Source organism: Pseudomonas sp. BNK-44-b (assembly GCF_047456245.1).
In the GTDB taxonomy this organism is placed as follows: domain Bacteria; phylum Pseudomonadota; class Gammaproteobacteria; order Pseudomonadales; family Pseudomonadaceae; genus Aquipseudomonas; species Aquipseudomonas machongensis.
This window is the reverse complement of sequence record NZ_CP179908.1, coordinates 5,288,499-5,342,887: the sequence shown is the minus strand read 5'-3', so window position 1 is coordinate 5,342,887 and position 54,389 is coordinate 5,288,499. Positions and strand designations below refer to the sequence as shown.

At 63.9% G+C, this 54,389-nt stretch carries 58 protein-coding genes (1 of these 58 only partly in view); 28 read left to right on the top strand and 30 right to left on the bottom strand.

What is annotated here, in order from left to right; genetic code table 11:
* Window positions 1-110 precede the first annotated feature (110 nt).
* Window positions 111-818 carry a PA5502 family lipoprotein gene (locus ACMGGG_RS24180; RefSeq protein ID WP_063541996.1) on the top strand — a complete coding sequence of 236 codons (708 nt, stop codon included), beginning with the start codon at window positions 111-113 and terminating at the stop codon, window positions 816-818.
* A gap of 92 nt (window positions 819-910) precedes the next feature.
* On the opposite strand, the gene katE is transcribed toward ACMGGG_RS24180, so the two are convergent.
* The gene (gene katE, locus ACMGGG_RS24175; protein ID WP_414154555.1) at window positions 911-3,055 is read right to left on the bottom strand and encodes a catalase HPII; all 2,145 of its coding nucleotides are present in this window, start codon (window positions 3,053-3,055) and stop codon (window positions 911-913) included.
* A 224-nt stretch (window positions 3,056-3,279) separates the two neighbouring features.
* On the opposite strand from katE, the gene ACMGGG_RS24170 reads away from it, so the two are divergent.
* From ACMGGG_RS24170 to ACMGGG_RS24160, 3 genes are all read left to right on the top strand, one after another.
* Window positions 3,280-4,287: a methionine ABC transporter ATP-binding protein gene (locus ACMGGG_RS24170; RefSeq protein ID WP_065864691.1), complete on the top strand. Its 1,008-nt coding sequence runs from the start codon at window positions 3,280-3,282 to the stop codon at window positions 4,285-4,287.
* Entirely contained in the window at window positions 4,287-4,958 is a 672-nt protein-coding gene (locus tag ACMGGG_RS24165; protein ID WP_054893364.1) for a methionine ABC transporter permease, read from the top strand. The genes ACMGGG_RS24170 and ACMGGG_RS24165 overlap by 1 nt, the downstream gene beginning before the upstream one ends.
* 64 nt (window positions 4,959-5,022) lie before the next feature.
* On the top strand, window positions 5,023-5,796 hold the full coding sequence (locus ACMGGG_RS24160) for a MetQ/NlpA family ABC transporter substrate-binding protein (RefSeq protein ID WP_063541992.1): 774 nt from the start codon (window positions 5,023-5,025) through the stop codon (window positions 5,794-5,796).
* 72 nt (window positions 5,797-5,868) lie between these two features.
* On the opposite strand, the gene ACMGGG_RS24155 is transcribed toward ACMGGG_RS24160, so the two are convergent.
* The 5 genes from ACMGGG_RS24155 to ACMGGG_RS24135 are packed head-to-tail and all read right to left on the bottom strand — an operon-like array spanning window position 5,869 to window position 9,758.
* Window positions 5,869-6,501: an SCO family protein gene (locus ACMGGG_RS24155; protein WP_054893366.1), complete on the bottom strand. Its 633-nt coding sequence runs from the start codon at window positions 6,499-6,501 to the stop codon at window positions 5,869-5,871.
* Window positions 6,498-7,397 carry a heme o synthase gene (gene cyoE, locus ACMGGG_RS24150; RefSeq protein ID WP_054893367.1) on the bottom strand — a complete coding sequence of 300 codons (900 nt, stop codon included), beginning with the start codon at window positions 7,395-7,397 and terminating at the stop codon, window positions 6,498-6,500. Before cyoE ends, ACMGGG_RS24155 begins: the two co-directional genes overlap by 4 nt.
* The gene (locus tag ACMGGG_RS24145; protein WP_414154554.1) at window positions 7,382-8,455 is read right to left on the bottom strand and encodes a COX15/CtaA family protein; all 1,074 of its coding nucleotides are present in this window, start codon (window positions 8,453-8,455) and stop codon (window positions 7,382-7,384) included. Before ACMGGG_RS24145 ends, cyoE begins: the two co-directional genes overlap by 16 nt.
* Before the next feature lie 9 nt (window positions 8,456-8,464).
* Complete coding sequence (locus ACMGGG_RS24140) at window positions 8,465-9,049, bottom strand: hypothetical protein (protein ID WP_112897051.1); 585 nt, start codon at window positions 9,047-9,049, stop codon at window positions 8,465-8,467.
* The gene (locus ACMGGG_RS24135) at window positions 9,015-9,758 is read right to left on the bottom strand and encodes an SURF1 family protein (protein WP_054893408.1); all 744 of its coding nucleotides are present in this window, start codon (window positions 9,756-9,758) and stop codon (window positions 9,015-9,017) included. Before ACMGGG_RS24135 ends, ACMGGG_RS24140 begins: the two co-directional genes overlap by 35 nt.
* A gap of 63 nt (window positions 9,759-9,821) precedes the next feature.
* Here ACMGGG_RS24135 and ACMGGG_RS24130 point away from each other — a divergent pair, with 63 nt between their 5' ends.
* Complete coding sequence (locus ACMGGG_RS24130) at window positions 9,822-10,025, top strand: twin transmembrane helix small protein (protein WP_065864688.1); 204 nt, start codon at window positions 9,822-9,824, stop codon at window positions 10,023-10,025.
* 30 nt (window positions 10,026-10,055) lie between these two features.
* On the opposite strand, the gene ACMGGG_RS24125 is transcribed toward ACMGGG_RS24130, so the two are convergent.
* Genes ACMGGG_RS24125 through coxB form a run of 4 tightly spaced genes read right to left on the bottom strand, consistent with a single transcriptional unit; the run spans window position 10,056 to window position 14,293 of the window.
* Window positions 10,056-10,943, bottom strand: a complete 888-nt coding sequence (locus ACMGGG_RS24125; protein ID WP_054893371.1) for a cytochrome c oxidase subunit 3 — start codon at window positions 10,941-10,943, stop codon at window positions 10,056-10,058.
* A gap of 16 nt (window positions 10,944-10,959) precedes the next feature.
* Window positions 10,960-11,526, bottom strand: a complete 567-nt coding sequence (locus ACMGGG_RS24120) for a cytochrome c oxidase assembly protein (protein WP_414154553.1) — start codon at window positions 11,524-11,526, stop codon at window positions 10,960-10,962.
* Window positions 11,527-11,538: 12 nt separating this feature from the next.
* On the bottom strand, window positions 11,539-13,122 hold the full coding sequence (ctaD, locus tag ACMGGG_RS24115; protein ID WP_112897050.1) for a cytochrome c oxidase subunit I: 1,584 nt from the start codon (window positions 13,120-13,122) through the stop codon (window positions 11,539-11,541).
* A gap of 43 nt (window positions 13,123-13,165) precedes the next feature.
* Complete coding sequence (gene coxB, locus ACMGGG_RS24110; protein ID WP_054893374.1) at window positions 13,166-14,293, bottom strand: cytochrome c oxidase subunit II; 1,128 nt, start codon at window positions 14,291-14,293, stop codon at window positions 13,166-13,168.
* A gap of 382 nt (window positions 14,294-14,675) precedes the next feature.
* Here coxB and ACMGGG_RS24105 point away from each other — a divergent pair, with 382 nt between their 5' ends.
* The 4 genes from ACMGGG_RS24105 (at window position 14,676) to ACMGGG_RS24090 (ending at window position 18,737) form a co-directional block, all read left to right on the top strand.
* Window positions 14,676-15,311, top strand: a complete 636-nt coding sequence (locus ACMGGG_RS24105) for a hypothetical protein (protein ID WP_054893375.1) — start codon at window positions 14,676-14,678, stop codon at window positions 15,309-15,311.
* A gap of 112 nt (window positions 15,312-15,423) precedes the next feature.
* Window positions 15,424-16,764 carry a CHASE2 domain-containing protein gene (locus tag ACMGGG_RS24100; RefSeq protein ID WP_414154552.1) on the top strand — a complete coding sequence of 447 codons (1,341 nt, stop codon included), beginning with the start codon at window positions 15,424-15,426 and terminating at the stop codon, window positions 16,762-16,764.
* 33 nt (window positions 16,765-16,797) lie between these two features.
* Complete coding sequence (locus ACMGGG_RS24095; protein ID WP_054893377.1) at window positions 16,798-17,163, top strand: hypothetical protein; 366 nt, start codon at window positions 16,798-16,800, stop codon at window positions 17,161-17,163.
* On the top strand, window positions 17,160-18,737 hold the full coding sequence (locus tag ACMGGG_RS24090; protein WP_063541974.1) for a M48 family metallopeptidase: 1,578 nt from the start codon (window positions 17,160-17,162) through the stop codon (window positions 18,735-18,737). Before ACMGGG_RS24095 ends, ACMGGG_RS24090 begins: the two co-directional genes overlap by 4 nt.
* Before the next feature lie 19 nt (window positions 18,738-18,756).
* Here ACMGGG_RS24090 and ACMGGG_RS24085 read toward each other — a convergent pair whose 3' ends face one another.
* From ACMGGG_RS24085 to prlC, 5 genes are all read right to left on the bottom strand, one after another.
* Window positions 18,757-20,286 carry a SulP family inorganic anion transporter gene (locus ACMGGG_RS24085; protein WP_162714335.1) on the bottom strand — a complete coding sequence of 510 codons (1,530 nt, stop codon included), beginning with the start codon at window positions 20,284-20,286 and terminating at the stop codon, window positions 18,757-18,759.
* Between the two features lie 187 nt (window positions 20,287-20,473).
* Window positions 20,474-21,193 carry a carbonic anhydrase gene (locus ACMGGG_RS24080; RefSeq protein WP_054893379.1) on the bottom strand — a complete coding sequence of 240 codons (720 nt, stop codon included), beginning with the start codon at window positions 21,191-21,193 and terminating at the stop codon, window positions 20,474-20,476.
* Between the two features lie 336 nt (window positions 21,194-21,529).
* Window positions 21,530-22,585, bottom strand: a complete 1,056-nt coding sequence (locus ACMGGG_RS24075; RefSeq protein ID WP_112897048.1) for a PA0069 family radical SAM protein — start codon at window positions 22,583-22,585, stop codon at window positions 21,530-21,532.
* 79 nt (window positions 22,586-22,664) lie between these two features.
* Window positions 22,665-22,943, bottom strand: a complete 279-nt coding sequence (locus tag ACMGGG_RS24070) for a YheV family putative zinc ribbon protein (RefSeq protein ID WP_112897047.1) — start codon at window positions 22,941-22,943, stop codon at window positions 22,665-22,667.
* Entirely contained in the window at window positions 22,940-25,027 is a 2,088-nt protein-coding gene (gene prlC / locus ACMGGG_RS24065) for an oligopeptidase A (protein WP_054893382.1), read from the bottom strand. Before prlC ends, ACMGGG_RS24070 begins: the two co-directional genes overlap by 4 nt.
* Window positions 25,028-25,093: 66 nt before the next feature.
* Here prlC and ACMGGG_RS24060 point away from each other — a divergent pair, with 66 nt between their 5' ends.
* Window positions 25,094-25,642, top strand: a complete 549-nt coding sequence (locus ACMGGG_RS24060; protein WP_054893383.1) for a gamma carbonic anhydrase family protein — start codon at window positions 25,094-25,096, stop codon at window positions 25,640-25,642.
* A 102-nt stretch (window positions 25,643-25,744) separates the two neighbouring features.
* The gene (locus ACMGGG_RS24055; RefSeq protein WP_054893384.1) at window positions 25,745-26,395 is read left to right on the top strand and encodes an HAD family hydrolase; all 651 of its coding nucleotides are present in this window, start codon (window positions 25,745-25,747) and stop codon (window positions 26,393-26,395) included.
* Between the two features lie 31 nt (window positions 26,396-26,426).
* Here the strand turns inward: ACMGGG_RS24055 and ACMGGG_RS24050 are convergent, their stop codons facing one another.
* Window positions 26,427-27,518 carry an aminopeptidase gene (locus ACMGGG_RS24050; RefSeq protein ID WP_197891790.1) on the bottom strand — a complete coding sequence of 364 codons (1,092 nt, stop codon included), beginning with the start codon at window positions 27,516-27,518 and terminating at the stop codon, window positions 26,427-26,429.
* A 66-nt stretch (window positions 27,519-27,584) separates the two neighbouring features.
* Between ACMGGG_RS24050 and ACMGGG_RS24045 the strand changes: the two genes are divergently transcribed.
* Both ACMGGG_RS24045 and ACMGGG_RS24040 read left to right on the top strand, forming a co-directional pair.
* A complete protein-coding gene (locus ACMGGG_RS24045; RefSeq protein WP_153774351.1) occupies window positions 27,585-27,998 on the top strand; it encodes a hypothetical protein in 414 nt (137 codons plus the stop codon).
* A gap of 45 nt (window positions 27,999-28,043) precedes the next feature.
* Window positions 28,044-28,457: a hypothetical protein gene (locus tag ACMGGG_RS24040; protein WP_054893387.1), complete on the top strand. Its 414-nt coding sequence runs from the start codon at window positions 28,044-28,046 to the stop codon at window positions 28,455-28,457.
* Between the two features lie 37 nt (window positions 28,458-28,494).
* On the opposite strand, the gene ACMGGG_RS24035 is transcribed toward ACMGGG_RS24040, so the two are convergent.
* Both ACMGGG_RS24035 and ACMGGG_RS24030 read right to left on the bottom strand, forming a co-directional pair.
* Entirely contained in the window at window positions 28,495-28,728 is a 234-nt protein-coding gene (locus tag ACMGGG_RS24035; protein ID WP_414154551.1) for a DUF1161 domain-containing protein, read from the bottom strand.
* A gap of 65 nt (window positions 28,729-28,793) precedes the next feature.
* The gene (locus ACMGGG_RS24030; protein ID WP_414154550.1) at window positions 28,794-29,219 is read right to left on the bottom strand and encodes an OsmC family protein; all 426 of its coding nucleotides are present in this window, start codon (window positions 29,217-29,219) and stop codon (window positions 28,794-28,796) included.
* Window positions 29,220-29,376: 157 nt separating this feature from the next.
* Between ACMGGG_RS24030 and ACMGGG_RS24025 the strand changes: the two genes are divergently transcribed.
* Entirely contained in the window at window positions 29,377-30,381 is a 1,005-nt protein-coding gene (locus ACMGGG_RS24025) for an LLM class flavin-dependent oxidoreductase (RefSeq protein ID WP_151925417.1), read from the top strand.
* A gap of 124 nt (window positions 30,382-30,505) precedes the next feature.
* On the opposite strand, the gene ACMGGG_RS24020 is transcribed toward ACMGGG_RS24025, so the two are convergent.
* Window positions 30,506-30,727, bottom strand: a complete 222-nt coding sequence (locus ACMGGG_RS24020; RefSeq protein ID WP_054893391.1) for a DUF1161 domain-containing protein — start codon at window positions 30,725-30,727, stop codon at window positions 30,506-30,508.
* A gap of 110 nt (window positions 30,728-30,837) precedes the next feature.
* Complete coding sequence (locus ACMGGG_RS24015) at window positions 30,838-31,053, bottom strand: dodecin (RefSeq protein WP_054893392.1); 216 nt, start codon at window positions 31,051-31,053, stop codon at window positions 30,838-30,840.
* 151 nt (window positions 31,054-31,204) lie between these two features.
* Here ACMGGG_RS24015 and ACMGGG_RS24010 point away from each other — a divergent pair, with 151 nt between their 5' ends.
* Complete coding sequence (locus tag ACMGGG_RS24010) at window positions 31,205-31,528, top strand: DUF883 family protein (protein ID WP_054893393.1); 324 nt, start codon at window positions 31,205-31,207, stop codon at window positions 31,526-31,528.
* On the opposite strand, the gene ACMGGG_RS24005 is transcribed toward ACMGGG_RS24010, so the two are convergent.
* The gene (locus tag ACMGGG_RS24005; RefSeq protein ID WP_414154549.1) at window positions 31,525-32,418 is read right to left on the bottom strand and encodes a LysR family transcriptional regulator; all 894 of its coding nucleotides are present in this window, start codon (window positions 32,416-32,418) and stop codon (window positions 31,525-31,527) included. The two genes, ACMGGG_RS24010 and ACMGGG_RS24005, sit on opposite strands and share 4 nt — an antisense overlap.
* A gap of 221 nt (window positions 32,419-32,639) precedes the next feature.
* Here ACMGGG_RS24005 and trpB point away from each other — a divergent pair, with 221 nt between their 5' ends.
* Together trpB and trpA are read left to right on the top strand one after the other, a co-directional pair.
* A complete protein-coding gene (gene trpB, locus ACMGGG_RS24000; RefSeq protein ID WP_414154548.1) occupies window positions 32,640-33,857 on the top strand; it encodes a tryptophan synthase subunit beta in 1,218 nt (405 codons plus the stop codon).
* Window positions 33,854-34,663 carry a tryptophan synthase subunit alpha gene (trpA, locus tag ACMGGG_RS23995; RefSeq protein WP_054893396.1) on the top strand — a complete coding sequence of 270 codons (810 nt, stop codon included), beginning with the start codon at window positions 33,854-33,856 and terminating at the stop codon, window positions 34,661-34,663. The genes trpB and trpA overlap by 4 nt, the downstream gene beginning before the upstream one ends.
* 90 nt (window positions 34,664-34,753) lie before the next feature.
* Here the strand turns inward: trpA and ACMGGG_RS23990 are convergent, their stop codons facing one another.
* Both ACMGGG_RS23990 and ACMGGG_RS23985 read right to left on the bottom strand, forming a co-directional pair.
* Window positions 34,754-35,086 carry a DOPA 4,5-dioxygenase family protein gene (locus tag ACMGGG_RS23990; protein WP_054893397.1) on the bottom strand — a complete coding sequence of 111 codons (333 nt, stop codon included), beginning with the start codon at window positions 35,084-35,086 and terminating at the stop codon, window positions 34,754-34,756.
* Window positions 35,087-35,165: 79 nt separating this feature from the next.
* The gene (locus tag ACMGGG_RS23985; RefSeq protein ID WP_112897043.1) at window positions 35,166-36,068 is read right to left on the bottom strand and encodes a choline sulfate utilization transcriptional regulator; all 903 of its coding nucleotides are present in this window, start codon (window positions 36,066-36,068) and stop codon (window positions 35,166-35,168) included.
* A gap of 111 nt (window positions 36,069-36,179) precedes the next feature.
* Between ACMGGG_RS23985 and betC the strand changes: the two genes are divergently transcribed.
* From betC to ACMGGG_RS23970, 3 genes are all read left to right on the top strand, one after another.
* On the top strand, window positions 36,180-37,697 hold the full coding sequence (gene betC, locus ACMGGG_RS23980; protein WP_414154547.1) for a choline-sulfatase: 1,518 nt from the start codon (window positions 36,180-36,182) through the stop codon (window positions 37,695-37,697).
* A gap of 14 nt (window positions 37,698-37,711) precedes the next feature.
* Window positions 37,712-38,641, top strand: a complete 930-nt coding sequence (gene choX / locus ACMGGG_RS23975; RefSeq protein ID WP_414154546.1) for a choline ABC transporter substrate-binding protein — start codon at window positions 37,712-37,714, stop codon at window positions 38,639-38,641.
* Between the two features lie 68 nt (window positions 38,642-38,709).
* Window positions 38,710-40,275, top strand: a complete 1,566-nt coding sequence (locus tag ACMGGG_RS23970; protein ID WP_414154545.1) for a SulP family inorganic anion transporter — start codon at window positions 38,710-38,712, stop codon at window positions 40,273-40,275.
* Window positions 40,276-40,278: 3 nt separating this feature from the next.
* Here ACMGGG_RS23970 and aroE read toward each other — a convergent pair whose 3' ends face one another.
* Window positions 40,279-41,103 carry a shikimate dehydrogenase gene (aroE, locus tag ACMGGG_RS23965; protein WP_065864669.1) on the bottom strand — a complete coding sequence of 275 codons (825 nt, stop codon included), beginning with the start codon at window positions 41,101-41,103 and terminating at the stop codon, window positions 40,279-40,281.
* Window positions 41,104-41,128: 25 nt separating this feature from the next.
* Window positions 41,129-42,040 carry an oxygen-dependent coproporphyrinogen oxidase gene (gene hemF, locus ACMGGG_RS23960; RefSeq protein ID WP_414154544.1) on the bottom strand — a complete coding sequence of 304 codons (912 nt, stop codon included), beginning with the start codon at window positions 42,038-42,040 and terminating at the stop codon, window positions 41,129-41,131.
* A 133-nt stretch (window positions 42,041-42,173) separates the two neighbouring features.
* On the opposite strand from hemF, the gene ACMGGG_RS23955 reads away from it, so the two are divergent.
* A complete protein-coding gene (locus ACMGGG_RS23955; RefSeq protein WP_063541948.1) occupies window positions 42,174-43,151 on the top strand; it encodes an NADPH:quinone reductase in 978 nt (325 codons plus the stop codon).
* Between the two features lie 151 nt (window positions 43,152-43,302).
* Here the strand turns inward: ACMGGG_RS23955 and ACMGGG_RS23950 are convergent, their stop codons facing one another.
* From ACMGGG_RS23950 to dprA, 3 genes are all read right to left on the bottom strand, one after another.
* The gene (locus ACMGGG_RS23950) at window positions 43,303-43,602 is read right to left on the bottom strand and encodes a DUF6124 family protein (protein ID WP_063541946.1); all 300 of its coding nucleotides are present in this window, start codon (window positions 43,600-43,602) and stop codon (window positions 43,303-43,305) included.
* 471 nt (window positions 43,603-44,073) lie between these two features.
* Window positions 44,074-44,631: an L-threonylcarbamoyladenylate synthase gene (locus ACMGGG_RS23945; protein ID WP_112897038.1), complete on the bottom strand. Its 558-nt coding sequence runs from the start codon at window positions 44,629-44,631 to the stop codon at window positions 44,074-44,076.
* A gap of 37 nt (window positions 44,632-44,668) precedes the next feature.
* Entirely contained in the window at window positions 44,669-45,766 is a 1,098-nt protein-coding gene (gene dprA, locus ACMGGG_RS23940; protein WP_414154543.1) for a DNA-processing protein DprA, read from the bottom strand.
* Window positions 45,767-45,974: 208 nt separating this feature from the next.
* On the opposite strand from dprA, the gene def reads away from it, so the two are divergent.
* From def to ACMGGG_RS23915, 5 genes are read left to right on the top strand one after another with little or no spacing between them, the layout of a single operon-like run.
* Complete coding sequence (def, locus tag ACMGGG_RS23935) at window positions 45,975-46,481, top strand: peptide deformylase (protein WP_054893037.1); 507 nt, start codon at window positions 45,975-45,977, stop codon at window positions 46,479-46,481.
* A 60-nt stretch (window positions 46,482-46,541) separates the two neighbouring features.
* Window positions 46,542-47,474 (top strand): methionyl-tRNA formyltransferase, encoded by a 933-nt coding sequence (fmt, locus tag ACMGGG_RS23930; RefSeq protein ID WP_414154542.1) that lies wholly within the window; start codon window positions 46,542-46,544, stop codon window positions 47,472-47,474.
* On the top strand, window positions 47,471-48,781 hold the full coding sequence (rsmB, locus tag ACMGGG_RS23925) for a 16S rRNA (cytosine(967)-C(5))-methyltransferase RsmB (RefSeq protein WP_414154541.1): 1,311 nt from the start codon (window positions 47,471-47,473) through the stop codon (window positions 48,779-48,781). The genes fmt and rsmB overlap by 4 nt, the downstream gene beginning before the upstream one ends.
* Before the next feature lie 23 nt (window positions 48,782-48,804).
* On the top strand, window positions 48,805-50,178 hold the full coding sequence (gene trkA, locus ACMGGG_RS23920) for a Trk system potassium transporter TrkA (RefSeq protein WP_054893034.1): 1,374 nt from the start codon (window positions 48,805-48,807) through the stop codon (window positions 50,176-50,178).
* 11 nt (window positions 50,179-50,189) lie between these two features.
* A complete protein-coding gene (locus ACMGGG_RS23915; RefSeq protein WP_414154540.1) occupies window positions 50,190-50,498 on the top strand; it encodes a tetratricopeptide repeat protein in 309 nt (102 codons plus the stop codon).
* A gap of 177 nt (window positions 50,499-50,675) precedes the next feature.
* On the opposite strand, the gene ACMGGG_RS23910 is transcribed toward ACMGGG_RS23915, so the two are convergent.
* Together ACMGGG_RS23910 and ACMGGG_RS23905 are read right to left on the bottom strand one after the other, a co-directional pair.
* Window positions 50,676-51,563 (bottom strand): lysophospholipid acyltransferase, encoded by an 888-nt coding sequence (locus tag ACMGGG_RS23910; protein ID WP_054893032.1) that lies wholly within the window; start codon window positions 51,561-51,563, stop codon window positions 50,676-50,678.
* A gap of 41 nt (window positions 51,564-51,604) precedes the next feature.
* Window positions 51,605-52,156 carry a DNA-3-methyladenine glycosylase I gene (locus tag ACMGGG_RS23905; RefSeq protein ID WP_054893031.1) on the bottom strand — a complete coding sequence of 184 codons (552 nt, stop codon included), beginning with the start codon at window positions 52,154-52,156 and terminating at the stop codon, window positions 51,605-51,607.
* 84 nt (window positions 52,157-52,240) lie between these two features.
* Between ACMGGG_RS23905 and glyQ the strand changes: the two genes are divergently transcribed.
* The gene (gene glyQ / locus ACMGGG_RS23900) at window positions 52,241-53,188 is read left to right on the top strand and encodes a glycine--tRNA ligase subunit alpha (protein WP_025337182.1); all 948 of its coding nucleotides are present in this window, start codon (window positions 52,241-52,243) and stop codon (window positions 53,186-53,188) included.
* Window positions 53,185-54,389 carry the 5' portion of a glycine--tRNA ligase subunit beta gene (gene glyS / locus ACMGGG_RS23895; protein ID WP_063541934.1) on the top strand. It continues 850 nt past the right edge of the window, so the window shows 1,205 of its 2,055 coding nt (coding positions 1-1,205); it begins with the start codon at window positions 53,185-53,187; its stop codon lies off the right edge, out of view. The genes glyQ and glyS overlap by 4 nt, the downstream gene beginning before the upstream one ends.

The window sequence follows — 54,389 nt, the reverse complement described above, 5'->3', positions numbered from 1 at the left end:
GACGCACCCTGCAACCTTTGCGCCCGTAAAGGGTCTGTAAGACTTGTTTTCGAGCGTGCGCACCTGGGTGTAGACTTGCTCGCTTTTTGCGCAAATAGAGAGTCGCAGGAATGAAGCCGTTCGCCTCCCGTTATCTGCTTGTTGCCGCGTTTTCCCTGTTACTGGCCGCCTGTTCCAGTGCCCCGGTCGAGCAGCCGGTCGCGCCTGCGCAGCCAGACGCCTGGCAGCAGTTGCAACAGAACATCGCCAGCAACGAGCTGGCCACTGCCGAAGACCAGCTCGCCAGCCTGCAGGCACAGTCGCCGAACGATGCGCGTATCGAGCAATACCAGCGCCAGATCGCCGAAGCCTACCTGCAACGCAGCCAGATCGTCCTGCAGAAAGGCGACGTCAATGCGGCCGCCACTGCGCTGGCCCGCGCCCGTGCACTGATGCCCCAGGCACCCGCGCTGACCGGCGGTGATGCCGTCGCCCATGCTCGCCAGGCCGAGCTGGACAAGGCTGAAGCCGCGCTGAAGGCTGCAGAATCCAAGCCACAGGCACGGGTCATCGACCCGGCGGCACCGAGCACGGTGATTGCACTGAAAACTACGGACATTGCAGCCATGCGCAAGCAACTGGATAACATCGCCGCCGATGTGGTGAGTTACCAGTGCGAAGTGGTGTTCCAGGTGCCACGTACACAGGATGCACCGTGGCTCAAGACGCTGCTGCAGAAGCGGGTGAAGCGGATCGATGCAGACTTTGTGCTGAAGCAGAAGCACGAGATCCAGCGGGCATTGCCAGCACAGGTGGTGCTGGTGCCGCATCAGCGCTGAGACAGCGTCGACATCTTCGCGGGTAAACCCGCCCCCACAGATGCGTACATAACCTGTGGGAGCGGGTTTACCCGCGAACAGATGCTACGGCATCAAGCCGGAATCGCTTCTGCAGCCGCCTCCCGTTCCCATACCCGGTGCCCTTCGACCGCCTTTACGAAGGCTTCCACGGTCTTCTGGTCATCCCCAAGCAGCAACCCCTTGTCCTCCTTGAGCCCCAGCGCCCCCAGGAGCGCCTTGCCATCATTGGCCAGAGCGATCGCCTTGAGGTGCTTGTAGCCCTCGAGCAGGAAGTGCTTGGCCACCCCGCTGGCCGCCAGTGCATCCAGCGAGGCCTTGCCAGCGGGCACCAGGATGCCGTCGAACATGACCGAAGGCATGCCTTCCATCGACGCATCCACCGCCAGCGCCTTGCCGCCAGAGGTCTTCACCGGCGCCGAGGTTGGCCCCAGCAGCATGGGACGTGCGCTGTGGGCCTCCAGCGCCTTGACCAGCCTGTCGACGCTTTCGTCATCCACGCCATTGGCCACCAGCAACGCGATCTTGCGCCCCTTGATGCCCACATCGCCCGGATGATTCATTTGGCTCAGGGCCGGCGACGCCTTGAGTTTCGACTCCTTACCCTTGACCGTCCCGCTCTTCGGCGCCGGCAAACCAAGATTCTGCGCGACCGCCGCCGCAAGCTTCAGGTCGATATTGGCCAGAATCTCATTAACCTCTCGCGCACGAATATGCTCGCGCTCGACCTTGCCCAGTTCGAAGCTGTAGGCCTTGATGATGTGCTGTTGTTCGGTGTCGCTCATGCTGTGGAAGAACAGCCGGGCTTGCGAGAAATGATCGCCGAACGACTCGCTGCGCTGGCGGATCTTGTGCGCGTCGACGCGCTCCTGGTAGCTCTCGAAGCCACCGTCCTGCGGCGCTGCTGGGGTTTCTTTCGGCCAGCCAGCATCGATCGAGTTGGGCTCGTAGGCGGCGCGGCCCTTGTGAATGGTGTGACGGTGCATGGCATCGCGCTGATTGTTGTCATTGCGCACCACCGGCCGGTTGATCGGGATCTCGTGGAAGTTCGGCCCACCCAGGCGGCTGATCTGCGTGTCGGTGTAAGAGAACAGCCGGCCTTGCAGCAGCGGGTCATTGGTGAAGTCGATGCCCGGCACGATATGCCCCGGGCAAAAGGCGATCTGTTCGATTTCGGCGAAGAAGTTGTCCGGATTGCGGTTGAGCACCATCTTGCCCAGCGGCGTCACCGGCACCAGTTCTTCGGGAATTATCTTGGTCGGGTCGAGCAGGTCGAAGTCGAACTTGTGCTCGTCTTCCTCCGGCACGATCTGCACGCCCAGTTCCCACTCGGGATAGTCACCGGTCTCGATGGCCTCCCACAGATCGCGGCGATGGTAGTCGGTGTCCTTGCCCGCCAGCTTCTGCGCTTCGTCCCACAATACCGAATGCACGCCCTGACGCGGCTTCCAGTGGAACTTGACGAAATTGGCTACGCCCTCGGCGTTGATCAGCCGGAAGGTATGCACACCGAAGCCTTCCATCATCCGCAGGCTACGCGGAATGGCGCGGTCGGACATGGCCCACATCACCATGTGCGCCGACTCGGGCACCAGCGAAACGAAGTCCCAGAACGTGTCGTGGGCCGAGCCGCCGGTAGGTATTTCGTTGTGCGGCTCAGGCTTCACCGCGTGGACGAAATCGGGAAACTTGATCGCATCCTGGATGAAAAACACCGGCATATTGTTGCCAACCAGGTCAAAGTTGCCTTCATCGGTATAGAACTTGACGGCAAATCCACGGACATCACGCACTGTATCACCTGAGCCACGCGGCCCCTGCACCGTGGAGAAACGCACGAACACCGGGGTGATCTTCTCGGCATCCTGCAGGAAGCCGGCTTTGGTCAGGGCGCTGTGATCGCCATAACTCTGGAAATAACCATGGGCACCGGTACCTCGGGCGTGCACGATGCGCTCCGGGATGCGCTCGTGGTCGAAGTGGGTGATCTTCTCGCGCATGATGAAGTCTTCGAGCAGCGAAGGCCCGCGCGCGCCCGCCTTGAGGGTGTTCTGATTGTCGGCGATACGTACGCCCTGGTTGGTACGCAGCGCCTGGCCAGTGGCGTCGTTACGGTCCTGTTCGAGGCTCTGCAGCTTGGCATTGGTGTTGGCGCGGTCGGGCGTCTGGGTACCGGCCAGTTCGCTCTGCTTGGGCGCATCCGTCCTGTTGCTCGACATCTTGGCTCTCCTCATCAGTCTTCAGGCTGCCCGTTCGGGCTTGTTCAAGTAATGACTGGACCGTTTCGCCAAGCGTTCCATCGGGATTACCGGTTGTCGCGTTATGCCGGATCGATTGGTCGATTACGAAATAAATGCTAAGAACAACTATGGGAAAAGGCTAAAATGCGCCACCCCAGCTCACCGCTGACCCCAATTTCCATGCGCCCCACAAGGTTCGCTACGTGATCGAGTTCCAACATGTGCACAAGACCTACCGCGTCGCCGGTAGGGACATCCCCGCCCTGAATCCGACCAGCCTGACCATCGAGAATGGCCAGGTGTTCGGCCTGATCGGCCACTCCGGCGCTGGCAAGAGCACCATGCTGCGCCTGATCAACCGCCTCGAAGCGCCGTCCGGCGGCAAGATCATCGTCGATGGCGAAGACGTCACCGCCTTCGACGCCAACCAGCTGCGCCGCTTCCGCCAGCAGGTCGGCATGATCTTCCAGCACTTCAACCTGCTCGCCTCGAAAACCGTCGCAGACAACGTCGCTCTGCCACTGGTGCTGGCCGGCGAGCTGTCGCGCGCAGAGATCGACAAGCGCGTCAGCCAGTTGCTGGCCCGCGTCGGATTGTCGGACCACGCGAAAAAATACCCGGCACAACTGTCGGGCGGCCAGAAACAACGCGTGGGCATCGCCCGGGCGCTGTCGACCAACCCGAAGATCCTGCTGTGTGACGAGGCCACCAGCGCCCTCGACCCGCAGACCACCGCCTCGGTGCTGCAACTGCTGGCCGAGATCAACCGCGAGCTGAAGCTCACCATCGTGCTGATCACCCACGAGATGGATGTGATCCGCCGAGTCTGCGACCGCGTGGCGGTGATGGACGCCGGGGTGATCGTCGAGCAGGGGCCGGTGGCGGACGTGTTCCTACACCCGCAACACCCGACCACCAAGCGCTTCGTCCAGGAAGACGAGCAGGTCGATGAAGGCGAGCAGCGCGACGACTTCGCCCACGTGCCGGGCCGCATCGTGCGCCTGACGTTCCAGGGCGACGCTACCTACGCGCCGCTGCTGGGTACCGTGGCCCGAGAGACCGGGGTGGACTACAGCATCCTGGCCGGCCGTATCGACCGCATCAAGGATGTCCCCTACGGCCAACTGACCCTCGCCGTCACCGGCGGCAACATCGACGCAGCGTTTGACCGCTTCAAGGCGGCTGACGTACACATGGAGGTCCTGCGCTGATGGACGCCCTGAATTTCTTCGCCAACGTCGACTGGGCCGAGATTTCCCTCGCCACCGGCGACACCCTGATCATGCTGTTCGGCTCGCTGCTGTTCACGGTGCTGCTCGGCCTGCCACTGGGCGTGCTGCTGTTCCTCTGCGGGCCCCGGCAGATGTTCGAGCAGAAGGGCGTCTACGCGCTGCTGTCGCTGATCGTCAACATCCTGCGTTCGCTGCCGTTCATCATCCTGTTGATCGTGATGATTCCGATCACCGTGCTGATCACCGGTACCTCGCTGGGCGTGGCCGGTGCCATTCCGCCACTGGTCGTGGGCGCCACGCCATTCTTCGCGCGCCTGGTCGAGACCGCACTGCGCGAGGTGGACCGCGGCATCATCGAAGCCACCCAGTCGATGGGCGCCACCACCCGCCAGATCATCACCAACGCCTTGCTGCCGGAGGCCCGTCCGGGCATCTTCGCCGCCATCACCGTCACCGCCATCACCCTGGTGTCCTACACCGCGATGGCCGGTGTGGTCGGCGCGGGCGGCCTCGGTGACCTGGCCATCCGCTTCGGCTACCAGCGTTTCCAGACCGACGTGATGATTGTCACGGTGGTACTGCTGTTGGTACTGGTGCAGATTCTGCAGAGCGTCGGCGACAAGCTGGTCGTACATTTTTCCCGTAAGTAAGCCTAACAGGGTCGGCCCGGCCGTCCCGTTCGGGGGCCGTCGCGGCCCTCACAAGGAGTGATCGATGAAAAAGCTGTTCGCTGTCGTCGCCGCCGTCGCGGCCTTCTCGGCCAATGCCGCCGAAACCCTGACCGTCGCCGCCACCCCGGTGCCGCACGCCGAGATCCTCAACTTCGTCAAACCACAGCTGGCGAAGGAAGGCGTGGAGCTGAAGGTCAAGGAGTTCACCGACTACATTCAACCGAACGTGCAGGTCGCGGAAAAACGCCTGGACGCCAACTTCTTCCAGCACCAGCCTTACCTGGATGAATTCAACAAGGCCAAGGGCACCAAGCTGGTCAGCGTTGCCGGCGTGCACATCGAGCCACTGGGCATCTACTCGGCCAAGATCAAGAAGCTCGATGAACTGCCATCGGGCGCCACCGTGGTCATCCCCAATGACGCCACCAACGGCGGCCGCGCTCTGCTGCTGCTGGACAAGGCTGGCGTGATCAAGCTCAAGGACAACACCAACATCCTGTCCACCGTGAAGGATGTGGCTGAAAATCCGAAGGGTGTGAAATTCCGCGAACTGGAAGCGGCCACCATCCCGCGCGTGCTGACCCAGGTCGATGCAGCGCTGATCAACACCAACTACGCCCTGGAAGCCAAGCTCAATCCAGAGAAGGACGCCCTGGCCATCGAAGGCAGCGACTCGCCGTACGTGAACATCCTGGTGACCCGTGAGGACAACAAGGACGCGGACGCGGTGAAGAAGCTGGTGCAGGCTCTGCACTCGCCTGAGGTGAAGCAGTTCATCAACGAGAAGTACAAGGGCGCCGTGGTGCCGGCGTTCTAAGCCGAACGATCGCGCTGGATTTTTCGCGGGCAAGCCGGAACGCCGACTTGCCCGCGAAGCTTTTGGGGGCCATCAATCCCGCTTGACCAGCCCCGGCAACTGCGCCACCAGCTTCTGGTTGTTGAACGGCGCACGAATGAACCCGCGCTGACGCCCGTCCGGCCCGACCACCGCCAGGTTGCCACTGTGATCGACGGTGTACCCTGGCTTGCTGGTGTCCGCCGGGATGAACGGTATGCTCAGGGCATTGGCCAGCTTCTGGGTATCCTCGATGGAACCTGCCAGCCCCACGAAATCCTTGTCGAAATAGCCCAGGTACTGCTTGAGCTGCTGAGCCGTGTCGCGGTTCGGGTCGACGCTTACCAGTACCACCTGCAAACGGTCGATTGCCTCCTTGGGCAACTCGCTCTTCACCTGGCGCAACTGCGCCAACGTGGTTGGGCAGATGTCCGGGCAGTAGGTGTAGCCGAAGAACAGCAACGACCACTTGCCCTTCAACTGATCCAGCGCCACTGGCTGGCCGTTCTGGTCGTTCATGGTCACATCCGGCACGCTGCGGCTCTGCGGCAGGAGGATGATGCCGGCATCGATCAGCTCGGCCGGGTTGGCCTCGCTACGGCCATTGAGCACCTTGTTGACGGTCAAGCCCATGATCAGCGCGACCAGGGCAACGAGGATGAAGACGGTTTTCTGGGTTCGTGTCATAGGTTCAGCAACAGGTAGTGGTCAACGAGCAGGGCGATGAACAGCAGGAACAGGTACGCGATAGAGTACTTGAAGGTGCCGATCGCCGCGTGCGGCCGGGTGCCACGGTACAACACCCAGGCCCACTGGACAAAGCGCAGCCCCAGCAACAGGGCGCAGGCCAGGTAGAGCGGGCCGCTCATGTGGATGGCGTAGGGCAGCAGGCTCACCGCCAGCAGCACCAGGCTGTAGAGCAGGATGTGCAGCTTGGTGTAGTGCTCGCCGTGGGTCACCGGCAGCATGGGTATCTCGGCCTTGGCGTATTCCTCCTTGCGGTGGATGGCCAGGGCCCAGAAGTGCGGTGGCGTCCAGGCAAAGATGATCAGCACCAGCAACAGCGGCTCCGCGCTCAGGTGGCCGCTGACCGCGACCCAACCCAGCAACGGCGGGGCGGCGCCCGCCAGGCCGCCGATCACGATGTTCTGCGGCGTGGCGCGCTTGAGAAAGCCGGTGTAGACGACCGCATAGCCCAACAGGGAGGCGAGCGTGAGCCAGGCTGTGAGCGGATTGGTGAAGGCCAGCAGCAACGCCATCCCGGCGATTGCCAAGGCCAGGGCGAACGCCAGCGCCGGCAGGGGCGCAACCCGTCCCTTGGCCACCGGCCGCTTGCAGGTGCGGGCCATCAAGGCGTCGATGCGCCGGTCCAGCACATGGTTGACCACCGCCGCGCCACCGGCGCACAGGGCGATGCCCAAATTGCCAAACAGCAGCACCGTCCACGGCACACCCGCGCGGGTGGCGAGGAACATGCCTACCAGCGAGGTGATCAGCATCAGCACCACCACCTTGGGCTTGGTCAGCTCCAGGTAGTCGCGCCAGCCGGCGCGCTGCCGCCCTTGGCTCAGAACCGTCGCCACGTGTCGTTCCTCAGATGATGGGAAACGCCGCCAGGCGTGACCGGCCGCAGGCGCCAGCCCAGGCCGACACGCACCTTGTCGACCACCCGAATGCGGTAGTTCACCAGCACCATGGTCAGCAGCAACAGGGCGCCTCCGGCGTTGTGCGCCACGGCAACCCCCAGCGGCAGGTGCAGCAGCACGTTGCTGATCCCCAACCCCACCTGCAGCGCCAAGGCAGCAAGCACCAGCCGGGCCAGGCCGGGCAGGCCATTGCGGTGCAGCTTCCAGCTCAGCATCAACAGCACTGCCACGACCATCAATGCACCCAAACGATGGCTGATGTGGATGGCCGTACGCGCATCACTGTCGAGCTGCCCGCCCAGGTAGTTGGGGCCGACGTGCTGGGTGAGATGGAAACCGTTGCTGAAGTCTGCCGCAGGCCACCATTGACCATGGCAGGTCGGCAAGTCGATGCAGGCGACCGCCGCGTAGTTGGCACTCACCCACCCGCCCAGGGCGATCTGCCCAATCACCACCAGCAGTGCCAGCGCAGCCACCCGACGCAGGCTCAACGGCAGCTTGGGCGGTGGCGCAAAGGCCCGGGATAGACGCAGGGATAACAGGAACAGCAAGCTCAGGGTGGTGAAGCCTCCGAGTAGATGCGCCGTGACCACCTGCGGCCAGAGTTTGAGGGTCACCGTCCACATGCCGAACGCTGCCTGTGCCAGCACCACGGCCAGCAGCAGCACCGGCAACCGGTAGGGCCCGCCGTCGCGGCCATGACGACGTACCGCACCTATCGCCAGCCAAGCGATGACCAGCGCCAGGGTGCCGGCAAAATAACGATGCACCATTTCCGCCCAGCCCTTGGCTTCTTCCACTGGATGCTCGGGGAAGTGCAACTCGGCATGGGCCAGTTGCGCATCGGTCTTGGGCACGCCGATGAAGCCATAGCAGCCGGGCCAGTCGGGGCAGCCGAGGCCGGCGTGAGTCAGGCGCGTGTAGGCGCCGAGCAGCACGACGACCAGTGCCAGCAGGGTGGCGAACACAGCGAGTCGGTAACCGGGTCTGGCCATGCTGGCCTCCTAGCCGATGTTGGACAGCTTGAGCAGGTGGCGCAGGTCGTCGAGCACATGCTTGCCCTTGACCTTGGCGTCGTAGCGCAGCACCAGGTTGCCGTGGGGATCGACGATCCACAGTTGCGCGCCGGGCTCGACGACCTTTGTGCGATAGCGGTCGGCATCCAGCGGATAGCGCTGCAGTTGCGGATACTCGCGCTCGAGCAGCGCCTGGTAGTCGCCACTCAAGGGCGTCGCGGTTGCCAGCGCATGGCTGGCGCGGCTGGCATCGCGGCCAAGGCCGACCTGGATCTGTCGGGCGAGGTAGACCAGTTGCTGGCAGTCCTCGGTGCAGGCATCGGGCGTGCTGACCAGCAGTTGCCAGCGCTCGTCCTGAGCCTGGATGCCGATATCGGCGCGGCTTTGGCCATTGCCGATCATCACGCCGTGGTAGCTGCGCCCCTCCGGCACCCAGAACTTGAGCTTGTACATGCTGGTGGCGAGGATCATCGGTCCGAGGGTCACCAGCAGGATCAGGATCAGTTGCAAGCGCCCGCGGGTGCGGGACTTGCGCCCTTCAGGCACGTCCAGTGGACTCGTGGCGGCGGCCATGGCGTTTCTCCTTGTTGTCGTTGTGCCAGCCGAAATACAGGTACAGCAGCACCAGCGCCGTGCTCAGGGCGAACCACTGCACGGCATAGCCGAGGTGTTTTTCCGGGCCCATGGCAACGACCGGCCAATCCAGCCGATAGCTGGCAGGGCCTGGTTCCAGGCGCAGTTCATGGGCGAAGCCTTCGCGCGCCAGCTGCTGCCAGAGCTGCGCGGGATCGACAGCGGTCAGCAGGTGCGGCCACTGGCCGCCGGGCGGGTCGGGGTGCAGCTGAAAGGTGCTGCCTGGCGGCACATAGACCGTGGCCTGCAACGCCAGGGGCTGGGCCGGGGTGTCGAAACGCACAGGCACGCGGCGGTCCGGCCAGGGCAACCAGCCGCGATTGACCAGCAACCACTGGCCGCTGGCCTGGTCGTGGAAGGGTTGCAGCAGCTCGACACCGGCCTGGCCGTCGCGCAGGCGGTTGTCCAGCAGCAGGCTGTGCTCGGGGTCGAACTGACCGAACAGGCGCACGCGGTAGAAGGCCGGGTCAGGCAGTTGCACAAGCTGCGCCACGGCCACCGGCGCCTCGATGCGCCGTTCGGCGTAGCTGTCGAGCAGTTGGCGCTTTTCTTCGGCCCGACGCAGTTGCCAGCAGCCAAGCGCGATCAGCCCCGGCAGCAGTGCGAACACCACCAGGGTCGGGACCAGCCCTGGGCGAAATGGCCTCACCGCGGCCTCGCCCTGTCGATCGCTATACTTGTCCCCATCACTGCATCCCCCCGGAGTTTCGCCATGCTCAAGGCCGCGATTGTCCTGATGCTGTTGGCCACCATCGCCAGCCTGTTCAGTGGCCTGGTGTTCCTGGTCAAGGACGATGACCAGTCGACCCGCTTGCTCAAGGCCCTGACCGTGCGCGTGATCCTGGCCGCCCTGACTGTCGGCCTGGTGGCCTGGGGTTTCATCAGCGGGCAGCTGGTTTCGCACGCGCCGTTCTGAATCACCCCACCCACAGGGTCCACCTTGCGGCTAAAGCACATACACAAAGATGAACAACCCCACCCACACCACATCCACGAAGTGCCAGTACCAGCTGGCCGCCTCGAACCCGAAATGCTTGTCCGGGTTGAAATGCCCGCGCAGCACGCGCACGAACATCACGATCAGGATCAAGGTGCCGAGCGTGACGTGCGCACCATGAAAACCGGTGAGCATGAAGAAGGTCGCACCGTAGATTCCCGAGCCCAGGGTCAGGCCAAGGTGCACGTAGGCCTCGTAGTATTCGTAAGCCTGCAGCGCCAGGAACGATAGCCCCAGCAGGATGGTCAGCCCCAGCCACAGTTTCAGCGCGCCGCGATGGCCCTTGCGCAGAGCATGGTGGGCGATGGTGATGGTGACGCTGGAGCTGACCAGCAGGAGGGTGTTGATCAGCGGCAGGTGCCAGGGGTTGATGATGTCCTTGGGCGGCGGGAACAGCTTCGGATCGGGTGTGTGCAGCAACGGCCAGACGAACTCGAAGCTGGGCCAGAGCATGTGCGTCACGCCCTTGGCACCTTCGCCGCCGATCCAGGGTCCGGCCAGCACCCGTACATAGAACAGCGCCCCGAAGAAGGCCATGAAGAACATCACCTCCGAGAAGATGAACCAGCTCATGCCCCAGCGGAACGAGCGGTCCATCTGCGCGCTGTACAGGCCGGCGTGGCTCTCCTTGACCACCGCACCGAACCAGCCGAACAGCATGTAGGCCAGAAACAGCGCACCGACGAAGAAGATCAGCGGCCCGTGGGATTCCGGGTGTCCGGCCTTGAGGTCGTTGAACCAGGTACCCAGGCCGAACACCGTGATGAACAGCCCGATAGTGGCGATGATCGGCCACTTGCTCTGCGCCGGAACGTAATAGTGCTCATGACTTGCCATTGCTGTTCTCCTTCCCTCAGCGGGCGCCCTGAACGTCCTGTACCGCGGCATGGGCGACCGGCGGGTGACGCGCAGTGATGTCGAACAAGGTGTAGGCCAGGGTCAGGTGCTTCACATTGCCCGGCAGGTCGCGGTCGACGATGAAGCGCACCGGCATCTCGATGCGCTCGCCGGGCTGCAGCACCTGCTGGGTGAAACAGAAGCACTCGGTCTTGTGGAAATACGTGGCCGCTTCGGCCGGGGTGATGCTAGGAACGGCCTGCGCACTCATCGGCCGGTCGGTCGGGTTGTGCGCGACGAACACCATCTGGTTCACCGCACCCGGATTCACTTCGAGCTGGTCAGCGGTGGAGTAGAAGTCCCAGACCATGTCGCTCGCGTTGGTCGACATGAACTGCACCCGCACCGTGCGCGAGGGGTCGCTGACCTGGCTGCCCTCGTACTGCCCGCCCGTCTTGCCGTTGATACCAAAGGCCTTGCACATCACGTCGTAGATCGGCACCAGGGCAAAGCCGAAGGCGAACATCACCACCGTCAGCATCAACAGGCGCAGCACCAGGCGTTTGAGCGACAGGCCGGTCATCGCGTCAGTCTCCTATTTCACTTCCGGCGGGGTCTGGAAGGTGTGGTAGGGCGCAGGCGAGGGCACCGACCACTCCAGCCCGTCGGCGCCATCCCAGGGCTTGGCCGGAGCCGGCTCGCCGCCGCGGATGCACTTGATGACGATGAACAGGAAAAAGATCTGCGTGGCGCCGAACATGAACGCACCGATGGAGGAGATCATGTTGAAGTCGGCGAACTGCAGGTTGTAGTCCGGAATCCGTCGCGGCATCCCGGCCAGCCCGACGAAATGCATGGGGAAGAAGGCCAGGTTCATGCCCACGAACGACAGCCAGAAATGCAGCTTGGCCAGGGTTTCGTCGTACATGTGCCCGGTCCATTTCGGCAGCCAGTAGTAGGCCGAAGCGAAGATCCCGAAGATCGCGCCGGGCACCAGCACGTAGTGGAAGTGGGCGACCACGAAATAGGTGTCGTGGTACTGGAAGTCCGCCGGGGCGATAGCCAGCATCAACCCCGAGAAGCCGCCGATGGTGAACAGGATGACGAAGGCGATGGCGAACAGCATCGGCGCCTCGAAGGTCATCGCGCCCTGCCACATGGTGCTGACCCAGTTGAACACCTTCACCCCGGTGGGCACGGCGATCAGCATGGTGGCATACATGAAGAACAGTTCGCCCACCACCGGGATGCCGACCACGAACATGTGGTGTGCCCAGACGATGAACGACAGGAAGGCGATCGCGCCGGTGGCATAAACCATCGAGGTGTAGCCGAACAGCGGTTTGCGCGAGAACGCCGGGATGATCGAGCTGACCGCGCCGAAGGCCGGCAGGATCATGATGTACACCTCCGGATGGCCGAAGAACCAGAACACGTGCTGGAACAGCACCGGGTCGCCGCCACCCGCCGCGCTGAAGAAGCTGGTGCCGAAGTGGATGTCCATCAGCATCATGGTCACCACGCCGGCCAGCACCGGCATCACCGCGATCAGCAGGAAGGCGGTGATCAGCCAGGTCCAGACGAACAGCGGCATCTTCATCAGGGTCATGCCCGGGGCGCGCAGGTTGAGGATGGTGGCGATGACGTTGATCGCGCCCATGATCGAACTGATACCCATCAGGTGGATGGCGAAGATGAAGAAGGTCACGCTGGCCGGCGCATAGGTGGTCGACAGCGGCGCATAGAAGGTCCAGCCGAAGTTCGGCCCGCCGCCGGGGCTGAACAGGGTCGAGACCAGCAGCAGGAAGGCCGCCGGCAGCAGCCAGAAGCTGAAGTTGTTCATCCGTGGCAGGGCCATGTCCGGAGCGCCGATCATCAGCGGAATCATCCAGTTGGCCAGGCCGACGAACGCCGGCATCACCGCGCCGAACACCATGATCAGCCCGTGCATGGTGGTCATCTGGTTGAAGAATGCCGGCTCCACGATCTGCAGGCCCGGCTGGAACAGCTCGGCGCGGATCACCATGGCGAACGAGCCGCCAAGCAGGAACATGGCGAAGCTGAACCACAGGTACATCGTGCCGATGTCCTTGTGGTTGGTGGTCAGTACCCAGCGCATCAGGCCCTTGGCCGGACCATGCGCATGGTCATGGCCGTGCTCGTCGATCACTGCACTCATGTCCTGTCTCCTGCAATCCGCTGATTGCCACGGCTAACCCGGTTCATTGCGCGTCCGCCTGCTTGAGCGCCAGCACGTCCTTCGGCGTGACCATGTCGCCCTTGTTGTTGCCCCAGGCGTTGCGTTCGTAGGTGACCACCGCGGCGATATCGACCTCCGACAGTTGCTTGCCGAACGCCGCCATGGCGGTGCCGGGCTTGCCATGGAAGACGATGCCCAGGTGCGCTTCCTTTGGCCCGGTGGCGATCTTCGAGCCCTTGAGCGCCGGGAACATCGGCGGCAAGCCCTGGCCTTCGGCCTGGTGACAGGCCACGCAGGTGGTGTGGTAGACCTTGTCGCCGCGCTCGACCAGCTCTTCGAGCGTCCACTCCTTGCTGGTCAGCTCCTTGAGCTTGGCCGCTTCGGCCTTGCGCTCGCCGAGCCAGGTGTCGTAGTCGGCCTTGGACTTCACCTCGACCACCACGGGCATGAAGCCGTGGTCCTTGCCGCACAGCTCGGTGCACTGGCCGCGGTAGATGCCCGGCTTCTCGATGCGCGTCCAGGCTTCGTTGACAAAACCGGGAATCGCATCACGCTTGACCGCAAAGGCCGGCACCCACCAGGAATGGATCACGTCGGCGGCGGTCACCAGGAAACGCACCTTGGCCCCGACCGGCAACACCAGCGGCTGATCGACCTCGAGCAGGTAATGCTCGTCCTTGGGCGCCTGGTTGCGGATCTGCTCGGACGGGGTGGCGAGGTTGCTGAAGAATTCGACGTCCTGGCCCAGGTACTTGTAGTGCCATTTCCACTGGTAGCCGGTGACCTGGATATCGATGTCCGACTCGCTGGCGTCGTAGATGTCGATCAGGGTCTTGGTGGCCGGGATGGCCATGGCGACGAGGATGAGGAACGGGACGACCGTCCACATGATCTCGACCCAGGTGTGCTCGTGGAAATGCGCAGGCTGCTGCCCGGTGGAACGGCGATGGATGACCATCGACCAGAACATCGCGCCGAACACCACGACGCCGATGACCACGCAGATCCAGAAGATGGTCATGTGCAGGTCGAACACGGCGTGGGAGACTTCCGTCGCCCCCGGAGACATGTTCACGGTCCAGGCAGCGTGTGCCTGACCGAACACCGTCCACAACAGGAGGCCCATCCAGACATGTGGATGTCGCATCATTGCGGGTTCCCCTTATCGTTCTTGTAGTCCCGGAGGCATGGACGACGTTTTCTACGACATAAGGGGGGGAACGGGGGTCAAGACTGCTTGGCTTCGACGACCGAGCCCCCTGCAAACGGCAGTCGGGCCTCATCAACGAATCACGTTCAAGCGGAGTATAGACAGCGGCCAATGGCACGCAACGCGTGATGTGAAAACAACTTCACGCACTGGCTGAAATTGCTGAAAGGATTATTCCAGAGCGTTCGGGGCATAATAGTGGCACATTGATATAACCCAGCGGAACAAGTGCCTTGTTGTTATAACAAATGCGTCTTAGCAATCTACGCAGCCGAGCTAACTTAGTGTCTTCCGTTTGTAACGCCTTGTCCCTGGAGTTGTCATGAACATCGCAGCTGTACGCGAGCAGATCGAACACGCCCATCAACATGAGAGCCGCACAGGCCAACTGAAGCAACGCCTCGAACAACAACTGCCTCACCTGCATCCTTCGATCCAACTGCCCCCGCAGGACGCCCAGGGTACCTTGACGCGTTTCGTCCGCGCCTACATCGACCAGGTTCCGGAGTTGCTCGAAGCGGCCAACGCCGTCGCCCGCGAGGCCGGCATCGAGTCGCAGATCAAGCCAGTGCTGAAAATCGCCGAAGCCTATTTCCTGCAGCCCCCGGAGGTGATGCAGGGACACGTCGGCCTGGATTGCCTGCTCGATGAAGCCTATCTGGCCCATCGTCTGGTCGAGGAGGTCAACGACCTGTATATCCGCCACTTCCAGCAGCCGCTGATTCCGGTGGACACCACCGTGGCCAACCTCATCGCCCACCAGTTGATCGGCGAGGACTTCGCCAACCAGCTGGATGAAGTGGTGCATCACTCGGTCGAAGAAATGCTCGATGACGAAAGCTTTGCCGTGGAGTCGGTCGAAGCCTATCGCAACACCCTCAGCAGCCCCGAGACCGGCGCAGCCTGGAAGCGCTGGCCGTGCCTGTCGCGCCAATTGAGCGTGGAGCTGGCGCTGTAACACGACGATTCGATCATTGACGGGGCGCAATGCGCCCCTTGATGGTTGCGGGCGCTTTCGGATCGATCGCCAATAGTGGCAAAATGCCTCAACCCCCTTGTTTGAGGCATGGATGCTGAAGCCCTCCCTTTTTTCCCTGCGCCAGGCGCTGTTCGGCCTGTCAGTCGTACTGATCGCGTTGCTCGACCCCTTCGGTATCGCCAGCTCGACCGACGATGCCTCGTCGCGCTGGCTCAACCGCCTGTTGGCAGCTACCTACGCCGACAAGGGCCAGCAACAGGTCGTGGTGGTCTTGATCGACGATGACTATCTGCTGCGCAACGACACCTACTGGCCGCTGCCGTACAACGAGCAGAGCAAGCTGTTCAAGCGCCTGCTGGCCTATGAGCCGGCGGCAGTGTTCGTCGACCTGCTCTACAGCCACGACCACTCGCGTGAAATCCCCGGGCAGCCCCCGCGCATGGAAAGCCAGCTGCTGGCCAATGTGTTCGAACGCTATCGCCAGCAGGATATCCCGCTGTACCTGGCCGATACCGGCCTGCCGCGGGCAAGCGAAGGCGCGGTCAACACCCTGCCGCGCCTGGCCGAGGTCAGCACACCAGCGCTGGTGAGCTGGAGCGACTTCGGCAACCAGTACCCGCTCGCCGTGAAGACGCCCTTGGGCACGCTGGAAACTCCGGCCCTGCGGCTCTACCGCGACTATTGCCGCCACCAGGCATGCACAGACCTGCCCGCAAACCCCGCCAGCGCTGCCGAGCTTGCTCCGATGACCGTGCAATGGGGCGTGTACCGCTCGCCCGAGCAGGAAAAGGTCGCCGATGTCAGCACCTGCGATATTCCGGGATTGTTCGAGCAACTGAAGCAGGCGGTGTTCTGGAAGCTGGGCAAACAGGCACGGGCGACCTGCGCGTACACCCTGACGCTGTCGCCTACCGACCTTGAGGTCACCGACCCGGGCGACCGCAAGCTGCTCGAATCACTGCTGCGCGGGAAGCTGGTCCTGGTCGGCGCGCAGATCGCTGGCACCGGCGACCTCACCCAATCTGCGCTGCACGGCAAGATTCCCGGCGTCTACTGGCATGCCATGGCCCTGGACAACCTGATCAACTGGGGCATGAACTACTACCGGGCCACGCCCAGCCTCGCCGACCTCGGCATTCCGGCAGGCTCCGTCGATGTACTGGATATCCTCGAACTGCTCCTGCTGGGCGGCATCACCCTGCTCAAGGGCAGCCTGGACGCCCCGCTGTTCACCCGCGCGCTGTTCATCCAACGGCGTCGCCCAAGGCTGCGGCCACTGGCTGCCTGGGCCTTGGTACTCGCCGCCATCGTCCTGCTCAGTTGCGGGCTTTGGCACTACAACTACACGCCGGCCAACGTGCTCGGCCTGTTGCTGTTGTCGCTCACGTTGTTCAGCGCAAGGATCCAGGCCCTGTTCGCCAACAGGGCCTGACACCCGGAATTTCTCTATCAAAGGACCCCAGAGATGATCAAGAGCTCCCTATTGCTGCTGTCGCTGCTGGTCAGCCAGAGCGTGATGGCCACCCCCGAGCCGGTGGTCGAAGCCTGGCTGCGCAAGTCGGTGGCAGTGTTGGACGACCAGGGCAAATCGCTGCGCCAGGTCGACAGCAGCAGCCTGCCAAAAGCGCCCAAGGTGCTGCAGTACAACAAGGAGCTGGACATCATCCAGGTAGGCCTGCCCGAGGGTAACGTCTGGATGGACACCATGGCGGTGCGGGTAAACCCGCCGTTGAACATCGTCAAGTTCCCCTGCCAGACCCTGCAAAGCGGCTATTCCGACGACCACCAGAACAACTCGACCATCGGCTACGGCGCCGGGTGCAAGAAATGAGTACGGGCAAGCTCAAGGGCGTCGCTGCCGCCCTGTCGCTGGCAATGCTCGGCGGCTGCAACACGCTCAACGGGGCCAACGACGCCTTGCAGAACCTGGTCGGCCCCTCGACCCAGTCGCGGCTGGACGGGCGTTATGTCGATCATCAGGACGTGCGTTCGTATTATCGGCTCGACCCACAGAAAACCCAGCAACTGCGCTTGAGCTTCGACGGCCGGGCGATTCCCGCCGACGAGATCCGCCAGCAGAACCTGGTGCGCATCCCGGCCCTGGAAAGCTACCTGCAAGGTATCGTCAACCGCCTGGCCAAAGGCTGGCCGGGGCAGGCACCGAACCTGCAGGTACGCATCGTCGACAGCTACGCCTTCGGCCCATCGGCCGACCCCTACGGCAACCTGTTCGTGCCGCTGGGCATGCTCGACAACGTCGAGAGCGAGGATGAAATCGCGGCCATGCTCGGCCACGAGATGAGCCATGTGCTGCTGCGCCATCATGATCGTCGCGCAGCGTTCCAGGAGCAGAAACAGTTGCTCACCAACATCACCACCACGGTGGTGATCGCAACCGTGGCAAAGAATACCGGACGCAACAAGCAGACCGGCGCGCTGTTCAGCAAGGACCCGGTGGGTACGCAGAAGGCCATCGGCAATACCGTGCTCTACACCTCGCTGGCCAACAGCTTCTCGGACAATGTCTGGAGCACCGCCTGGGGCCGCACCCAGGAAGACCAGGCTGACCTGCTCGGCGCCGACCTGATGATCCGCGCCGGCTACGCGCCGCGGGCCTCGAGTGTCAGCCTGCAACGCCTGGAAGACTTCCAGGGCAAGCAGAAGCCTTTGCTCGCAAGCTTCCTGCAAGAGCGCCAGACGGCGATGACCGACTCGCTGAAAAAACTCGACCTCAACCGCACCACCCAGGAACTTCAGACCCTGCTCAACCAGGGCTTGGGCACGGCATTGAACGCCACCGGCCAGTACCTGACCCGCTCGCACATGTCGCCGATCCAGCGAGACGAAGAGCTGCGCCAGTATCTGGACCGCGAATACCAGCAACAGACCCAGGCGCGGGTAAACCGTCGCACCTGGCCGCAGGTGCGCGATTCGGCGACGGTGCAGCGTTCGCTGCAGGCTTACCGGGACGCCTACGCAGCCACCGCTGCACTGGAGCAGAAGAAGACCCGCGAAGCCGAGGCCTTCGTCAGCCGTGCGCTGGCGTCTCCTGTCGGTAACCAGCCAGGCATCCGACGTGCGGCTTTCGCCGTGCATTCGGCGCAGGGCAACGGCCGCGCGGCCCTCGCCGACCTGCAGGGCATCCAGGACTGGTCGCTGGCAAGCCCGATGGTCTATGACTTGATCATCGGTCATCACCTGCGCAACCGCGATCCCCAGGCAGCGTTGGGGATGATCGACAAGGCCGAACAGAACCTGGGCTCAGAGGAGTTGTTCATCACCGAGAAGCTGCTGGCCAATCGTCAACTCCAGGCCGATGACCAGGTAAAGCAGGTACTGCGCAAATGCGAGCAGTACCCCAGCCGTAAAGAAGGCTGCCGCAAACTGGTGCCCAAGTCGGCCTGAGACTTGGACACACGACGCCTCAGACTTGCACGCTGCGTCGCAAGCGGCCCTCGATGCGCCGCTTGAGCCCGCGCTGCTCGATGGACAGACGTGAGCCGGCGGCGCGGCTCGCGCGCCCCCAGTCCTCGAGCAGCTCCAGCACCGAGTGGTCGATGTAGCTCAGGTTCGCCAGCGGTACATGCAGATGCGTCCCGGCAGGCACGCTTTCCAGCACCTGGGTCAGGGCAGGCACCTTGAGAAAGGTGGCCGCACCGCTCAGGCGCAGCTCCATGTGCCCATGACGCGGTAGCTCGACCAGGTTGATCTTGAGTCGCGCCGCCTTGAACGCCAGCTTGAGCAAGGTCAGGGCAAAGCCCAGCAGCACGCCGGTCAGCAGGTCGGTGAAGATGATCGCCAGCGCCGTGGCGGCGTAGGTGAACATCGGCATCCGGCCATAGCGCCCGAGGCCGCGGAAGGCCTTGAAATCGACCAGCTTGATACCGGTGTACACCAGCACGCCCGCCAGGCTTGCCACCGGAATCTGCTGCAGCACGCTGCTCAGCACCACCACGAACGCCAGCAACCACAGGCCATGCAGGATCGCCGAGGCGCGAGTCTTTGCACCGGCCTGAACGTTGGCCGAACTGCGCACGATCACGCCGGTCATCGGCAATGCCCCCAGCACACCGCACAGCATGTTGCCGATACCTTGCGCCGACAGCTCCCGGTCGAAATCCGAACGCTGGCCGTTGTGCATGCGGTCCACCGCCGCAGCCGACAGCAGCGTCTCGGCGCTGGCGATGAAGGCCAGGGCGAAGGCGGCCACCAGCAAGGTTGGATCGGCCAGTTTGAGCAGGTCGTCCGGACGGATCCAGTCGATCGCCTCCGACAGGTCCGCAGGCACCTGCACACGGTTGACCGGCAGCGCCAGCCAGATGCTGATCGCGGTCATCGTCGCCACGCCCAGCAAGGCACCGGGGATGAAGCGCAGGCGCTGCGGGCGCCAGCGTTCCCAGCCCCACATCATCGCGATGGTGCCCAGGCCCAGAGCGCCGGCCTGCCAGCCATTGCCGGCGGCTTCGAACGGCAATGCCGAGGCCAGGGTCGCGGGGAAGCCCAGCAGGTTCTCGACCCCCGAGGGCTGTGGCGCACTGTCGAACATGACATGCACCTGCGACAGCACGATCAGCACGCCGATACCGGCCAGCATGCCGTACACCACCGCCGGTGCAGTGACGCGAAACCAGCAGCCCAGGCGCAGCCGCCCGGCCAGTAACTGCAACAGGCCTGCCAGCAGCAGGATCGGCCCGAGCATGGCCACGCCATGCTGGCGCACCAGCTCGAACACCAACACCGCCAGGCCCGCGGCCGGGCCGCTCACCTGTAGGGGCGAGCCGGCCAGGAAGCCCACGACGATGCCACCGATGATCCCGGTGATCAGCCCCTTGGCGGGCGGCATGCCCGAGGCGATCGCGATGCCCATGCACAGCGGCAGGGCCACCAGGAACACCACGACCGAAGCCAGCAACTCTCGCGGCAAGGCCGCTTTTATCTGTGTCATGTTCACCATAACGCTCCTTTTCTGATTCACGGCCATTCCACTGGCCGACGGCACGGGGATCCCTGAATCGCGCGCAGGCGCGGGCCGCCAGCAGGATTGCCGGCAAGTAGGTCAGGGAAATTCAAGGCAGCAGAAAGCCCTGCCGCGCCTGGTGGGCGCAGCCGGCTATCAAGGTTTCTTCAGGTGTTGGGGTCGCTTAGTAGCGGCCTCTCGGAGTTGCGCACGGCACTGGCTCGCCAGCAGCCAGGGGCAGGAAGCTGTCGCTCGCGGCATCGTAGGCTTCGATGCGGCTGGTTTCGATATCGTAGATCCAGCCGTGGATGTAGAGCTGTCCGGCCGCCAGGCGCGAGGCGACCGAAGGGTGGGTACGCAGGTGATGCAACTGAGCGATGACGTTTTCCTTGGTCAGCACCTGCATGCTCTCGTGTTCCGTTTCGCACGAGCAGTTGCTCTCGACCACGGTACGGGCCACTTCGGCGTGGCGCAGCCAGGCGGAAACGGTCGGCATCTTGGTCAGCGACTGCGGGTTGAGCACCGCGCGCATCGCACCGCAGTCGGAGTGGCCGCAGACGATGATGTGGTGAACGCCCAAGGCCAACACAGCGTATTCGATGGCGCTGGAAACACCGCCGTTCATCTGCCCGTAGGGCGGTACCACGTTGCCGACGTTACGGGTCACGAACAGATCGCCCGGCGAGCTCTGGGTGATCAGTTCAGGCACGATGCGCGAGTCGGCGCAGGTGATGAACATCGCGCGCGGCTTCTGCGCGGTGGCGAGCTTCTTGAACAGCTCCTGCTGCTCGGGGAAAACGTCATGGTGAAACTTCAGGAAGCCGTCGACGATGTGCTTCAGGGCGGCATCGGCGCTCTCGGCGGGAGCGGCCGGAACGGGCTTGGATGGGTCCTTGACGGGCATGATTCATCCTCTTGACGGTTTGTAGGTAAGTTCCATTTTACCGGGGAAAGATTCTGGCTATGCGGAGAATTAGATGACGCGCACAGGTAATAAATCACAGTCGCTGTGGACTGACTTCCTACGCTAGCGGAGAAAACTTAACTGAAACTGAATTCGGAGGCTCTAGAACGGGCGTTCCAGGTTTTCGAGGGGAGGCTTGGATAATAGCAAAAAAGCATCAGCCGCCAATACCCTCCAATGAAATTATTGGTAGGTATGAGTCAGGTTACAGGGTAGTGGAACTGTACGGTGGGGGTTCTTCGTGGGTGAACCCGTTTCCACAAAACCTTCAGCCTCTCAAAACAACGCCATCTGCTCCCCAGGTGGGCAGAACAACGTGCAATCCAGAGCCAGCCCCTCCCGCCCTTCAAACCCCAACTGCCGCGAAGCCTTGCGAAAACGCTGCGCCAGCAGCTCGGCGAACACGCCTTCACCCCGCATCCGCGCGCCAAAGCGGCTGTCATACAGCTCACCACCCCGGCTCTGACGAATCAGGCTGAGCACGTGGGCCGCGCGCTGCGGATAATGGTCCTGCAACCACTGTTCGAACAACGGAGCCACCTCCAGCGGCAGGCGCAGCATCATGTAGGCGGCGCTCTGCGCGCCAGCTTCCTTGGCGGCCTGAAGCAGGTGCTCCAGTTCGCTGTCGTTGATCATCGGGATCATCGGCGAACACAGCACCCCCACCGGCACACCCGCCTCGCGCAACACGCGGATCGCCCGCAGGCGCGCCTTGGGTGCCGCCGCGCGGGGCTCGAGGGTGCGTTTGAGTTCGTCGTCGAGGGTGGTCAGGCTGATCATCACCCGCGCCAGGCGCTGGCTGGCCAGTTCGCTCAAGATGTCCAGATCTCGTAGCACCAGCGAGCCCTTGGTGACGATGGTCACCGGGTGCCGGTAGCGCAGCAGCACCTCGAGCAGGCGACGGGTCAACTGATGCTCGCGCTCTATGGGCTGGTAAGGGTCGGTGTTGGCGCCGAGGTTGATCGGGGCGCAGACATAGCCCGGCTTGCTCAACTGCTGTTCGAGCACCTCGGCGGCATTGGTCTTGGCGATGAGCTTGGTCTCGAAGTCGAGGCCGGGGGAGAGGTCCCAATAGGCGTGGCTGGGCCGGGCGTAGCAATAGATGCAGCCGTGTTCACAACCGCGGTAGGGGTTGATCGAACGGTCGAAGGGCAGGTCGGGCGAGGTGTTGCGGGCGATGATGGTCTTGGCGGTTTCGATCCGCACCTCGGTGCCCTGGGTGAGTGGGACTTCCTGGTGCCAGCCGTCGTCCTCGACCACCGAATGGCTGGGGGCGAAGCGGTTGTGGGGGTTGGTGGCAGTACCGCGACCACGGACTGGGGTTGGTTTCATGGTGGAAAACCCGGATTGCTGTATATGCATACAGTAATCCGGGTTTGCTCAGAAGACCAGTGCCGTCAGGCGGACAGGGTCAATCCGGCTTCTTGAGCTTCGGGTTCGGGAAGAACTGAACCGTCTGCACCTTTACCGGCTCGGCCTTGACCGCCTGCTGGTTTACCCGGGTACCGAGCTCCTTGGGCACCGACAAGCCCTGCTCGTTGAGGGTGTCGGTGAAGCCGCAGGCCACACACTCGCGGTGTGGCACGCCGTCTTCGTTCCACATCATCAGCTTGTCGGGCTCGCTGCACGCCGGGCATACCGCCCCGGCGATAAAGCGTTTCTTGGTCTTGATCACACCGCCCTCACTCATGCCGCCGCATCCTCGGTCAGGCCACTATGACGCAGCAGCGCATCGATGGAAGGCTCACGACCACGGAAATCGACGAACAGTACCATTGGCTCGCGCGAACCGCCCCGGGCCAGGATCGCCTCGCGGAACGCGCGGCCGGTCTCGGCATTGAGCACGCCTTCTTCCTCGAAGCGCGAGAAGGCGTCGGCCGACAGCACTTCGGCCCACTTGTAGCTGTAGTAGCCCGCCGCATAACCGCCGGCGAAGATGTGCGCAAAGCTGTTGGGGAAGCGGTTGTAGGCCGGCGGACGCATCACCGTGACCTCATCGCGCACGCCCTCGAGCACCTGCAGCACACTGCGGCCGTCGCCATGTGTGGCGTGCAGCTCGAAGTCGAACAGCGAGAACTCCAGCTGGCGCACCATCATCATCCCGGACTGGAAGTTCTTCGCCGCCAGCATCTTGTCCAGCAGGTCCTGGGGCAGCGGCTCGCCGGTCTCGTAGTGGCCAGAAATCAGCGCCAGACCTTCAGGCTCCCAGCACCAGTTCTCCATGAACTGGCTCGGCAGCTCGACCGCGTCCCAGGCCACACCGTTGATGCCCGACACACCGGCATGCTCGATGCGGGTGAGCAGGTGGTGCAGACCGTGGCCGAACTCGTGGAACAGCGTGGTGACTTCGTCGTGGGTGAGCAGCGCCGGCTTGCCCGGTGCAGCCGGGGTGAAGTTGCACACCAGGTTGGCCACCGGGCTCTGCAAGGCGCCTGCCGCGGTGCGGCGACGATCGCGGGCACCGTCCATCCAGGCGCCGCCGCGCTTGTTGGCACGGGCGTAGAGGTCGAAGAAGAAGCGCCCGACGTGCTGGCCGTTCTCCTTGATCTCGAACAGGCGCACATCCGGGTGCCAGGCGTCGAAGCCCTTGAGTTCAGCGATTTCGATGCCGTAGAGGCGTTGGACGATGCTGAACAGGCCGCTCAGCACCTTGTCGATCGGGAAGTAGGCACGCAGGGTTTCCTGCGACACGCTGTAGCGCTGCTCACGCAGCTTCTCGCCGTAATAGCCGGCGTCCCAACTGGCCAGCTCCGGGGTGCCCTGCTCGGCGGCGTAGGCCTTGAGCTGCTCCAGGTCCTGGGCCGCGAACGGCTTGGAGCGCTTGGCCAGGTCACGCAGGAAGCTCAGCACCTGGTCGCTGGATTCGGCCATCTTGGTGGCCAGGCTCAGCTCGGCGTAGTTGGCGTAGCCCAGCAGCGCGGCCAGTTCCTGACGCAGGTCGAGGATCTCCGCCATCACCGGGCCGTTGTCGAACTGCCCAGCGTTCGGGCCCTGGTCGGACGCGCGGGTGCAGTAGGCGGCGTACAGTTCTTCGCGCAGGGCGCGGTCGCTGGCGTAGGTCATCACCGCGTAGTAGCTGGGGAATTCCAGCGTGATCAGCCAGCCATCGAGGCCTTTGGCCTGGGCAGCGGCGGCCATCTGCGCCTTGGCCGATTCGGTCAGGCCGTCCAGCGCGGCTTCGTCGGTGACGTGCTTGGTCCAGGCCTGGGTGGCGTCGAGCAACTGGTTGGAGAAGCGGCTGCCCAGTTCGCTGAGCTTGCTCTGCACTTCGGCGTAGCGCTGCTGCTTGTCGGCCGGCAGGTCGATGCCCGACAGACGGAAGTCACGCAGGGCGTGCTCGAGAATAGTCTTCTGCGCCACGTCGAAACTGGCGGCCTCGGCGCTGTTGGCCAGCGCCTGGTAGGCATCGAACAGGGCGCGGTTCTGCCCCATCTCGGTGGAATAGGCGCTCAGCGCCGGCAGGCACGACTCGTAGGCCTCGCGCAGTTCCTTGCTGTTGCACACCGCATTGAGGTGGCTGACCGGGCTCCAGGCCGCGCCCAGGCGGTCGTTGAGTTCGTCCATCGCCAGCACCAGGCCGGCCCAGGAGGGATTCTTGCCCTGCTGCGCGAGGATATCGGCGATGGCCTTGCGGTTGTCGGCCAGGATCTGCTCGATCGCCGGCAGCACGTGTTCGGCGCGGATTGCGGAGAAGGGTGGCAGGTCGTGGGACTGCAGAAGCGGGTTGTTCGCACTCACGGTTTGGATACCTTGGCAGGAGAAACACGGGACCATCTTAATTACAATCGACGCCGACCGCAGCAGGCAGCCTGCCTATCGGCATTGCAGAGGGACACTATCATGGCCATCCGGACCTTCCGGGAACACACGCCGAAAGTCGGCCCACGCGCCTTCGTCGACCGTTCGGCGGTGGTGATCGGCGACGTGCAGATCGGTGAAGACAGCTCGGTCTGGCCGCTGACCGTGGTGCGCGGCGATATGCACCGCATCCGCATCGGCGCGCGCACCAGCGTGCAGGATGGCAGCGTGCTGCACATCACCCACGCCGGCCCCTTCAACCCGGACGGCTTCCCGCTGATCATCGGCGACGAAGTGACCATCGGTCACAAGGTGATGCTGCACGGCTGCACACTGGGCAACCGGATCCTGGTCGGCATGGGCAGCACTATCATGGATGGCGCCATCGTCGAGGACGAGGTGATCATCGGCGCCGGCAGCCTGGTACCGCCCGGCAAGCGCCTGGAGAGCGGCTACCTGTATGTCGGCAGCCCGGTAAGGCAGGCCCGGCCGCTGAACGAAAAAGAACGCGCGTTCTTCCCCTACAGCGCCAGCAACTACGTGAAGCTCAAGGACCAGCACCTGGCCGAAGGCTACGATCAACCGGAATGACGCATTCGCGGGCAAGCCCGCTCCTACAGGCTCTGTGATTATCCTGTAGGAGCGGGCTTGCCCGCGAAGCAGTCGACGCAAGACTTGAGTGGAACCGCATACATGCACCAGCAAAACATTCTCTTCGACCTTGACGGCACCCTTACCGACCCACGCCTGGGCATCACCCGCTCGATCCAGTACGCCCTGGCCAAGCTGGGTATCGACGAGCCCGACCTGACCCGCCTCGAGCACTTCATCGGCCCACCCTTGCTGCAGGCCTTCATGCAGTTCTACGGCTTCGACGAGGCCAAGGCCTGGGAGGCGGTCAACTTCTACCGCGAGCGTTTCCGGGTCACCGGTCTGTACGAGAACCTGGTATTCGACGGTGTGCCGGAACTGCTGCAAGCGCTCAATGGCCAGGGCCGCACCCTCTACGTCGCAACCTCCAAGCCTTGGGAGTTCGCCCGCGAGATCGCCCGCCATTTCGCCTTCGACCGGCATTTCAAGGTGATCTACGGCAGTGAGCTGGATGGCACCCGCACCAACAAGGTCGAGCTGATCCGCCATCTGCTGGACGAAGAACGCCTGGACCCGGCGCAGACCCTGATGATCGGCGACCGCAAGCACGACCTGATCGGCGCCCGCAGCAATGGCCTGCAGGCTGTAGCGGTGGGCTACGGGTTCGGCAGCCGCGAAGAGCTGGTGGCCGAGGCGCCGGAGTTTCATTTCGACACGGTGGCAGATTTGCACCGGGCGTTCATCAAGGCTTGATGGCCACGGGGCCGCGCGCGGCCCCGGCATATCAAGGCTGTGCCATCAACCGCTGCAAGGCCGCTTTTCGCTGATCGATCGGCTGCTGCCCCAAGTGCTCGACCCGCTGATAGAACATCGACCAGTCCCCGCCTGCCTCACGAAACAACGCCGCAAACGCCGGCACCCACTGGTCATACAGGCCGAACGGCAGCAGCTTGGCGTTGCTCATCGGCCCATACACCCAGGCGTCATAACGGCGATCACCGGCCCAGTCCCGATCGCGCAGCTCGCGGTATTCACGTCGCAATCGCGCGAACTCGGCCTGCTTGGCCACCCGCTTGTCGGCATCAGCAAGCGTCCCGGCATAGATCGCCTGCAGGCGCTCGCGACTCGCCAGCACCAGGCGGATGAACTGTTCACGCTGCCGCGCCCCATCCTCGTGAGCCGCCGCAAGCCCGCGCGCCATGCGCCATTGCCGCGTGCCCTCCTGTTCGACGAAGGTGGCGAAGGACTCGTTGAATTCGGTGTCGTCCTTCACGTAGAAGCGCTGGTGCGCCAGCTCGTGAAAGATCAGCGTGGCCAGGCGCTCCTCGCCCCAGCCCACCATCGACGAGAGGATCGGATCGTCGAACCAGCCCAGGGTCGAGTAAGCCTCGACACCCCCGACGTACACATCCAGCCCCTCCTCGCGCATCAGCGCTGCCGCGCCGCGCGCCGCACCCTGGCGGTAGTAGCCGCGGTAGGCGACGCAACCGGCGATGGGGAAGCAGTGAGTGACCGGCTGCAGCGACAACTCCGGCGTGGCGAACACATTCCACACTACATAAGGCCGGCCAAGATCGGCGTACACCCGGTAGCTACGGTTGTCCGGCAGCTTCAGGTGCTCGCTGGCGAAGGTGCGGGCCTGTTCGGCATGCAGCAGACGCTGGCGCAGCCGTTCGTCAGTCGCAGGATCGGCCAGCATGCGCTCCACCGGCTGGCGTGCACGCAGCAGTTGCCATTGCCCTTCGGCCAGTTGGCCGTAGTAGCCGAGGCTGCCGCAACCGCTCAGCAGGAGCGCGGCCAGCAGCGGAACAAAAGGGCTGAAAACGCGGTCGAGAGCCCGGTGGCCTGAGCGCTGTAGCAGAAAAAGTCGAAACATCAGGGCTGTTCATCCCGCTCAAGGCCTGTGCGTTCCAAGACTATCTCGCCAGGGGACCCTTTCGCCATGCGTACACTGTTTGCCGTCGGCACCTTCGGGCTGCTGAGCGCCTGCTCCACCTTGCCCGACCCCGATCCCAACCAGGCCTGGATCGACCTCGCCCGCGACGACGACACCTCGCTGCACGCCGTACAGCTGGACGAGCGCGACTGGGCCGACAACCGCTATTTCGAAGTGCCGCCAGGTAGCCATGAGCTGACGGTGCGTTACCAGTTTCCAGTCTCCCCGAGCAATATCGGCCCGGTCGACGAGCCACTGTGGCGCGACTGCCAACTGAACCTGACCTTCAAGGACTTCAGCGCCGGTCAGCGCTACAGCCTGCAAGCCGGCAGCATTGGCTTGCGCCCTTGGGTGAAACTCTATGACGGACAGCAGAAACTGATCGGCCAGGGCCTGCCAGCGGGCTGTCAGCGCACCTGATCAGCGCTATGCTTGTAACCTGTGACCCGCAAGCGGAGTTTCCTCATGCGCCAGCCCATGATGCTGATCGCCCTCAGTGCACTGGGGGCTTGCGCCAGCCCCTTGCCACCCAAAGACCCGGCCCAGGCCTGGGTTGATCTCTACACCGTCACCCCCGGCCGCACCATCATGGCCGACAAGCTCGATGGCAAACGCCTCGACGACGGCCGCTACTTCCAAATCACGCCGGGCCGCCACGAACTGGTGGTGCGCTTCGACTACGAGCTGACTGCCGGGCTCTTCACCACCAGCCCGACCGAGCGCACCTGCTACCTGACCGTGCGCTTCGACAACTTCAAGGCCGGCGAACGCTATCGCCTCGAAGCCCGGGCCCCGGCGATGCAGCCGCAGGTATACCTGTACGACGCTAATCGCCAGGTGCTGGTAGACGAGCCAAGCAACATCTTCTGCATTCCATGAACAACGGGGTCGCACTGCGACCCCGCTGCAACGACCGCTATTGGTCGTTCTTCTGGTAGATGATCTTCTTGGTCCCGCCATCGCAGGTGCCAACGACCATGTTCTGATCACTGACTTCGCTGTTCGGTACGATTTCCAGGGTGTAGGAAGGCACCCCAGCCGCCTGGATCTTCGCCTCGATCTCGGTCTTGAGCTCCTCGCACGGCTTGACTGCCGCCAGCGCGGAGGTGGCCAGCAACGAAGCCAGCACGGCGAATGCTACGCGGATCATGGAACGGCTCCTCAAAGGGCAGGCAAGCTGCCGACCCTTCCAGACTACAGCAAGCAACGCCTCACCTACGAGAGCAGCGTCGCATCCAGTCTGATCGTCGCGTTGAGCACTTTGGACACCGGACATCCCGCCTTGGCCTTGTTGGCGATCTCCTGGAACTGCGCCTCACTGGCACCAGGCACCTTGGCCTTGAGGGTGAGGTGCACGGCGGTGATGGCAAAGCCATCGGCCTGCTTGTCGAGGGTGACTTCAGCGATGGTGTCGATGCGCTCGGGCGTCAGCCCGGCCTCACCCAGCATCATCGATAGCGCCATTGAGAAGCAGCCCGCATGAGCCGCGCCGATCAGCTCTTCGGGGTTGGTCCCAGGCGATCCTTCGAAGCGGGTATTGAAGCCATAGGGGTTCTGCTTGAGGGCGCCACTCTCGGTGGACAGCAGGCCCTTGCCATCCTTGAGCCCTCCCTGCCAGATCGCCGATGCTGTCTTTTTCATGATGCCTCCTGGATGTTCAGTGGGTGTCACTACGGATTCTGAGGACACTGCCTACAGCAAGTTCAGATCAATCCATAGCCAACCATTGAATCCATCGCCGGGTGCCCATACAGAGTCACAAAGGCCCTTGGCCAATCACTTTCATGCGGAGGCTCCGATGACGCAGCTGCGCGACCTGAAGATATCCACCCTCGACCTGGTGCCCGTGCGCGCCGATGCCGGCCCGGCCCAGTCGCTACGCAACTCGCTGGACCTGGCGCAGCACGTGGAGCGTTTGGGCTACAACCGATTCTGGGTGGCCGAGCATCACAACATGGACGGCATCGCCAGCTCGGCAACCTCGGTGCTGATGGGCTATCTCGCCGGCGGGACCTCGCGCATCCGCATCGGCTCGGGCGGGGTGATGCTGCCCAACCATGCGCCGCTGGTGATCGCCGAGCAGTTCGGCACCCTGGCCAGCCTCTACCCCGGTCGCATCGACCTGGGCCTGGGCCGCGCGCCCGGCTCCGACCAGATGACCGCCCGCGCCCTGCGCCGCGAGCGCTCTGGCAGCGCCGACGACTTCCCCGATGATGTCGAGGAGCTGTCGCGCTACCTCGGCCCGCGCACCGACGATCAGAAAGTCATCGCCGTGCCCGGCCACGACACCGAAGTACCGATGTGGCTGCTGGGTTCGAGCCTGTTCAGCGCGCAACTGGCCGGCATCCGCGGCATGCCCTACGCCTTCGCCTCGCATTTTGCGCCGCGCTACATGCACGAGGCGATCCGCATCTACCGCGACCATTTCAAGCCATCGACGACGCTGGACAAACCCTACGTGATGCTGGGTATCCCGATGGTGGTGGCGGACAGCGACGAGAAGGCCGAATACCTGGCGACCTCGGTCTACCAGCGCATCCTCGCGCTGATCCGCGGCCAGAGCCTGATGCAGCGCCCACCCGTGCAAAGCATGGACGGGCTGTGGCTGCCCCATGAGCGTGATGCGGTGGGGAGCTTCCTCGGGCTGGCGATGATCGGTAGCCCGCAGAAGGTGCGGGCGAAGGTGGAGGTGCTGCTGGAGCAGACCGGCGCAGATGAGCTGATCTTTACCTGCGACCTGTATGAACATGCGGACCGGCTACGCTCGTACGAGCTGCTGGCGCAGGCGTTGAAGGGCGAGTAAATGCCACCTGTGGGAGGGCGTGCGCCGCGAAAAAAACGTGTGGCCTGTACAAGGCAACGCGGTGTCTTTTTCGCGGGTAAACCCGCTCCCACACTTACAGCGTTCGGTTGAGCTCAGCGTCGCCTCAACCCCGGCGATAGACGATTTCCTTGGTCCCGGCCTCGCAACTGCCAATCACCTTGCCGGCCGGCGTGCCCTTGTCGACGATCTCCAGCGTATACCCCTGAACGCCCTTGGCATCGAGCTTGGCTGCAATTTCGCTCTTGAGCTCCTCGCACGGCTTGCCTGCCGCCATGGCACCACCGGCCAGCATCATCAGGCCCACTGCCAGAAACACTTTCTTCATCGTTACCGTTCCTTATGCGGATCAAAAAAGCAGAATAGGGCGCCGGCATGTACCGGTGCCCCCTGGAAGTCATACGCCATAAAGCAGGAACAGGCTATCCCCGCACTGTTTCAACTGTTGGCGATGCGGAACCCGACCTTGAGCGTGACCTGGAAATGCGCGGCCTTGTTGTCACGGATGTGACCACGTGTTTCGACCACCTCGAACCACTCCAGGTGCTTGATGCTCTTGCCGGCTTCGGCGAGGGCATTGTTGATCGCATCTTCGATACTCGTGGGCGAGGAACCGACGAGTTCGATCTTCTTGTAGGTGTGATGATCGGACATGAGCGCTCTCCTTGAATGATGTGCTGGATTGAGCCTAGCAGCGCAGGCCCGGTTTACCTGCGAGCCATCGCCTCGGGTGAAAGTTCGATCGCACTTTCGCCACATCGCGCAGTCGCACTCTTTACACCCTACTCAGCGAAGGAGAGTCCACATGGCCCGTAACGCACTGCGCAAGACCTCACTGGAAAGCATGGAAGCTGAGATCGAAAGCCTGCTCAAGACGCTGGAAGACCTCAAAGGCGATGCCTCGGAAGAAACGCAGAAAACCATGAAGGCGCTGCGCGGCAACGCCCAGAACGCTCTCAAGCATTCGCGCAGCCTGCTGACCGACGCCTACGAAGAAGTGAAGACCCGCACCCGGGAAACCGGCATCGCAACCCGTGACTACGCCCAGGAACACCCCTGGACCACGGCTGGCGTGGCCGTTGGCGCGTTGGGCCTGCTCGCCGCCTACCTGCTGTGCCGTCGCAACTAACCCTGCGCCTGCAACTCCCGGCGCAACCACTGCGCCAACTGCTCGGCGCGCCCATCTGCGGCGCGCCGCGGCACCCATAGCGCCAACGCCGCCGGCGTCGGCGAAAACCCCCACGGCGCCGCCAGGCGTCCCGCTCGCAGGTCGTCCGCCACCAGCGGTTGCGGCGCGATCGCCACCCCCAAACCGGCCACCGCTGCCTCCAGCAGGTAGTACAGGTGCTCGAATGCCTGGCCGAAGGTCAGCGCACTGGCATCCAGTCCTTGCTGTGCAGCCCAGGTCGGCCACGCCTGAGGGCGCGAGGTGGTGTGCAGCAAGGCCTCACCTAACAGGGCACCCGCAGGGGCCTGGTGCAGGCGCTCGAAGCCGGGAAAGTGCGGGCTGAGCACCGGCCCGATACGTTCCTCGGCCAGCACATGCACCTGCATGTCCGCGGGCCACGGCGGCTCGGCATACACCAGCAATGCATCCAACCCTGGCCGGCGCGGATCGAGATCCCCCTCTCCGGCCGACAAGTGCAGGCGCAGCTCAGGCAGATCGGCCTTCAAACGCCCGAGGCGAGGAATGAACCACCGCGCCAACAGGCTGCCGGAACACCCCAGTACGAAGGGCGCATCGCTGACATCGCGGCTAAGTTCGGCGCACACACTGCGCAGGCGATCGAAGGCATCGAAGCTGGCATCACGCAGGCGAGCCCCGGCATCTGTGAGTTTGACGCCACGCCCATCCTTGACGAACAGGGCAACGCCCAGATGCTCCTCGAGCACCTTGATCTGCCGGCTCACCGCGCCGTGCGTCACGTGAAGCTGTTCGGCGGCCTGGCTGACGCTGTTCACCCGGGCAGTGGCCTCGAAGGCGCGCAGGGCATTGAGGGGTGGGAGGTCCTGGGGCATTTGACTTGTGAGTTTTCCTGACGAGTTGTCGCAATCTTATCGGTTTTCAGGGGACGTTGCGCTGGGTAGAGTAGGCCCATCGATAAGTGGTGGCCTCTTCGCGGGCAAGCCCGCTCCCACGAGTGCAGTGCCGTATTGAGCATCACACCGTTTCTGTGGGAGCGGGCTTGCTCGCGAAGAAGGCAACACGATATCCAATCCAGACCCCTATGGAGCGCCCCATGTCCCAGTCCCAATACCGCCCCGGCCCCGACGCCAATGGCCTGTTCGGCTCGTTTGGCGGCCGCTACGTAGCCGAAACCCTGATGCCCCTGGTCCTGGACCTGGCCCGCGAATATGAAGCGGCCAAGGCCGACCCCGAGTTCCTCGAGCAACTCGCCTACTTCCAGCGCGACTACATCGGCCGCCCCAACCCGCTGTACTTCGCCGAGCGCCTGACCGAGCACTGTGGCGGCGCAAAGATCTTCTTCAAGCGTGAAGAACTCAACCACACCGGCGCGCACAAGGTGAACAACTGCATCGGCCAAGTGTTGCTGGCCAAGCGCATGGGCAAGAAGCGCCTGATCGCCGAGACCGGCGCCGGCATGCACGGCGTGGCCACCGCCACCGTCGCTGCGCGCTTCGGCCTGCCTTGCGTGATCTACATGGGCGCCACCGACATCGAGCGCCAGCAGGCCAACGTGTTCCGCATGAAGCTGCTGGGCGCCGAGATCGTTCCGGTCACCGCCGACACCGGCACCCTGAAAGACGCCATGAACGAGGCCCTGCGCGACTGGGTCACCAACGTCGAAGACACCTTCTACCTGATCGGCACCGTGGCCGGCCCGCACCCTTACCCGGCGATGGTTCGCGACTTCCAGTCGATCATCGGCAAGGAAACCCGCGCCCAGTTGCACGAGAAGGAAGGCCGCCTGCCGGACAGCCTGGTCGCCTGCGTCGGCGGCGGCTCCAACGCCATGGGCCTGTTCCACAACTTCCTCGAAGACGAAAGCGTGCAGATCATCGGCGTCGAAGCCGGTGGCCATGGCGTGCACACCGACAAGCACGCCGCCAGCCTCAATGGTGGCGTCCCTGGCGTACTGCACGGCAACCGCACCTACCTGCTGCAGGACGACGATGGCCAGATCACCGATGCCCACTCGATCTCCGCCGGCCTGGACTACCCCGGCATCGGCCCCGAGCACGCCTACCTGCACGAAGTGAAGCGGGTCGAATACGTCAGCATCACCGACGACGAGGCCCTGGACGCCTTCCACGCCACCTGCCGCCTCGAAGGCATCATCCCGGCGCTGGAGAGCTCCCACGCCCTGGCCGAGGCGATCAAGCGCGCCCCGAGCCTGCCCAAGGATCACCTGATGGTCGTGTGCCTGTCCGGCCGCGGCGACAAAGACATGCAAACCGTGATGAACCACATGGCTGCCCAGGAGAAACAGGCATGAGCCGTCTTGAACAACGTTTCGCCGACCTGAAGGCCGAAGGGCGCTCGGCGCTGGTCACCTTCATCACCGCAGGCGACCCTGGCTACCAGGCCTCGCTGGAAATCCTCAAGGGCCTGCCCGACGCCGGCGCCGACGTGATCGAGCTGGGCATGCCCTTCACCGACCCGATGGCCGACGGCGTGGCGATCCAGCTCGCCACCCTGCGCGCCCTGGAAGCCGGCCAGACCCTGGCGAAAACCCTGGAGATGGTCCGCGAATTCCGCGTCGGCAACCAGACCACGCCGATCGTGCTGATGGGCTACTACAACCCGATCCATCGCTTTGGCGTGGAACAGTTCGTCGCCGAGGCGAAGGCCGTTGGCGTCGATGGCCTGATCATCGTCGACCTGCCACCAGAGCACGACGCCGAGCTGGCAACCCCGGCCCAGGCCGCGGGCATCGACTTCATCCGCCTGACCACCCCGACTACCGACGACGTGCGTCTGCCACGTGTGCTCGAGCGCAGCTCGGGCTTCGTCTACTACGTGTCGGTGGCGGGTGTAACCGGTGCGGGCTCGGCGACCACCGAGCACGTCAAGGAGGCCATCACCCGCCTGCGTCGCCATACCGACCTGCCGATCAGCGTCGGTTTCGGCATCCGCACGCCGGAGCAAGCTGCAGCGATCGCCAAGCTGTCCGATGGCGTGGTGGTGGGCTCGGCACTGGTCGACAAGATCGCCCAGGCCAAGTCACCCGAGCAGGCTGTGAGCGATGTACTGAGCCTGTGCTCGGCGCTGGCTGAAGGGGTGCGCGGCGCTCGCCGCTGATCCGGTAGCGCTTTCTTCGCCGGTGAACCCGCTCCCACAGGAATGACACCGACCCCTGTGGGAGCGGGTTCACCGGCGAATCGACCACCGCTATTGCTTGAAGATCGACAGGTCCAATGGCCTGATCGCCCCCATCCAGATCGCATGATCGCGATGGTCCGCCAGCTCATCGCCGGTCAGTGGATGCAAAAACACCACCAAGCCCCTGCGATACAGCGCCAGCCACGGCAACACCACACCCACCACCTCCGGCCCGAAGGCCAGTTGGCAACTCCAGTCCGGGTGCGGGCCGACCGGTTTCTGGTGCATGCGGCCCATGGTCACGGGGAACAGCCGAGCCGCCTCTTCGCACAGTTGCCGGGCTTGTTCCTGGGTCGAGGCGTCGTAGTACACGTGGGCATGGTAGCCCTTTATCCTTTGCACGATAGCTCCTGAAATACGGGTGGTTGCGGGTAGGACTATACGCCGGAGGGCCTCGTCGCGGGCTTGCTCCGTGACGGCATCACTGAGTCCCTCGCTCGCGCTCCAGCCACTCCACGAACCGTTCGATCAACGCCCCACGCCGCTTGCGCGGGGGCAACACCACATAATACCCACGCGACGAACGCAGACTCCCTTCCACCGGCCGGCACAGCAATCCCTGCTCGACCAACCCATCGACCAGATGCCCCCAACCAATCCCGACCCCTTGCCCGGCAATCGCGGCCTGGATCAGCAAGGTGTAGTTATCGAAGCGCAACTGCCCTGGTGGTGGCGGGCTGACCACGCCGAAACCGCGAAACACCCCCGCCCAGTCGAACCAGCCACTGGCCTGTTCACCGCGTAGATGCAACAAGGGCAATCGTTGCAAAGCCACGGCTGACAAGGGTTTGCCATCAGTCAGCCGAGGGCTGCAGACCGGAAAGACCTCTTCATCGAACAACCAGCGGCTTTCGCCCTGATGAAAGCGCCCGTCGCCAAACAATACGGCCACATCGATATCGGGGCGCAGCATCCCCTGGCTGCGCTCGCCGGTCACCAGGCTCACATCCACCTGTGGATAAGCCTCGTGAAAACGCTGCAGCCGTGGCATCAGCCAGAAGGCGGCAAAGGCGAAGTCGGTGGCCACCTGCAACACCTCGCGCTGCCCGCGACCGCTGGCCTCGGCAATGCCTTCATCCATCGCCTGCAAACCCTGGTGGACCTGCTCGAACAGCGACTGGCCCGCATCCGTCAGCGCGATACCCCGGTAGATCCGGTCGAACAGGCGCGTGCCCAGCTGCGCCTCAAGCCGCTTGACCTGCTGGCTCACAGCCGGCTGAGTGGTGCCCAGCTCCAGTGCCGCCGCCGTAAAACCGCGCAGACGCGCCGCCGCCTCGAACACGCGCAAGCTTTCCAGTGACATGCCCGCAAGGTGCTCAAACATAAGCTCAGCTAATCCCAGTCATTGCCCGCCATGGGCTTTACCCATGTTATCCACAGTCGCATCCTCGATCGCAAGCAATTCACATAACGTTCGACGATGGAAGGGCACCTCATGAAGCAACCCAATATCCTGTTCATCATGGCCGACCAGATGGCCGCGCCCATGCTGCCGATCTACAACCCCTCGCCGATCAGGATGCCCAACCTCGCCCGCCTCGCCGAAAAGGCAGTGGTCTTCGATTCGGCCTACTGCAACAGCCCGCTGTGCGCGCCGTCGCGCTTCACACTGGTCAGCGGCCAGTTGCCCAGCCGCATCGGCGCCTACGACAACGCCGCCGACTTTCCCGCCGACATCCCCACGTACGCCCACTACCTGCGCCGCCTCGGCTACCGCACCGCGCTGTCGGGCAAGATGCACTTCTGCGGCCCTGACCAGTTGCACGGCTATGAAGAGCGCCTGACCAGCGACATCTATCCCGCCGATTACGGCTGGGCGGTGAACTGGGACGCCCCCGACGTGCGCCCGAGCTGGTACCACAACATGTCCTCGGTGCTGCAGGCCGGGCCGTGCGTGCGCACCAACCAGCTGGATTTCGACGAGGAAGTGGTGTTCAAGGCGCAGCAGTACCTGTACGACCACGTTCGCGAGGATGACGGTCGCCCGTTCTGCCTGACCGTCTCGATGACCCACCCGCACGACCCCTACACCATCCCTCGGCGCTACTGGGATCTCTACGAGTCTGTGGATATCCCCCTGCCACGCGACGAAATCGCCCAGGACCAGCAAGACCCTCACTCGCAGCGCCTGCTAAAGGTCTACGACCTGTGGAACAAGCCGCTGCCTGTGGACAAGATCCGCGACGCGCGCCGCGCCTACTTCGGCGCCTGCAGCTACATCGACGACAACATCGGCAAGCTGCTGCAGACCCTCGAGGATTGCGGCCTGGTCGACGATACGCTGATCGTGTTCTCCGGCGACCATGGCGACATGCTTGGCGAGCGCGGGCTCTGGTACAAGATGCACTGGTTCGAGATGTCGGCGCGGGTGCCATTGCTGGTCCATGCGCCCAAGCGTTTCGCCGCGGCGCGGGTCAGTGCCAGCGTGTCCACCTGTGACCTGCTGCCGACCCTGGTCGAGCTGGCAGGCGGGGCTGTGGATAACAGCCTGCACCTGGACGGCCGCTCGCTGCTCGGCCACCTGCAAGGGCAGGGCGGGCACGACGAGGTGATTGGCGAATACATGGCCGAGGGTACGGTCGGGCCGCTGATGATGATTCGGCGTGGCGCGTACAAGTTCGTGTACAGCGAAGACGACCCGTGCCTACTCTACGACCTGAGCCGCGACCCGCACGAGCGGGAGAACCTCACCGGCAGCCCGGATCACCAGGGCTTGCTGCAGGCATTTGTCGATGAAGCCAGGCAACGCTGGGACGTTCCCAGCCTGCGCCAGCAGGTGCTGGCCAGCCAACGCCGCCGCCGTCTGGTGGCCGAGGCCCTGGCCATCGGCAAACTGAAAAGCTGGGATCACCAACCCTTGGTCGACGCCAGCCAACAGTACATGCGCAACCATATCGATCTCGATGACCTCGAGCGCAAGGCACGTTATCCACAGCCCGCACCCATGGATTGAGAAGAGAGGCCGCCATGCAGAAGTTCTCCACCGCCGTGATCGCCCTGGCCCTGGGCCTGAGCATCTTGACCGCCCAAGCGGCCGACAGCGACACGCAATGCAGTACCGTCAAACTGGCTGACCCCGGCTGGAGCGATATCGCCTCCACCAACGCCATCACCCGCCTGTTGCTCGAAAGCCTGGGTTACCAGGTGAAGATCGACAGCCTTGCTGTACCGATCATCTACGGCGGCCTGAAAGACGGCCGCGTGGACGCCTTCCTCGGCAACTGGATGCCAGCGCAGCAGGGCTTTCATGACAAGTTCATCGCCACCGGCGACGTGAAACAATTGTCGCGCAACCTCGAAGGCACCGAGTTCACCCTGGCAGTGCCCGACTACGTGTGGAATGCCGGTATCAAGGACTTCGCCGACCTGCAGAAACACGCCGAGCAGTTCGACAAGAAGCTCTACGGCATCGGCTCCGGCGCGCCGGCCAACCTGTCGCTCAAGGAAATCATCGACAAGAATGAGTTCAACCTCGGGCAGTGGAAGCTGATCGAGTCCAGCGAGCAGGCGATGCTGGCGCAGGTCGACCGCGCCGTGAAGAAGAACCAGTTCATCACCTTCCTCGGCTGGACACCGCACCCGATGAACGTGAAGCTGAAGATGCACTACCTCACCGGTGGCGAGAAATGGTTCGGCAGCAAGGGCGAGGTGTTCACCCTGGTGCGCAACGGTTATCCACAGGCCTGCCCGAATGCCGCGAAACTGCTGGGCAACCTGGCATTTACCCTGGATATGGAGAACGCCATCATGGCCGAGGTCGTGGACAAGAAGGTCAGTTTCGACCAGGCAGCCAAGGCGTGGGTGAAGGCGCATCTACAAGTCCTGGAGGCGTGGCTCGCCGGCGTGAGCAGCAAGGCTGGCGGTGATGCACTGGAGGCCGTCAAGGCCAAACTCTGATTGCCCGCTGCCGCGGTGGGTATGAATCCGCTCCAGAAAGGGGCAAAACTCAGGACTGTGAATAACCCATGCCCCGCCTGACCCAGCTGCTGCCCTTCCTGACCTGGCTTCCCCGGCAATCGCGCCGCAGCCTGCGCCAGGACCTGCTGGTGGGTCTGAGCGGCGCGATCCTCGCCCTGCCGCAGTCCATCGCCTATGCGTTGATTGCCGGCCTGCCCGCCGAGTACGGCCTGTATGCGGCCATCGTGCCGGTACTGATCGCCTGCCTGTGGGGGTCGTCGTGGCACCTGATCTGCGGTCCCACCGCCGCTATCTCCATCGTCCTCTACGCCAGTGTCAGCCCGCTGGCCGTGGCCGGCAGCAGCGACTACGTGACCCTCGTCCTGCTGCTGACCTTTCTTGGCGGGGTGTTCCAGCTGCTGCTCGGGCTGCTGCGCTTCGGCACGCTGGTCAACTTCGTCTCCCATTCAGTGGTGCTCGGCTTCACCCTGGGCGCCGCCATCGTCATTGCCCTTGGCCAGTTGCCGAACCTGATGGGCATCGACTTGCCCAGCCAGGCCACGGCACTCAAGACGGCCCAGGACCTGTTCGCCCATGCCCGCGAAGTGGACCTGCCCTCGCTGGGGCTGGGCCTGGCCACCTTATTGATAGGTATCGCCATCAAGCTCCTGCGTCCGCGCTGGCCGGCGCTGTTGATAAGCCTGGTACTGGTAAGCCTGGTGGCGTGGCTGCTGCCCGGATACTTCGCTCACGTGCCCCGCGTTCCCGCGTTCAGCGGCCATCTGCCGCCCCTGAGCCCGCTGCCGTTGCTCGACCTGGACCTGATCCTACGGCTGCTGCCCAGCGCCGTGGCGGTGGGCATGCTCGGGCTGGTCACCAGCCTGTCGATCGCCCGTTCGTTGTCTGCACGTTCCGAACAACTGATCGACGCCGACCAGGAGATTCGCGCCCAGGGTGTTTCCAACATGGTCGGGGCGTTTTTCTCGGGTTACCTGTCGTCTGGTTCGTTCACCCGCTCCGGACTGAGCTTCGAGGCGGGCGCCCGCTCCCCTATGGCCGGGGTGTTCTCGGCACTGTGGGTGGCGCTGTTCGCCGTGGCCGGTGCCGGGCTCATCGCTCACCTGCCGATCCCGGCGATGGCCGGCAGCATCCTGCTGATTTGTTGGGGGCTGGTGGATCACCGGGCGATTCGCGCACTGTTCCGCGTCAGTCGTTCGGAGTTCCTGGTGATGGCGCTGACCGCTGCGGCGACTCTATTGCTGGAGCTGCAGACGGCGATCTACGCAGGAGTACTGGCGTCGCTGTTCTTCTACCTCAAGCGCACCTCGCGGCCACGGGTGCAGCAGAGCCGTGAAGGGGAGGCGGATGTGCTGCGGGTCGGTGGCTCGATCTTCTTCGGTGCCGCGCATTATCTGCAGGTACGCCTGCAGCGCTGCCAAGGGCCGCATGTGGTGATCGACGCGCGGCAGATCAACTTCATCGACTATTCGGGTGTGGATATGTTGCACCGCGAGGCGCGCCGGCTGGTGCGCAATGGCGGCAGCCTGACCCTGCATCGGGCCAGGCCCCAGGTGGTGGAGGAGTTGCAGAAGCTGGAGGGGATCGACGGGTGTCCGATCAGGTTCGAGGAGTAATCTCTACCCCCGCGCCAACTGCCTCCGCAATTCATCCAGCACCGGCCCGGTCTCAGGCCGAACCCCGCGCCAGACGTAAAACGCCTCGGCCGCCTGCTCGGCGAGCATTCCCAGCCCATCCAGCACTTTCGCCGCCCCAAGCTTCGTCGCCCACTGGCAGAACGGCGTCGGCTCCTTGCCATACATCATGTCGTAGCACACGGTGCGACCGGCCTCGACCAGACTCTCGGCGATCGGCGGCAACTCCCCCGAAAGGCTCGCCGAGGTGGCGTTGATGATCACGTCCACCGGCTCCTGCAGCCAGGCAAAACCGCTGGCGACCACCGGCCCGAGTTCATCGAACTCGCGCGCCAGCTGCTCGGCCTTTTCCACCGTACGATTGGCGATCACCAGCGATTGCGGCTTATGCGCCAGGATCGGCTCCAGCACGCCACGCACCGCACCACCGGCGCCGAGAATCAGGATGCGCTTGCCCGCCAGCGTGACCCCGGCATTCACCGTCAGGTCGCGCACCAGGCCTGCGCCATCGGTGTTGTCGCCCTGCAGCGTGCCATCGGCCAACAAGGTCAGCGTGTTGACCGCGCCCGCGCGTTGCGCCCGTGGCGTGAGGCTGTCGCACAGGCGGTACGCCTCTTCCTTGAACGGCACGGTCACGTTGGCGCCGCTGCCCTGCTTGAAGAAGCCGCGGGCGCAGTCGCTGAACTCGTCCAGCGGCGCCAGCAGGGTGCTGTATTCCAGATCCTGGCCGGTCTGCTCGGCGAACAGGCGGTGGATCAGCGGCGACTTGCTGTGGCCGATGGGGTTACCGAAAACGACGTACTGGTCCATGGGAAATCCTCGGTTATCCACAGATTCACTGGCCGAGCCAGTCGCGATCCTGCAGGAAATACTCGGTCAGGCGCGCTTCCTCGCTGCCAGGGGTGGCCTTCCAGTCGTAGTCCCAGCGAACCTGCGGCGGCAACGACATGAGGATGGATTCGGTACGTCCGCCGGATTGCAGGCCGAACAGCGTACCGCGGTCGTAGACCAGGTTGAACTCGACATAGCGCCCACGGCGATATTCCTGGAATTCACGCTGCTGCGCGGTGTAGGGGGTGTTCTTGCGCCGCTGCACGATCGGCAGGTACGCCTCGATGTAGGCATCGCCGATGGCACGGATGAAGGCGAAGCAGGTGTCGAAATCCCACTCGTTCAGGTCATCGAAGAACAGCCCGCCAATGCCACGGGGTTCGCCGCGGTGCTTGAGGTGGAAGTAGCGGTCGCACCAGGCCTTGTAGCGCGGGTACACGTCGGCGCCGAAGGGGGCACAGGCCTGTTCGGCGACGCGGTGCCAGTGGATGCAGTCTTCCTCGTTGCCGTAGTACGGGGTCAGGTCGAAGCCGCCACCGAACCACCACACTGCCTCTTCGCCCTCTTTCTCGGCGATGAAGAACCGCACGTTGGCGTGGGACGTCGGCACATGCGGGTTGTACGGGTGAATCACCAGCGACACGCCCAGCGCCTCGAAGCCACGCCCGGCCAGCTCCGGACGGTGCGCGCTGGCCGACGGCGGCAGGCCTGCGCCGAACACGTGGGAGAAGTTGACCCCGCCTTTCTCGATCAGCTTGCCCTCGCCGATCACCCGGGTGCGACCACCGCCGCCAGCATCACGAACCCAGGCGTCCTCGACGAAGCGGGCGCCGCCGTCCTCGGTTTCGAGGGCGGCGCAGATGCGGTCTTGCAGGTCGAGCAGATAGGCCTTCACGGCCTCGGTACGGCTGGTCATCGGGTCACCTGGGAGGGGCAGGGAGGAATTCGCCGCGTAGCATACCACCGGCCAGCGCCGCGCCGCAGTTGACGGCAGTCAAGCAAAGGCGTCCGATAGAGGGCCTTTGCGATGACGACAACAGGAGTGTGTGATGGCCAAGCGTATTCAGTTCAGCCAGCATGGCGGCCCGGAAGTCCTGCAGCTCGTGGACTTCGAACCGACACCGCCCGGCCCGCAGCAGGTGCGCGTGCGCAACCATGCGATCGGTCTGAATTTCATCGATACCTATTTCCGTGGCGGGCTCTACGCGCCGCCATCACTGCCTTCAGGCCTGGGCACCGAAGGTGCGGGTGTGGTCGATGCGGTGGGCGAGGGCGTCACCCGCTTGAAGGTCGGCGACCGCGTCGGCTACGGCGGCGGGCCGCTGGGCGCCTATGGCGAATACCACACCCTGCCGGAAGCGAACCTGGTGAAGCTGCCTGACAGCATCAGCTTCGAGCAGGCTGCGGCCGTGATGCTCAAGGGCCTGACCACCCAGTACCTGCTCAAGCAGACCTACGCGGTGCAGCCCGGCGACTTCATTCTGTTCCACGCCGCAGCAGGTGGCGTCGGCTCGCTGGCTTGCCAATGGGCCAAGGCCTTGGGCGCCAAGCTGATCGGCACTGTCAGCTCGCCCGAAAAAGCCGAACGCGCCAAGGCGCTGGGGGCCTGGGCGACCATCGACTACAGCCATGAAGACGTGGCCAAGCGTGTGCTGGAGCTGACCGAAGGCAAGAAGTGCGCGGTGGTGTATGACGGCGTAGGTGCCGACACCTGGCTGACTTCGCTCGACTGCCTGCGCCCGCGTGGCTTGATGGTGAGCTTCGGCAATGCCTCCGGCGCGGTGAGTGGCGTGAATCTGGGAATTCTGTCGCAGAAGGGCTCGCTGTACGTGACCCGACCGACCCTGGCCAGCTACGCCAATAACGCCGAGAACACCCAGGCCATGGCCGATGACCTGTTCGCGATGATTGCCAGTGGCAAGCTGGTGGTGGATATCCAGCAGCGCTATCCGCTGAGCGAGGCGGCGAAAGCGCAGGAGGCCTTGTCGGCGCGCCAGACGGTGGGGTCGACGGTGCTGTTGCCCTGAGGGCCCCATCGCGGGACAAGCCCGCTCCTACAGGTTCAGCGCCGTTCATGCGTGCCGCGCGGTTCCTGTAGGAGCGGGCTTGCCCGCGAAAAGCACACCGCGGTTCGTCGCCCCGACAAGCCCGCTCCCACCGAGGGCTCTGCTCAAGTCATCAGGCTTGGGGGCTACCCGCAGACTCGATTCCATCCAGCATCGCTTCGACCAGGCCCTCTGCCAGCTCGATGGCATGCAGGCTCGACCAGAACATGCCCCGACCGCCGTCGCTCAGGTGGTCAACGGCTTTGATGCCAGTGTCGTAGGCACAGCGCAGGTAGAGGGCGACGTGGACCAAGGCGTCGTGGGGTTCGATGTCGGGGTTGACGGTGAAGAGCGGGGGATGGCCGGCGTCGCAGCGGCCGAAGGGGTGGGCGGTGGTTTTGGGGAGGGGTGGATCGGGGACTAGCTTCTTCATAATTGCTCCAGTGATGGAGCTGACACCCTTTCGTTACCACACGGTTGGGTGGCAGCTGTACGCGGAGTGGTAAACCGGACTGGAGGCATTTCCGGCAGGCAAAAGCCTCCCGCGCACAGCCGCCATAAGCGGCATTGCCCCAGAAACACCGGGTTACCACACCCGATCGCCAAGTTGTTCGGCGACGGTCTGGAGCCTAGAGGTAGACGTTCCCACTGAGAAGGTAATGGCGGTCGACAGGCTGCGTAGGATATTTCCCTAAGTCAGAAATGTGCAGTCTTGAGGATCAGAATCAGAAAACCCTGATGAGCGGTGCCTCTCTCCCTTGAGGAGCAACTGTCTTGCTCAAAATCTAAAGGTCAGCCCAATCCCCTGTGGGAGCGGGCTTGTCCCGCGAACACCGGCAGAGCCGGTGCCATGCACCGCGGTGGCCTTTTCGCGGGCAAGCCCGCTCCTACAAGTGTCGAACAATCAACCCGGCCGCACTACTTCGCCCGTGACCAGATCGCGAATCACACTCGGATTTCTGCGTCCGCCCAACGCGCCGCCGAGCACCAGATCGAGTTCGTTGTGGAAATACTGTTCCACACGCAACCGGCTCTTGGCCGCCGGCCGCCCGGCCGGGTTGGCGGAGGTGGAGATCAGCGGCCCGACCAGCGCGCACAGCTCACGCACCTGCGGATGATCGCTGACCCGCAGCGCCACCGTATCGTGCTGGCCGGTCACCCATTCGGGCAACAGGTCCTGGTGCGGCACCAGCCAGGTGTTCGGGCCCGGCCAGGTGCTGCCCATGCGATCGATCCAGTCTTCGGGGAAATCCTCGAACAGGAAGTCGAACTGGCGGATGTTGTCGGCGACCAGAATCAGGCCTTTATCCACAGGGCGTGACTTGAGCGCCAACAGGCGGTACACCGCATCTTCGTTCCACGGGTCGCAGCCCAGGCCCCAGACCGCTTCCGTTGGATAGGCGATCACCGCACCCGCCTTCACCTCACGCGCGGCTTGTTGCACACGCCAACTGCTCACCATTGCTGTCTCTCCGCTTTAAGCCTGATGCGCAGTGTACTTAGGCGGAACGGGCAAACCAACGTCCGGCTTCACTGCTGACCCGTCCTTCGAGTTCGAGCTCGGTCAGACTGGCCAGTACCTGGGCCAATGGCAGCCCGCTGCTGTGGGCCAGGCCCTCGCTGGTCTGCGGAGCGGCATGCAGCAACGCCAGCAGTGGATGGCCCGGTTTCTCCACAGACGCAGGAGGCAGGTTCTGCCAACCGCGCAGGCTGTCGAGGATCTGCCCGACACTCTCCACCAGCAGCGCACCATCGCGAATCAGTTGATGGCAGCCCTTGGCGCCCGGGTGGTGAATGGAGCCGGGAATCGCGTACACCTCCCGTCCCTGTTCGGCAGCCAGCCGGGCGGTGATCAACGAGCCGCTGGCCAGGCTGGCCTCCACGACCAGCACGCCGAGGGACAGGCCGCTGATGATCCGGTTGCGGCGCGGGAAGTTACCGGCCAGTGGTCCGGCGTCCAGCGGGTACTCCGAAACCAGCGCGCTGCCGCTGTCGATCATGGCCCGTGCCAAGTCGCGATGGCGCTGTGGATAAAGTTTTTGCAACCCTGTGCCGAGCACCCCGATCGTGTGGCCGCCAACGTTCAACGCAGCCCGATGAGCGGCGCCGTCGATACCCAGTGCCAAGCCGCTGGTGATAGTGAACCCGGCCTGAGCCAGGCAACGGGAAAACGCACCGGCCGTATCCAGCGCCGGGGGTGAAGCACGCCTGCTGCCCACGATCGCCAACTGCGGCCGTTCGAGCAGGGCAGGGTCACCGGACACGAAAAGCAAAGGCGGCGGATCGTCTATCTCGGCCAGCAATGCCGGGTATCCAGGGCCGTCCCACATCAATAAACACTGGCCCGGACGCTCTAGCCAGGCCATTGCAGCCAATGCGCCATCGCGTACTTGCGCACTGCGCCGGGCGTCTATACTGGAAGCCTTCAGGCCTAGAGCACGCCACGCGCTGGCCGGGGCACTGAGTGCCGAAGAGGCGCTGCCGAATGCTTCGATGAGGGTATGGAAACGACGCAAGCCAATATCGGGAAGGCGATGCAGACGCAGCCGCGCCTCCAGTTCCGCCGGAGTGCAAGGCGACGAGCGGGATGGGTTCATGGTGGATCGTCCTTGATCGGCAGGAGGCCAATGAAGCGGCACATCCTGTGGATAACTTTGTGAGTAACACTTTGAAAAGCTGTCGATCAAAACGGCAGCTATCAAGCCCATAGAGACCCTAGCCAAGCTTCACAGGTGCCGAACGCTCCATTTCCCTTTATTATGTGTGCTCAGTTTTCAACCAAACGCACAGTGACTGCCTGACCCTATGGCCATCTTGAACATCCTCGAATTCCCCGACCCGCGCCTGCGCACCCTCGCCAAACCGGTAACGGAGTTCGACGACGCCCTGCAGCAGCTGATCGACGACATGTTTGAAACCATGTACGAAGCGCCCGGCATCGGCCTGGCCGCGACCCAGGTCAACGTGCACAAGCAGGTCGTGGTGATGGATCTTTCCGAAGATCGCAGCGAACCGCGAGTGTTCATCAACCCCAGCGTCGAAGAGCTGACCCACGACATGGGGCAGTACCAGGAAGGCTGCCTGTCGGTGCCAGGCTTCTATGAGAACGTCGACCGCCCGCTGCGCGTGCGGGTCAAGGCCCAGGATCGCGACGGCAAGCCCTACGAGCTCGAGGCCGAGGGCCTGCTGGCGGTGTGCGTGCAGCACGAGTTCGATCACCTCAACGGCAAGCTGTTCGTCGACTACCTGTCTCAGCTCAAACGCGACCGGATCAAGAAGAAGCTGGAAAAGCAGCACCGCCAGCAAGCCTGATCCCCACCTTCCAGAAGGCTTGCTCCGGCAAGCCTTTTTCTTTTTTGAAGCGAGAACTCCATGCGCATCGTCTTCGCAGGCACCCCAGAGTTTGCCGCCGAACACCTCAAGGCCCTGCTCGACAGCCCTTACGAAATCGTGGCTGTCTTCACCCAGCCCGACCGTCCCGCCGGCCGGGGCCAGAAGCTCATGCCGAGCGCGGTCAAAGCCCTCGCATTGGCCCATGACATACCGGTGTACCAGCCACAGACCCTGCGCAATGCCGACGCGCAGGCTGAACTCGCCGCACTGAAACCGGACCTGATGGTGGTGGTCGCCTACGGCCTGATCCTGCCGCAGGCGGTGCTGGATATCCCGCGCCTTGGCTGCATCAACAGCCACGCCTCCCTGCTGCCACGGTGGCGCGGTGCGGCGCCGATCCAGCGCGCCGTCGAGGCCGGTGATGCCGAGAGCGGCGTAACCGTGATGCGCATGGAAGCGGGCCTGGACACCGGCCCCATGCTGCTCAAGGTCACCACACCGATCAGCGCCGACGACACCGGCGGCAGCCTGCACGACCGCCTCGCCCAGCTGGGCCCTGGCGCCGTGGTGCAAGCCATCGCCGGCCTTGCCGACGGCAGCCTGCAGGGCGAGGTGCAGGACGACGCCCTGGCCACCTATGCACACAAGCTGAACAAGGATGAGGCGCGTCTGGACTGGAGCCGCCCGGCCGTGGAGCTGGAACGCCTGATCCGCGCCTTCAACCCGTGGCCGGTATGCCACAGCACCCTCGACGGCGAAACCGTGAAGGTGCTGGGCGCGAACTTGTCCACAGGCAAAGGTGAGCCAGGCGAGATCCTCAGTGCCAGCAAGGACGGCCTGGTGGTCGCCTGCGCTGACGGCGCCCTGAGCCTGACCCGCCTGCAACTGCCCGGTGGCAAGGCCCTGGCCTTCAGCGACCTGTTCAACAGCCGCCGCGAGAAGTTCGCAAGCGGCAAGGTGCTCGGCCAATGAACCCACGCCTGGCCGCCGCCCGCGCCCTGGCCGCCGTCCTCAGCGGCAAGGCCTCGCTGAACAGCTCGCTGCCCGCGCAACTGGACAAGGTCGAGGAGCGCGACCGCGGCCTGACTCAGGACCTGGCCTTTGGCACCGCCCGCTGGCAGCCGCGCCTGGACCTGCTTGCTGCACAACTGCTGCAAAAGCCGTTCAAGGCCGCTGACGCCGATGTACAGGCGCTGCTGCTGGTCGGCCTGTACCAGCTGTTCTACACACGTATTCCGGCACACGCCGCCATCGGCGAAACCGTCGGCTGCGCCGACAAGCTCAAGAAGCCCTGGGCCAAGGGCCTGCTCAACGCCGTGCTGCGCCGCGCCCAACGCGAGGGCGAGGAACTGCTCACCGGCATGGAGCGCGACCCCGTGGTCCGCACCGCCCACCCGCGCTGGCTGCAGAAGTCGCTCAAGGCGTTCTGGCCGGAGCAATGGGAAGCCATCTGCGCCGCCAACAACGCCCACCCGCCAATGATCCTGCGGGTCAACCGCCGTCATCACAGCCGTGATGCGTATCTGGCGCTGCTGGCCGAGGCTGGCATCGGCGCCAGCGCCTGTCCGTTCAGCCGTGACGGCATCGTGCTGGCCGAGGCCTGCGACGTGCGCGGCCTGCCGGGCTTCGCCGACGGCTGGATCAGCGTGCAGGACGAAGCCGCACAGCTGTCGGCCGACCTGCTGGAACTGGCCCCCGGCCAACGCGTGCTCGATGCCTGCTGCGCCCCTGGCGGCAAGACCTGCCATCTGCTCGAAGCCGAGCCGGGCCTGGCGCAGATGGTCGCCATCGACCTGGAGGCCAAGCGCCTGGCGCGGGTGCGCGAGAACCTCGACCGGCTGAAGCTCGATGCCGAGCTGATCGCCTGTGATGCTCGCGATACCGCCAGTTGGTGGGACGGCAAGCCGTTCCAGCGCATCCTGCTCGACGCCCCATGCTCGGCGACCGGCGTGATCCGCCGCCACCCGGACATCAAGCTGACCCGTCAGGCCGAGGACATCCCGGCCCTGGCCGCACTGCAGGGTGAGCTGCTCGATGCGCTGTGGCCGACACTCGAAGTCGGCGGCATGCTGCTCTATGCCACCTGCTCGAGCCTGCCGACCGAGAACACCGACGTGATCGACGCCTTCCTCGCCCGCACCCCCGGTGCCCGTGAGCTCGACCTGGCAACCGAGGCCGGTCTGCGCCAGCCCCACGGCCGCCAGCTACTGGCCCAGGAAGGCGGCCACGACGGCTTCTACTATGCCAAGCTGATCAAGATCGCCGCCTCGCGCGGATAAGAACGAAAGGTAGGGAGTAGCGGATGAAGATCATCATCCTCGGCGCAGGCCAGGTAGGCGGTACGCTGGCCGAACACCTGGCGAGCGAAGCCAACGACATCACGGTGGTCGACACCGATGGCGAGCGCTTGCGTGACCTGGGCGACCGCCTCGACATCCGCACCGTGCAGGGCCGCGCCTCGCTGCCCACGGTACTGCGCCAGGCCGGCGCCGATGACGCCGACATGCTGGTGGCGGTGACCAACAGCGACGAGACCAACATGGTCGCCTGCCAGGTGGCCTATTCGCTGTTCCACACCCCGACCAAGATCGCCCGGGTGCGCGAGTCGTCCTACCTCAGCCGCGAGGAACTGTTCGACAACGACCACATTCCGGTGGACGTGCTGATCAGCCCCGAGCAGGTGGTGACCAACTACATCAAGCGCCTGATCGAACACCCCGGCGCCCTGCAGGTGATCGACTTCGCCGAGGGCAAAGCCCAATTGGTGGCGGTCAAGGCCTACTACGGCGGCCCGCTGGTGGGTCAGCAACTGCGCCAGATCCGCGCGCACATGCCCAATGTCGATACCCGCGTGGCCGCGATCTTCCGCCGCGACCGGCCGATCAAGCCCCACGGCGACACAGTGATCGAGGCTGACGACGAAGTGTTCTTCATCGCCGCGAAGAAGGATATCCGTGCGGTGATGGGCGAGCTGCGGCGTATCGACGAGACCAACAAGCGGGTGGTCATCGCCGGCGGCGGGCAGATCGGCGAGCGTCTGGCCGAAGCCATCGAAAGCCGCTATCAGGTGAAGATCATCGAGATGAGCCCGGCACGCTGCCGGCATCTTTCGGACAACCTCGAAAGCACCGTGGTGCTGCAGGGCAGCGCGTCGGACAAAGACCTGATGCTCGAAGAAAACATCGCCGAAGCCGATATCTTCCTGGCCCTGACCAACGACGACGAGGCCAACATCATGTCGTCGCTGCTGGCCAAGCGCCTGGGCGCACGCAAGGTGATGACGCTGATCAACAACCCGGCCTACGTCGACCTGGTGCAGGGCGGCGATATCGACATCGCCATCAGCCCGCAGCTGGCGACCATCGGCACGCTGCTGGCCCATGTGCGCCGTGGCGATATCGTCAGCGTGCACTCGCTGCGGCGCGGTGCAGCGGAAGCCATCGAGGCAGTCGCCCATGGCGATTCGAAATCGAGCAAGGTGATCGGCAAGGCCATCGAAGACATCGCCTTGCCACCTGGCACCACCATCGGCGCGATCATCCGCGACGAGGGGGTGCTGATCGCCCACGACGACACCGTGATCGAGGCAGGTGACCATGTGATCCTGTTCGTTGTGGATAAAAAGCACATTCGCGATGTGGAGAAGCTGTTCCACGTCGGCTTGAGTTTCTTCTAGGGGAAGAAGGCATGCGCGAATCGCTGGAAAAGATGCTGGCCAAGGGTGTGGATAACCCGCTGCTGAGGTTCGGCCTGGGCAAGGCCTGGCTGGATGAAGGCAAGGGCGCCGAAGCGGCGGTGCACCTGGCCTGCTGTGTCGAGCAGGACCCGAAATACTCGGCGGCGTGGAAGCTGCTGGGCAAGGCGTATCAGCTCGAAGGCGACATCGCTGCGGCGCGTAGGGCCTGGGAAGAGGGGATCGCCGCGGCGCAGACGCATGGCGACAAGCAGGCCGAGAAAGAAATGACCGTGTTCCTGAAGAAACTCAACAAGGCCTGACAGACGCCGCGGTCCTTGTAGGAGCGGCGGTTCGCCGCTGCGACTTGTCCCGCGATCGGGCGCGAAGCGGCCGTAAAACCAGACGCCGAGATCTATCAGGAAAATCTCGGTTGCCGAGGTTGCGGCCGCTTCGCGCCCGATCGCGGGACAAGCCCGCTCCTACAGAGTGTGGATAACTCAGTACCAGCGCGGCTCGCCGGCCGGGCGCTTCTTGAAGCGCTTCATGCTCCACATGTACTGGCTCGGGTACTCGCGCACATAGCGCTCGACCACACGGCTCATGGCCGCCGCAGCCACAGCCACATCCGCGCTGTACATCTCTTCGGGCGCCGCCTCAAGGAACACCTTGAAGCCGGAGCCATCCGGCAGACGCAGGGCATGCAGGAACACACCCACCGCCTTGCCGCCAGCGAGCATGTTGGGCACGAACTTGCTGGTCAGCGCCTGGGTGCCGAGGAAGGGCACGAACACTCCCGCCGACTCGGCCGGCTCAGGGTCGGCAGGAATGCCCACCTGCCCGCCGCGACGCACTTCCTTGATCACGCTGAGAATGCCTTCCTTGGTCGAAGGCGCCACGCGGTTGCCCATCTGCACGCGCTGCTCGCGCAGCAGGTCATCCACCGCCTTCAGCTTGGGCGGACGGTAGAAGATGATCGGCTTGCACTGGTTGCAATAGAAGTGGTTGAGCACCTCCCAGTTGCCCAGGTGGCTGGTGATGCCGACCACCCCTTTGCCAGTGGCCAGGGCTTGCTCGAGCACTTCCAGGCCGTGCACTTCCTTGACCAGCTCCAGCGACTGCTGAGGCGGGCGGATCCAGGCCCAGGCGCTTTCGACGAAAGACTTGCCGATATCCTTCAACGCACGCCCCACCAACTGCTCACGCTCGGCAGGGTTCATCTCGGGGAAGCACTTGGCGAGGTTGATCCGCACCACGTTGCGCGACCCGTTGGGGATTTTCCACATCAGCCAGCCGATACCGGCACCGACGCGCTGCACCGCGCCCCAGGGCAGTTTGGCGAACAGGCGCAGCACCCCGACCATTAGGGCGCCCTTGAACTTTTCCACAGGCCAATTCCTTATTTCTGCAAGGCGCGCATTGTAACGCCTCAACGCACCAGCGCGGCGTAGCGATCGCAATCGGTGGTGTGGTCCATGACCATGCCGGTCGCCTGCATGAAGGCGTAGCAAATGGTCGGACCGACAAAGGTGAAGCCCTTTTTCTGCAGGGCCTTGCTCATCGCCTTGGCTTCGTCGGTGATCGCCGGGATGTCGGCGCGCCCCTGGTAATGGTTGATCTTCGGCTCGCCGCCGACGAACGACCACAGCCACTCGCCGGGGTTTTCCAGCGCCAGCCAGGCGCGCGCGTTGCGGCGCACGGCATTGAGCTTGAGGCGGTTGCGGATGATGCCGGGATCGAGCATCAGCTCTTCTATGCGCTCGTCGCTCATCTCGGCCAGTTGCACCGGGTCGAAGCCTTGCAGCACCTGGCGATAGCGCTCGCGTTTCTTCAGCACGGTGATCCACGAAAGGCCCGCCTGGAACCCTTCGAGCAAAAGCATCTCGAAGAGCAACGCCGGGTCGCGCTGTGGGGTTCCCCATTCCTGGTCATGGTAGGCCTGATACAAAGGATCGTCGGTACACCAAAAGCAGCGTGGCATAAGGCTCCAATTACGTAGAGGGCGAGGCGAATCGGGTTATACTCCCGCTCTTTACATCCGCATCCCCAGATACAGGTGAATTTCGTGAGCCAGCCTACGCCAGCCGTGCGTACCTTCCAAGACCTGATCCTCGCCCTGCAGAACTACTGGGCCGAGCAAGGTTGTGTGGTACTTCAGCCCTACGATATGGAAGTAGGCGCCGGCACTTTCCACACCGCCACCTTCCTGCGCGCCGTCGGCCCGGAGACCTGGAACGCTGCCTACGTGCAGCCTAGCCGTCGCCCTGCCGACGGACGGTATGGCGAAAACCCCAACCGCCTGCAGCACTACTACCAGTTCCAGGTGGTGCTCAAGCCGAACCCGGCCAACTTCCAGGAGCTGTACCTGGGCTCGCTGAAAGCCATCGGCCTGGACCCGCTGGTCCACGACATCCGCTTCGTCGAAGACAACTGGGAATCGCCGACCCTGGGTGCCTGGGGCCTGGGTTGGGAAATCTGGCTGAACGGGATGGAAGTGACCCAGTTCACCTACTTCCAGCAGGTTGGCGGTATCGAGTGCTACCCGGTCACCGGCGAGATCACCTATGGCCTGGAGCGTCTGGCCATGTATATCCAGGGTGTCGATTCGGTGTACGACCTGGTCTGGGCCGACGGCCCGTTCGGCAAGGTCACCTATGGCGATGTGTTCCACCAGAACGAAGTGGAGCAGTCGACCTACAACTTCGAGCACGCCAACGTCGAGAAACTGTTCGAGCTGTTCGACTTCTACGAAAGCGAAGCCAACCGCCTGATCAAGCTGGACCTGCCGCTGCCGACCTACGAAATGGTCCTGAAGGCTTCGCACACCTTCAACCTGCTCGACGCCCGCCGCGCCATCTCGGTGACCGAGCGCCAGCGCTACATCCTGCGCGTGCGCACCCTGGCCCGCGACGTGGCGCAAAGCTATCTGCAAGCCCGCGCACGCCTGGGCTTCCCGATGGCCACCCCCGAACTGCGTGATGAAGTACTGGCCAAGCTGGAGGCTGCACAATGAGTGCGCAAGATTTCCTGGTTGAACTGGGCACCGAAGAGCTGCCCCCCAAAGCCCTGGCCTCGCTGGGCGATGCATTCCTGGCCGGCATCGAGAAAGGCCTGCAGGCCGCTGGCCTGAACTACACCGGCAAGTCGGTCTATGCCGCGCCGCGTCGCCTGGCCGTGCTGATCCGCCAACTGGACGTGCAACAGCCTGATCGCAGCATCAACATCGACGGCCCGCCCCGCCAGGCTGCCTTCGACGCCGATGGCAACCCGACCCAGGCTGCACTGGGCTTCGCCAAGAAGTGTGGCGTGGAGCTGTCGGACATCGACCAGAGCGGCGCCAAGCTGCGCTTCTCACAGCACATTCCGGGCAAGGCCACCATCAGCCTGCTGCCAACCATCGTCGAGGACTCGCTCAACGACCTGCCGATCCCCAAGCGCATGCGCTGGGCCGCGAGCCGTGAAGAGTTCGTGCGCCCCACCCAGTGGCTGGTGATGTTGCTGGGCGACCAGGTCGTCGACTGCACCATCCTCTCGCAGAAAGCCGGCCGCGAATCGCGCGGCCACCGCTTCCACCACCCGGAAAACGTGCTGATCACCACCCCGGCCAACTATGTCGAAGACCTGCGCAAGGCCCATGTACTGGCCGACTTCGCCGAGCGCCGCGAGCTGATCGCCAAGCGCACCGCAGAGCTGGCCCTGCAGCAGGAAGGCAGCGCCATCGTGCCGCCGGCGCTGCTGGATGAAGTGACCGCGCTGGTCGAATGGCCGGTGCCGCTGGTGTGCTCGTTCGAGGAGCGCTTCCTGGAAGTGCCGCAGGAAGCCCTGATCACCACCATGCAGGACAACCAGAAGTACTTCTGCCTGCTCGACAGCGAAGGCAAGTTGCTGCCGCGCTTCATCACCGTGGCCAACGTCGAGAGCCTCGATCCGAAGCAGATCGTCGAGGGTAACGAGAAGGTCGTGCGTCCGCGCCTGACCGACGCCGAGTTCTTCTTCAAGCAAGACAAGAAGCAGCCTCTGGAAACCTTCAACGAACGCCTGAAGAACGTGGTGTTCCAGGCCCAGCTGGGTACGGTGTTCGACAAGGCCGAGCGTGTCTCCAGGCTGGCCGCCTACATTGCCCCGTTCATCGGCGGCAGTGCAGCCAACGCCGGCCGCGCCGGCCTGCTGTCCAAATGCGACCTGGCCACCGAAATGGTCGGCGAATTCCCTGA

Coding starts and splice junctions, on each gene's coding strand:
- ACMGGG_RS24180 (WP_063541996.1), top strand. CDS start 111: ATGAAGCCGTTCGCCTCCCGTTATCTGCTTGTTGCCGCGTTTTCCCTG.
- katE (WP_414154555.1), bottom strand. CDS start 3,055: ATGTCGAGCAACAGGACGGATGCGCCCAAGCAGAGCGAACTGGCCGGT.
- ACMGGG_RS24165 (WP_054893364.1), top strand. CDS start 4,287: ATGGACGCCCTGAATTTCTTCGCCAACGTCGACTGGGCCGAGATTTCC.
- ACMGGG_RS24160 (WP_063541992.1), top strand. CDS start 5,023: ATGAAAAAGCTGTTCGCTGTCGTCGCCGCCGTCGCGGCCTTCTCGGCC.
- ACMGGG_RS24155 (WP_054893366.1), bottom strand. CDS start 6,501: ATGACACGAACCCAGAAAACCGTCTTCATCCTCGTTGCCCTGGTCGCG.
- ACMGGG_RS24145 (WP_414154554.1), bottom strand. CDS start 8,455: ATGGCCAGACCCGGTTACCGACTCGCTGTGTTCGCCACCCTGCTGGCA.
- ACMGGG_RS24140 (WP_112897051.1), bottom strand. CDS start 9,049: ATGGCCGCCGCCACGAGTCCACTGGACGTGCCTGAAGGGCGCAAGTCC.
- ACMGGG_RS24130 (WP_065864688.1), top strand. CDS start 9,822: ATGCTCAAGGCCGCGATTGTCCTGATGCTGTTGGCCACCATCGCCAGC.
- ACMGGG_RS24125 (WP_054893371.1), bottom strand. CDS start 10,943: ATGGCAAGTCATGAGCACTATTACGTTCCGGCGCAGAGCAAGTGGCCG.
- ACMGGG_RS24120 (WP_414154553.1), bottom strand. CDS start 11,526: ATGACCGGCCTGTCGCTCAAACGCCTGGTGCTGCGCCTGTTGATGCTG.
- ctaD (WP_112897050.1), bottom strand. CDS start 13,122: ATGAGTGCAGTGATCGACGAGCACGGCCATGACCATGCGCATGGTCCG.
- coxB (WP_054893374.1), bottom strand. CDS start 14,293: ATGATGCGACATCCACATGTCTGGATGGGCCTCCTGTTGTGGACGGTG.
- ACMGGG_RS24105 (WP_054893375.1), top strand. CDS start 14,676: ATGAACATCGCAGCTGTACGCGAGCAGATCGAACACGCCCATCAACAT.
- ACMGGG_RS24100 (WP_414154552.1), top strand. CDS start 15,424: ATGCTGAAGCCCTCCCTTTTTTCCCTGCGCCAGGCGCTGTTCGGCCTG.
- ACMGGG_RS24095 (WP_054893377.1), top strand. CDS start 16,798: ATGATCAAGAGCTCCCTATTGCTGCTGTCGCTGCTGGTCAGCCAGAGC.
- ACMGGG_RS24090 (WP_063541974.1), top strand. CDS start 17,160: ATGAGTACGGGCAAGCTCAAGGGCGTCGCTGCCGCCCTGTCGCTGGCA.
- ACMGGG_RS24085 (WP_162714335.1), bottom strand. CDS start 20,286: ATGGTGAACATGACACAGATAAAAGCGGCCTTGCCGCGAGAGTTGCTG.
- ACMGGG_RS24080 (WP_054893379.1), bottom strand. CDS start 21,193: ATGCCCGTCAAGGACCCATCCAAGCCCGTTCCGGCCGCTCCCGCCGAG.
- ACMGGG_RS24075 (WP_112897048.1), bottom strand. CDS start 22,585: ATGAAACCAACCCCAGTCCGTGGTCGCGGTACTGCCACCAACCCCCAC.
- ACMGGG_RS24070 (WP_112897047.1), bottom strand. CDS start 22,943: ATGAGTGAGGGCGGTGTGATCAAGACCAAGAAACGCTTTATCGCCGGG.
- prlC (WP_054893382.1), bottom strand. CDS start 25,027: ATGGTCCCGTGTTTCTCCTGCCAAGGTATCCAAACCGTGAGTGCGAAC.
- ACMGGG_RS24060 (WP_054893383.1), top strand. CDS start 25,094: ATGGCCATCCGGACCTTCCGGGAACACACGCCGAAAGTCGGCCCACGC.
- ACMGGG_RS24055 (WP_054893384.1), top strand. CDS start 25,745: ATGCACCAGCAAAACATTCTCTTCGACCTTGACGGCACCCTTACCGAC.
- ACMGGG_RS24050 (WP_197891790.1), bottom strand. CDS start 27,518: ATGTTTCGACTTTTTCTGCTACAGCGCTCAGGCCACCGGGCTCTCGAC.
- ACMGGG_RS24045 (WP_153774351.1), top strand. CDS start 27,585: ATGCGTACACTGTTTGCCGTCGGCACCTTCGGGCTGCTGAGCGCCTGC.
- ACMGGG_RS24040 (WP_054893387.1), top strand. CDS start 28,044: ATGCGCCAGCCCATGATGCTGATCGCCCTCAGTGCACTGGGGGCTTGC.
- ACMGGG_RS24035 (WP_414154551.1), bottom strand. CDS start 28,728: ATGATCCGCGTAGCATTCGCCGTGCTGGCTTCGTTGCTGGCCACCTCC.
- ACMGGG_RS24030 (WP_414154550.1), bottom strand. CDS start 29,219: ATGAAAAAGACAGCATCGGCGATCTGGCAGGGAGGGCTCAAGGATGGC.
- ACMGGG_RS24025 (WP_151925417.1), top strand. CDS start 29,377: ATGACGCAGCTGCGCGACCTGAAGATATCCACCCTCGACCTGGTGCCC.
- ACMGGG_RS24020 (WP_054893391.1), bottom strand. CDS start 30,727: ATGAAGAAAGTGTTTCTGGCAGTGGGCCTGATGATGCTGGCCGGTGGT.
- ACMGGG_RS24015 (WP_054893392.1), bottom strand. CDS start 31,053: ATGTCCGATCATCACACCTACAAGAAGATCGAACTCGTCGGTTCCTCG.
- ACMGGG_RS24010 (WP_054893393.1), top strand. CDS start 31,205: ATGGCCCGTAACGCACTGCGCAAGACCTCACTGGAAAGCATGGAAGCT.
- ACMGGG_RS24005 (WP_414154549.1), bottom strand. CDS start 32,418: ATGCCCCAGGACCTCCCACCCCTCAATGCCCTGCGCGCCTTCGAGGCC.
- trpB (WP_414154548.1), top strand. CDS start 32,640: ATGTCCCAGTCCCAATACCGCCCCGGCCCCGACGCCAATGGCCTGTTC.
- trpA (WP_054893396.1), top strand. CDS start 33,854: ATGAGCCGTCTTGAACAACGTTTCGCCGACCTGAAGGCCGAAGGGCGC.
- ACMGGG_RS23985 (WP_112897043.1), bottom strand. CDS start 36,068: ATGTTTGAGCACCTTGCGGGCATGTCACTGGAAAGCTTGCGCGTGTTC.
- betC (WP_414154547.1), top strand. CDS start 36,180: ATGAAGCAACCCAATATCCTGTTCATCATGGCCGACCAGATGGCCGCG.
- choX (WP_414154546.1), top strand. CDS start 37,712: ATGCAGAAGTTCTCCACCGCCGTGATCGCCCTGGCCCTGGGCCTGAGC.
- ACMGGG_RS23970 (WP_414154545.1), top strand. CDS start 38,710: ATGCCCCGCCTGACCCAGCTGCTGCCCTTCCTGACCTGGCTTCCCCGG.
- aroE (WP_065864669.1), bottom strand. CDS start 41,103: ATGGACCAGTACGTCGTTTTCGGTAACCCCATCGGCCACAGCAAGTCG.
- hemF (WP_414154544.1), bottom strand. CDS start 42,040: ATGACCAGCCGTACCGAGGCCGTGAAGGCCTATCTGCTCGACCTGCAA.
- ACMGGG_RS23955 (WP_063541948.1), top strand. CDS start 42,174: ATGGCCAAGCGTATTCAGTTCAGCCAGCATGGCGGCCCGGAAGTCCTG.
- ACMGGG_RS23950 (WP_063541946.1), bottom strand. CDS start 43,602: ATGAAGAAGCTAGTCCCCGATCCACCCCTCCCCAAAACCACCGCCCAC.
- ACMGGG_RS23945 (WP_112897038.1), bottom strand. CDS start 44,631: ATGGTGAGCAGTTGGCGTGTGCAACAAGCCGCGCGTGAGGTGAAGGCG.
- dprA (WP_414154543.1), bottom strand. CDS start 45,766: ATGAACCCATCCCGCTCGTCGCCTTGCACTCCGGCGGAACTGGAGGCG.
- def (WP_054893037.1), top strand. CDS start 45,975: ATGGCCATCTTGAACATCCTCGAATTCCCCGACCCGCGCCTGCGCACC.
- fmt (WP_414154542.1), top strand. CDS start 46,542: ATGCGCATCGTCTTCGCAGGCACCCCAGAGTTTGCCGCCGAACACCTC.
- rsmB (WP_414154541.1), top strand. CDS start 47,471: ATGAACCCACGCCTGGCCGCCGCCCGCGCCCTGGCCGCCGTCCTCAGC.
- trkA (WP_054893034.1), top strand. CDS start 48,805: ATGAAGATCATCATCCTCGGCGCAGGCCAGGTAGGCGGTACGCTGGCC.
- ACMGGG_RS23915 (WP_414154540.1), top strand. CDS start 50,190: ATGCGCGAATCGCTGGAAAAGATGCTGGCCAAGGGTGTGGATAACCCG.
- ACMGGG_RS23905 (WP_054893031.1), bottom strand. CDS start 52,156: ATGCCACGCTGCTTTTGGTGTACCGACGATCCTTTGTATCAGGCCTAC.